Origin of the sequence: Nitrosomonas sp., from assembly GCF_019752415.1 — a bacterium.
Taxonomy (GTDB): domain Bacteria; phylum Pseudomonadota; class Gammaproteobacteria; order Burkholderiales; family Nitrosomonadaceae; genus Nitrosomonas.
Window position 1 is genome coordinate 1 of record NZ_JAIEME010000010.1, and the last position, 57,671, is coordinate 57,671.

Here is a 57,671-nt window from a genome sequence, read left to right on the forward strand (position 1 = left end):
AGGCGCCGCCGCGATTCTGACATCTGCCGCCACTACGAATCGTGCAATGGGTGAGGAACTCATACAACAAAATGAAAATTTGGCGCATGATCGTGCTGCTTTGGCCAGTATCGAAGGAGCCCGAGAACGCACTGCAGTAGCCTTGCGTGATAGCCGGACCCGGCTTGAGGTGGGGGGGGCAAGCGAACGCGTTGGTCGTTGGTTGTGGAGTGAGCGGCGCCGGCTAGAATCTCTGGTTCGACTTGAAAACCGGCTGAAATTGATTCGTAATGACCTGGCTGATTTGCGATTGGAACGGGTCGTGCTAAGCGAACAGCAACGAAGCTTGGTCGATATCGGCACTGTTGCCCAGACATTGACAGAGGCGCGTCCGGAGGCGAGCGACGATGGTCACGCCGAAGAAAATGCAAATAACCAGCTATTCCCTTTGCTGCAAAAACGTGCCGAGTTATTAGTCTTGCTGGAGCCTCTACTGCAACGGCGAATCTCGGCACTGGAAAAGAGCGAGCAAACTCTGCAGGAGCAAATCCAAGCTACCGAAGAATTGCAGCAGATGCTAGATCGTCACCTGCTATGGATTCCAAGCCATAGTGTGATCGATACAGACTGGTTGCAACGGCTCCCGGAAGGATTGCTCGACTTGATCAAGCCATCGCGTTTCATTACCACGATGGAGCTGAGTCTGCGCAACTTCCGCCAGCAGTCCCTAATCTGGCTCGGCAGCCTGCTGTTAATGCTGGTCTTGCTGGAACTGCGGCGCCGCGCCCCAGCGCATATTGAGGCTTTAGCAATTGATACCTATCAGATACGCAAAGATAGCTACCAGACGACCATCACTGCATTGGGATGGACCTTGCTGGCTACTTTACCAGGGCCTGTCATGTTGATCTTGTCAGGGCAATTGCTACAAGGTATAGGTGATCCCGGACGATTCAGTCATTCCGTAGGCCAGGCTTGCATGTTGCTGGTAATGCCGGTACTGATAGTGCAATTGCTGCGCTGGACCAGTATGGAACGCGGCCTTGGTCACGCGCATTTTCGCTGGACTCGGCAGCGTCGTGTCGCATTGCGCTATGGTTTGCCGAGAATCGCTGTTGTCGTTTTACCGCTATATTTCATCTGTTCGCTGGCATTTATCCGTAAGCTTGACTTGGCTATTGATGTGCAGGCGCGCGTTGCTATTGTGCTGTGTTGCGTGGGACTTGCTTGGTCCCTTTGGCGTCTGCTGGATGTTGGCCGTCTCTGGGTTGTTCGAGGCGTAATCGGTGAACCGTCGAGGCTGCGCAAGCTGCTGCGTCTGCTTCTGCCGCTATTATTGCTGGCTATTGCAACATTGGCGCTAGCCGGTTATATCTATTCTGCGGGTATGATGCTGCAGTCGTTACTGGCCAGCTTTGGTGTAATCGTTACGATTACCATCGCGCTGGGAATGCTCTCACGCTGGTTTTTGCTCGGAGAACGGCGGCTTATGCTGCAGCGGCTAGAGGAACGCCGCGCAAAGGCAGCTCAAGATAGCGTGGCAACCGGCGAGGTAACGGCAGAGCCGGAAGAAAATATCACGCTCGAACAGGTTAACGCGCAGACCAAACGGCTGCTTCGGGCGCTGCGTTTAAGTCTGCTCGCGTTGGGTCTGATTTGGGTCTGGTCTGCGGTGCTGCCGGCCATCGCGCGTTTGGACGAGATCGCGTTATGGCACTTCAGCGATAGCGGCCCAGATGGAACCACGATCCAGCAACCAGTCACTTTGATAGCTGTATTGCTGGGCATTTTTACACTGATTCTGACTACAGTTGGCGCCAGAAACCTGCCGGGATTGATTGAGATTAGTTTATTGTCACATATCCGCATTGATGCAGCTTCACGGTATGCCATCACCAGCGTGTTACGCTACACTATCGTCATTGGGGGCACCCTGGTGGGATTGAGTTTTTTGGGCATGCGCTGGTCGCAGTTGCAGTGGATGGCGGCAGCTTTAACGGTCGGACTCGGATTTGGCCTGCAGGAAATCTTTGCTAACTTTGTGTCCGGTATCATTTTGTTGTTTGAGCGGCCATTTCGGGTTGGTGATGTGATCACGGTCGGCGATCTTTCCGGGCGGGTTACCCGTATCCGTACTCGCGCGACCACCGTTCTTGATTTCGATAACAAAGAAATTGTGATTCCCAATAAAACCTTCATTACTGGTCAGCTCATTAACTGGACATTGACTGATACGATCACTCGAGTTGTTATCCGGGTAGGGGTTGTCTACAGCGCTGATCCGAATAAAGTACGTACGCTGCTATTGCAGGCTGCCAGGGAAGATGAACGAGTGCTGGCGGAACCAGAACCTTCATGCTGGTTATTGACTTTCGGTGCAAGCTCTCTCGATTTTGAGCTTCGTGTATTTGTTAACACCGTAATTCATCGGCTGGAAGTCCAGAATGCGCTGAATACAAGAATCATGGCATTATTTGCCGAGCATGGCGTTGAAATTGCCTTTCCACAACTCGATTTGCATGTGCGTGACTTGCCATCTGAATTGACACGTAGCCAGACTCCTAATGCAATAAAGCAGGAAGAAGCGAAGACAGATCAATCGGGCTAACAAGGCTGTTGAAAAACTATCGGAGTTGTTGTTGTGATGCTAAAAATGCTTATTTATCACGCATAAACGGCAGTTTTCACCTGTTTTTGCCTTGCATCGGCTGTCTCGAATCCATTTTTAACGGCTTGCTAACCGCAAGGCATGTGTAAAATTATGAAGTGGAATAGTGGCCGTGCTCGTTTGGAATTATCCTGCCTTTATTTCGAGGAATTGCCGATTACTTGGTCAGCATCGCGTTAATTTGTGTCAGCGTATCCTCGTCCAGTTCACCCGCTTCCGCGCTCAGACGTAATCTGGACATTAAATAGCTGTGATAAGCTTTGGCTAAGTCGCGTTTGGCAGAGTAAAGTTGTTGCTGAACATTTAGCACATCCACTTCGGTTCTAACGCCGACTTGTTGTCCAAGAATAGTTGAATCTAACTGACTTTGACTGGATTTCAAAGCTTGCTTGAGTGCTTTTACCTGCGCAATACCATTCGTGACATTCAGATATTGCTGGCGTATTTGTAGCGTGATGTTACGCCGGGCGTTCTCCAAATCGTGTAATGCTCTATTCTGCAGCGCCAATGCTTCGCGCACTTGGGACTGCACAGAAAACCCCTGGAATATGGGAAAATTAAGTTGCAGCCCGATTGATTTTGATGTGAGATCAATTCCACGGCCAGTAATCGCACCACCAACACCGGTCTGATCACTGTATTGAGCGACCAAATCCACTGTCGGGTAATGTTGCGCCCAGACTTTTTTTACATCCTGTTGCGCTATTTCATACGCAGCTTGCTGGATTTTCAGAGCAAAGTTCTTTTCTTCAGCAACACGCACCCATTCGTCCATGCTGCTATAACGCAAATTAGTCAAATCTGCGGCAATTTCTTTAGCGCCCACGAGATTTTCAGGGAAGCGGTCAATAATGCCTTGTAACGTGCGTTTCTTGATTTCAAGTGCATTACGCGCAGCGATTTCTTGCGAAATAACCAGATCATGACGTGCTTGTGCTTCATTGGTATCCACAATGGTGGATACGCCTACCTCGAAATTGCGCTTGGCTTGTTCCAGCTGTATCAGAATGGCTTTTTTCTGCGCTTCGGCGACTTCGACATCGATCTGAGCATCCAAAACATCAAAATAAGCTTGCGCAACCCGCAATATCAAATCCTGTGCGGCAACGACAAATTGTGCATCGGCTTTGCTGACTTCTATTTTCGACTGCTGATAGATGACAATATTCTGCATCCGGAAGAGCGGTTGCGTCGCGGAAAGGACAAGACCTCTGTTTTGAATAATATTTGTGCCGGCGAAACTGGTTTCTACTTCTTGCACCTGGCGCGTTGCCGAGAACGTGATATTCGGTAAAAACCCGGCTCTACCTTGCGGTAATTTTTCTTCTGCAGCTTGATAAGCAGCACGTGCCGATCGATACTGTGGATCTTGGGTTAACGCCTCCTGATAGATACCCATCAAATCGGCTGCTTGCAGAGAGCAATGCCATAGAATGCCGATAAAGACCGCAAAAACAAATTGCAAGAATTTCATGGATTTTTCCGATAGGAATTCGGAGCTGATGAAGCTTCAGTTATAAGTCGAACACAGGGTCGGATAACACATGTAATTTCTTTAATACTCAAAAGGTAAACCTTGTCGGTTGCAGCGCATTGATGAGCGGTGGTGTGCTGGTTTCAAACAGCTTGGTTGTGGTGAATTCGCCGGGTACTATACAAGTGATCAGTAAAGCTTCCATGACCGGATCTTCTCCGACAATCGCAAATAATCGTCCTCCCGGATTTAAGCTTTTCTGGAATGCATCGGGTAAACCGGGCGTCGATGCCGTTAAAACAATCACATCATAAGGTTCATTTTTGGACCAACCACGTGCAGCATCACCCAGTTCGATGGTTACATTTGTGATTTCGTGCGCTTTAAGATTATTTTCTGCGAACGTTTTGAGTTCAGGAATGATTTCCACACTGTAAACATGCGCACCTTGATCGGCCAGCAGCGCCGTCAAGTATCCGCTGCCACTGCCAACTTCAAGAATTTTGTCTGTGTTTTTGACGTGAAGTTCCTGCACTACGCGTGCTTCCATTTTGGGGGTAAGCATTACTTGGCCATAACCCAGCGGAATTTCCATATCGACAAAAGCCATTGCGCGATTCTCGGCTGGAACAAATTCTTCACGTTTTATTTTATATAGTAAATCCAGTACGTTATCATCCAATACATTCCATGTGCGGATTTGCTGCGCAACCATATTAAATCGAGTTTGTTCAAGATTCATTTCTAATCCGTATTCTCAAATTGATGTAAGACTTGCAATTATTTCACATTTCCATTAGCTTCACAGCATCAGCTAGGGGTCCGTTTTCAGAATTGTCTGATATTTGGTGAGATAGTCCCTTAATACCTGACGCGGATAATGCCGCCGTAGGGAAGCTGGGATTTATTCTCCCGCTCTTTATGGCACTTCTAAGGAGCAATACTATTATGAGCATTACAGTTTTAAACCCAAAAAGTTTTTCCAACACAACCGCTGAAGTCGATGCAGCAGCCGTAAAACCGCTACCGAATTCACGCAAAATCTATGTACAAGGCTCGCGAACCGATATTCAGGTGCCAATGCGGGAAATCCGCCAGAGCGATACTACCACCAGTGCCGGCGCGGAAAAAAATCCGCCGATCTGGGTCTACGATACCTCCGGTCCCTATACTGATCCAGCGATAAAGATAGATATCCGTTCCGGATTGTCGGCATTGCGCGAAAAGTGGATTGATGGGCGTAATGATACCGAAATATTATCAGGTCTCAATTCTGCTTACAGCCTGGAACGTTTAAAAGACCCTAAGCTTGCAGACATGCGCTTTAACTTGCAACGACAACCGCGCCGCAGCAAGGCCGGATTAAATGTCACACAGATGCATTATGCACGCCGCGGCATCATTACACCAGAAATGGAGTTTATCGCGATTCGCGAGAATCAGCACGTTGAGGCATTCAATGCGCAAAATCATGAATTATTAACCCGTCAGCATCCGGGCCAGGATTTTGGCGCATCATTACCCAAACTAATAACTCCGGAATTTGTGCGCGATGAGGTAGCGCGAGGGCGCGCCATCATCCCGGCTAATATCAACCATCCTGAATCCGAACCAATGATTATCGGACGTAATTTCTTGGTGAAAATCAACGCGAATATCGGCAATTCCGCATTAGGTTCCAGTATTCAGGAAGAAGTGGAAAAAATGACCTGGGCGATCCGTTGGGGCGGTGACACGGTGATGGATCTTTCTACCGGCAAGAACATTCACGAAACACGCGAATGGATTATCCGCAACAGCCCGGTGCCGATTGGCACAGTGCCTATTTATCAGGCTTTGGAAAAAGTCGATGGCAAAGCCGAGGAATTAACCTGGGAAATTTTCCGTGATACGTTGATCGAACAAGCCGAGCAAGGTGTTGATTACTTTACCATCCATGCCGGTGTGCGCCTTGCGTATGTGCCGATGACCGCGAAACGCATGACGGGTATCGTTTCTCGCGGCGGTTCGATTATGGCTAAATGGTGTTTGTCACATCACAAGGAAAGTTTCCTGTATACGCACTTTGAAGAAATTTGCGAGATCATGAAGGCTTATGATGTTAGCTTCTCTCTGGGTGATGGGCTCCGTCCTGGCTCTATTTATGATGCGAATGATGAAGCACAATTTGCCGAACTGAAAACGCTGGGTGAATTAACCAAGATAGCTTGGAAACATGATGTGCAAACCATGATCGAAGGACCCGGCCATGTGCCGATGCACTTGATCAAGGAAAATATGGAATTGCAATTAAAGTATTGCGATGAGGCACCTTTTTATACGCTGGGTCCGCTGACGACCGACATCGCCCCAGGTTACGATCACATTACATCTGCTATTGGCGCTGCGATGATCGGTTGGTATGGTACCGCGATGTTGTGTTATGTAACGCCTAAAGAGCATCTGGGTTTGCCGGACAAGGATGATGTCAAGGACGGTATTATTACCTACAAGATCGCCGCGCATGCAGCGGATCTGGCAAAAGGACATCCCGGTGCGCAAATTCGGGATAATGCGCTGTCCAAAGCACGTTTTGAATTCCGTTGGGAAGACCAGTTTAATCTCAGTCTGGATCCGGACAAGGCGCAACAGTTCCATGATGAGACCTTGCCACAGGATGGCGCAAAGGTGGCGCATTTCTGTTCCATGTGTGGCCCGCATTTCTGTTCAATGAAAATTACTCAGGATGTGCGGGAATATGCCGCCAATCAGGGGGTCGCTGAAGAAGATGCCTTGAAGCTGGGAATGGCGCAAAAATCAGCGGAGTTTAAGGAGAAGGGCGCGGAAATTTACAATAAATTGTAAAGTTGATTGCACGTTCTTATTGTCAAATTCAATCTTATAAAAGCATAGAACACCACGATATGGATTTAAATTTACTGTTAAAAGCGTTGACCCTGGGCATTGTTGAAGGATTGACTGAATTTCTGCCGGTTTCTTCCACCGGTCATTTGATCCTGGTCGGTGATTTGCTTGATTTCAATGATGAGCGCGCCATGGTATTTACCATCGCGATTCAGTTGGGTGCGATTTTGGCAGTTTGCTGGGAATATCGCAGTAAGATCATCGAAGTGATCCAAGGAATCGGCTCCAATCCGGCAGCCAATCGTTTTGTGATCAACCTGCTGATTGCATTTTTACCAGCCGCGATCATGGGCTTACTGTTTATTAAAACCATCAAATTCTATTTGTTTCATCCCGTACCGGTTGCACTGGCGTTGATCATCGGCGGTTTCCTAATTTTGTGGGCAGAGCGCAGAACACATGTGATTGAAGTGGAACAAGTCGATGATATGGACTGGAAACACGCATTGAAAGTCGGGTTGGCACAATGCCTTGCGCTAATTCCTGGCACTTCACGCTCGGGTGCTACGATTATCGGGGGGTTGTTTTTTGGCTTATCGCGCAAAGCCGCCACAGAATTTTCATTTTTCCTGGCAATTCCCATCATGTTTGCAGCCACTTTTTATGATGTCTACAAGCATCGTGAGTTTTTAGAATGGGATGATTTGGGCATGTTTGCGGTGGGTTTTGTGGCTGCTTTCATCAGTGCGCTGTTGGCGGTGCGCGGGCTGATCCGCTTTATCAGTAATCATGATTTTACGGTATTTGCCTGGTATCGCATCGTATTTGGTATGGTCATATTGGTGACAGCATACACGGGTGCCATTGGCTGGTCGGAAATGTGAATAGGATAAAAGGCGAATTTAGTCTATATTTGAAGGAGTCTAAGCAAACAGCAATATAGATCAAAAAACAGAAGCTGTTTGGTTTGATAGATGCTCGGAACTAAATTAAAGCTCCGCTCTCACAAGGTGATATAACAAATCTAAAAGGAGTTTACGAATGAAAATAAAATGGCCTGGATTTATTTTTAAGCGATTCTTAGCGTTATCCGTAATAGTAGCGGCAATGACGCTTATGCAGGCAAGCCAAGTATTGGCACACGCCTCCTTAGTTAAAGCTGAGCCCGCTCGTCGTGCTGTGCTTTCCACACCACCCGCACGGATTCATCTCTGGTTCAATGAAGAAATTGAACCCGCCTATGCGGCGCTTTCGGTACTCAATGAGGATAAAAAATCTATTACGGATAACAAAGTAGAAGTGGATTCAAAAGACCCGAAGTCTGTTGTTCTGGAATTACCGGATATGCAACCAGGGCGCTACACCGTGAAATTCCGAGTGCTTTCTGTCGATGGTCACGTGGTTGATTCAGAATACAATTTCACAGTTGCAAGCGAAAAAAAGTAAAAAAAGATGATAGAGATCGTTGCTACATTTGCCCGTTGGTCACAGCTGATTGCTAATCTGATATTGTTCGGTAGCTGTATTTTTCTTGCTATCGCTGGGCAACAAAAAGCTGTATTTGAAAGCGCTTGGGTAGTCCGGCTGGAAAAAATATTTCCATGGTTGGGTGGCGTCATTTTACTGGGATTGCTCGTTATTCTGGCGACAACAACAGGCGAAGCAACCGGTATTGCTGCTAATACGTGGCGGCCTGAAGCTTGGCTGGAAGTCGTGCAACAGACTCGCGTAGGAAAAATTTGGGCGGCTCGTGCGGTATTTGCGGTAGTTTTGTTAGGAGTCGCGCTATATATTCAGCATGTTTACAGGGTGAGGTGGCATTACATCCTATGCGCGGTTGTTGCGTCTTTACCTTTGATGATCGGATCACTCGTAAGCCATTCTGCCGCAGATGAAATGTCTGTCGTTTCAATACTGCCGTATGCGCTGCATGTTCTTTTCGCGGGTATCTGGTTTGGCGCTTTGCCTGCTGTCTTATTAATAATATTTAGTAAGAACTATTCAGACCAATCGTTGGATTTGCTGAGTATTAATAGCTTGAAAAAGTTTTCTTCTTTGGCTTTGCCAGCTATGGTCATGATTATGGCCACAGGCATTATCGTTGCTGACCGCATGATCGAGGAAGACTACCATGCAATGGTTGCTAGTTCGTATGGTTGGTTATTAAACATAAAACTCACATTATTGGCGATGATTTTAATCATCGCCTTTCAAGCTCGTTCCAGATGGTTGCCTTTGTTGATTCGAGCTAATACTGGCGAAGAAACTCAAAGCGGTGGCCAACAAATGAAGCGGTGGGTAAGCGTTGAATTTGTTCTTGCTATGATCTTGGTATTATTGGCGACTATCGTATCTAATACCAAACCAGCAAAGCATGCTATGGTTGAGAATTGGCCCTATCCTTTTAGATTTTCAATCGATGCTACCTGGGAAGAACCCTATGTTCAGATTTTTTTCTGGATTGGTGTGACACTTTTCATATTGGCAGCTGGCTCAATCGGGTTAGGTATTAAAAGCAAATGGGATATAAAAAAACGCCTTGGTGTCCCATTTGTCTTAACAATGGCCGCCTTTGCAATAGCATTACCTAAACTGGCAGTGGTTGCTTATCCTGAAACTTACCAGAGTACGCCCGTTCCTTTTGACGCGATCTCTATCTCTAATGGATCGAAATTATTTTCACAGAATTGTACGACTTGCCATGGTCCGCAAGGTAAAGGCAATGGAATTATTGCAAAAACTTTTAATCCACCGCCCACTGATTTATTGACTGAAGCACACACGGCAAAACATACTGCTGGAGATTTCTTCCATTGGCTAACACATGGAATAGCTGCGACGGGTATGCCAAGTTTTTCCAGTAATTTGTCAGAAGAGGATCGCTGGGATGTTGTCAATTACATTCATGCCATGTCGCGCGGTTATAAAGCGCGCCTTCAGAGTCCTGAGATTGTTCCTGAGAGACCCTCTATTGGCCCGCCTATTTTTTCGTATTTTGCAAATGATGGATCCAGTGGGGTTCTAAAGGATTTTCGGCTTAAGAAAAATGTAATGATCGTATTATTCACTTGGCCGCAATCACAGGAACGACTGCAAGAATTGAAAGCATCGTATGATAAGCTCCAGGAGCTTAATACAATCATTTTAGCGATCCCGATGAGTAATCTGGACAAACAAGAAATCATAGATATGGCAGCGGATATTCCTTATCCGGTTGTAACAGAAGGTTCATTAGAGATAAAAAATAGCTATACTTTATTTCGAAGAACGCTTACTAATCCGGATATATTAAATGAGGGCGTGATCCCGGAGCACCTTGAGTTTTTGATAGATCGCTTTGGCTATTTGCGTGCGAGGTGGATACCTGCTATCGACGAAAGTGGCTGGGCAGATATCAGTGTTCTGACACAACAGCTTGCTCAGCTGAATAGTGAAAAGGAAATTCTTCCGCCACCCAGTGACCATGTTCATTAATGCGGCGAAATTCTTTTCGCTTTGACCATTTTATTTTAATTAATACTCTGCGAGTAAATTGATGATAAGACAATTCATTCCATTAGCTTTGTTAAGCGCGATAGTGATGTTGTCACAGTTTGCTTGGTCCCATACTGATGAGTATTTGGCTACAGTTGAAGCGCCTCATGGCGGCCAACTTCGTGCAGCAGGTCCCTTTCATTTAGAGTTAGTTGCCAAGGATGGTGAGTTGACAGTGTATGTAACCGATCATGGGGATATACCAATTCCAGTGCAGGGTGGGCACGGTAAAGCAAATATTCAAGTAGGCAAGGCTAGTGAGCGAAAAGCCGTAATCCTTGTGCCAGAAAATGGAAATATAATGAGAGCAAGCGGTCAGTTTAAAATTACTCCAGACACTTCAATTGCGGTTTTTATAGCAATTCCCGAATATGAAACGCAAGGAGCACGTTTTACCCCACTCGCGCCTAAAGGAGATGGTGGTCGTAGACATAACCACGACCACGATCATTAATTAGAGTTCTGTCAGAAAATTAGCAAAACATAGTGGCGATAGCCCATTTTTCCTTGAGACTTTGAAATAGTTTTAAACAGCAACCAATCAGCAATTGGCAATATTTATGGCGCATCTACAAAGGCAATTAAAAACTTCAAAAACACACTAAAATTCATAATCAGAATTTGATAAAAAAGTTTGTTTATATTTTATATATACCAGGAGTTTATATGCACGGTCCCGGCACTCCCAACATTAGTCTTGATCCCCAAACAATTCTGCGCCAAGAGGCGGAAGCCTTGATTAAAAAGGGTTCTGCTAAACCCACACTGGGGTGGGTGCCCGGTATCAATGCACTGTCAATGTTGTATGACCTGGCCAGGGCTCCTGAAACCGCTGGCGATGCGCTCAAATTTCTTCACGAGCTCCAAGTCCACCAAGTGGAACTGGATCTTCAGCATGAACAGATGGAACAGGACCGGAGCGAGCTTGCGGAAGAGCTGACGCATTTTGTCGCTCTGTATGATTTCGCACCGGTCGCATACTTCACTGTTGATTCCAGCGACAGAATCATCCAAGGCAATCGCGCCGGTGCCAGCCTATTGGGTGTCGCTTGCGGCGAATTGAGCGGGAAACGATTCGACAGCTTCTTCACACCTGCCAGCGGATTGGCGCTGCTTGCATTGTTGAAGCGGCTACGCTCCGGCAGCATCAGAGAAACCTGCGCGGTGAAAATTGACAGTGGTGAAGGTGTTTCACGCGACTTGCAGGTCGTGGCCAGCGTCTCGCCAAGCAACGGATATTTGCTGCTGGTACTTATGGATACAAGCGATCACCAGGAGCTTGACTCGCGTATTTGAGTCTTGCTCATACGATTGGCCCCAACCAATAAGGTATGAATGACTACTCAACAATTATCAATTCACTCGACCTGCCAAGAAGACCTGCAGCTGAACCGGCTGCTTGCGGTCCTGCCTGACGATGCTTTGAAGCGTTTGTCGCCACACCTGGTAAAGATAGAAATTCCCGCTGGCAAGGTGCTCTAAGAGTCGGGCAGCGAATTGAAGAACCTCTATTTTCCGCTCGACTCGATCGTTGTGCTGCTGTGCCAGATGGAAAATGGCGCTTCTACCGAGACAGCGATTATTGGCAACGATGGCCTCGTCGGCGTATCGTTGTTCATGGGCGGCACCACCTTGTCACAAGCGGTGGTGCAAAGTGCAGGCTGCGCGTTCAGAATTAAGGCCGCTCCAATGAAAACGGAGTTTGACCGGAATGGTGCCATGATGCACCTGCTGCTTCGCTACACGCAGGCGCTCATTACACAGGTGGCCCAGACGGCGGTGTGCAACCGTCACCATTTGCTGGAACAGAAGCTATGCCGCTGGCTGTTGCTGAGTCTGGATCGCCTGCCGGGTAACGAATTGATGATCACACAGGAAGTCATCGCGGGTATGCTGGGCGTGCGCAGGGAAGGCATTACCGAGGCTGCCCGCACCCTGCAAAAGCTGGAACTGATCGCCTATCAACGCGGACACATCACGGTGCTCGATCGTGCCGGCTTGGAAGCCAGAGTTTGCGAGTGCTATGCCGTAGTGAAGCGCGAATCACAACGGCTGTTGCCGGAACGGCTGGCGACCTGAAAACTGCCCATGGACTCTCTGCCTGGCATCAACCAACCCGCTAATCCGTCGACTATAACGCGCATCGTCGGCATCGGCGCTTCGGCCGGGGGCCTTGCGGCACTGGAACTATTTATGGAGCAGGTGCCGCCGGAGAGCGGCCTGGCCTATGTCGTGGTGCAGCATCTTGATCCTACGCAAAAAGCTTTGTTGGCTGAGTTACTTCAGCGTGTCACCGAGCTGCCGGTACGAGAGGCTGAAAATAGGATGCGCGTCGAGCCGAATTGCGTGTATATAATCCCACCGAACACGGAACTCAGCGTGGTTGACGGTGTGCTGAATCTGGCAAAACCCACCGAGCCGCGTGGTTTGCGGTTGCCAATCAACGTTTTGTTTTCTTCCCTGGCGCGCGACCAGGGTGAACGCGCGATTGCGGTGATTTTGTCCGGTATGGGGTCGGACGGCACGCTAGGTTTGCAGGCGATCCGGGCATTGGGCGGTCTAACTGTTGTGCAGCAGCCCGATTCGGCGCAGTTCGACTCCATGCCTCGGAGCGCCATTGCCGCTGATTGCGCCGACATTATCGCATCACCAGCCGAGTTACCAGCGCGCATTCTGGCCTATACTGCCCAGGCACCCAAGCTGCAGGAGCCGGGCATCGCTGCCGAGGAAGTGGTTCAAGCATCTTCGGAACTCCCGGCTTTGCCGGTGAATCCACTGCAAAGCATTTTCAGCTTATTACGCCAGCAAACCCGGCACGATTTTTCCGTGTACAAACCCAGCACCCTGCATCGCCGCATCGAGCGGCGTATGGCAATCCACGGGATCACCACACTGGCGCTGTACGCAGAATTCATGCAACAGAATACGCAAGAGATTGATCTACTGTTCAAGGAGTTGCTGATCGGCGTGACCAGCTTCTTTCGTGACCCCGCAGTCTGGCAACAATTGGCGGATTTCATTCTGCCGGAACTGCTGGCGCGGCAGACCACCGAGAAAAAACTGCGCGCTTGGGTTGTCGGCTGCTCAACCGGAGAGGAAGCCTATTCATTGGCCATCCTATTCAATGAGGTAGTGCAGCGACTGTCACTACACCACGATTACACGCTGCAAATTTTCGCCACGGATCTCAACCCGGATGGCATTGCTATGGCACGCCGCGGGCTATATCCTGCCTCGATCAGCGCTGACGTGTCAGCGGAAAGATTGGCGCGTTTTTTCAGCGCACACGATAAATACTACCGGATCAGCAAGAACATCCGCGATATGGTGTTGTTTGCGCAGCACGATGTGGTGCTCGATTCACCTTTCACCAAGCTCAACTTGCTTTCTTGCCGCAACCTGATGATCTACTTCGACGCCACGCTTCAGCGCAGATTATTGCCCTTGTTTCACTACAGCCTGCGTCCAGGCGGCGTGCTGCTATTGGGAAGTTCGGAGACAATCGGGCGATTCGAGCAGCTGTTCACCCCGATCGAGTCGAGATTGCGGTTATATTTGCGTCAAGACAATGCTTCCAACACCGACCAGGATCTGTTGGTGAAGTCGTTTCCTCCCCTGTCCAAGAATAAAAAGGAACTTCCAGTGCCCCATCCCACCCTTACTTCCCAACCCGCTGAGAATTTACAAACGGCCGCCGATCAGGTGTTATTGCAGATGTATGCACGTGCTGACGTGGTCGTCAATAACGCTGGCGACATCGTCTACATCAGCGGGCGCACCGGCAACTACCTGGAACCGGCCGCAGGTAAAGCCAATTGGAACTTCTACGCCATGGTGCGTGAGGGTTTACGCGCACCACTTGCCGATGCATTGAAACAGGCCGCCACGGAAAGCGAGCCGGTACAGTTGCGCGGTTTGCAAGTACAAGGCGCGGAAGGCGTGCAGCGTGTCGATGTTACCGTGCAGGCATTCCGCGAACCCGCTGTTTTGCAAGGCATGTTGCTGATCGTATTCCGTGATGTGGCGATGCCGTCGCCACGACGTGGAGGGCGTAAGGGGAAGAGTCTAGTGGAGGCTTCTCATGAGTTTGACTTGCAACAATATCAGGACGAAATCCTGAAACTGCGCGAAGAGGCGCATGCATCAAACGAAGAACTGCAATCGACCAACGAGGAGTTGCAATCGACCAACGAAGAATTGCAATCGGCCAATGAGGAACTAACCACTTCGAAAGAAGAAATGCAATCTATGAACGAGGAGCTGCACGCGATCAATGCTGAGTTGCAGACTAAACTCGACGATCTCGCTCTCGCCGAGAGCGACATGAAGAATCTGCTTAACAGTACTGACATTGCGATATTGTTCCTGGATCAGAAATTGAACGTTAGGCGCTATACCGAGCAGGCGTCGAAGATCATCAGTGTCCGGGAAAGTGACATTGGCCGGCCGCTTAGCGACCTTACCACCATCTTGCAATACCCGACGTTGCAAGACGATGCGAAAGAAACGCTGCGTACTTTAATTTTTTCCGAAAAACAGATTTCCACCGCAGATGACCGTTGGTATTCTGTGCGAATTATGCCGTATCGAAGACTGGACAATGTAATCGACGGCGCCGTAATCACCTTTGTCGACATCTCCGCTACGAAGCGATTGGAATCGAAACTCCGCCAAGATCTGGATTAATGACTGTCCGATCAGATATCGGACAGTGCATATAAACAACGTATCGCAAGCTATTTGATAGCATTGACAACCTTGTCGAATTACCAACAGGGTTGTCAAACGGCTTTCAACTTAATCAGATTCTAATCCGCTTGCCTTCTCAAGAAAGCCGGAATATCCATGGGATCAACACCGGATTGACGCATCGCTGCTACGGTGGCATTGCTTCTTCTACCTGTACGCATGACGGCTGGCTCTTCTGCTGAATAAATTGAATCTCTGTCATCGGTTCCAGTACGGTTGTGGATAACAGTCAATGGTGTATTCTGGCTCTGGCTGACTAAACTGCCAAGCCCGGTCGCGACCATGGTTACGCGCAAATTATCAGCCATATTTTCATCAATCACTGTGCCCACAATAATTGTTGCATCTTCAGCGGTGAGATCTTTAATCGTATTCATCACTTCATGGACTTCGCGCATTTTCAGTGATTGACTGGCGGTGATATTTACCAAAATACCCCGCGCACCGGCCAGGGAAATATCTTCTAGCAGTGGACTTGAAACGGCACGTTCTGCTGCAACACGCGCGCGATCAACACCCATCGCTATTGCGGATCCCATCATTGCCATACCCATTTCTGACATCACGGTTTTGACGTCAGCAAAGTCGACGTTAACCAAACCCGGACAATTAATGACTTCCGCGATACCGGCTACTGCACCATACAGCACATCGTTGGCGGCTTTAAATGCATCCAGCATGGAGATATCATTACCTAACACCATCATTAGTTTATCGTTAGGGATCACGATCAATGAATCAACGTGCTGTGACAGTGCCTCCATTCCTGCCTTAGCGGCTACCAGGCGTTTTCCTTCAAATGCAAATGGCTTGCTGACAACAGCTACGGTTAGAATACCCATTTCTTTGGCAACTTGTGCGACAACGGGCGCTGCACCTGTCCCTGTTCCACCCCCCATACCTGCGGTGATAAACAGCATATCCGCGCCCTGAATCAACTCGGCAATCCGGTCACGATCTTCCAGTGCGGCTTCACGTCCAATTTCAGGATTTGCTCCTGCACCCAATCCTTTGGTAATACCTGTACCCAGTTGCAGTATTGTTGGCGCTTTATTTCCTTTCAATGCTTGCGCATCAGTATTCATACTGATGAACTCAACGCCTTGCATGCCATTCTGGATCATATGGTCCACTGCATTGCTTCCGCAACCACCAACACCAACAACTTTGATGACTGCCTCTTGAGTATCGTTATTCATGATTTCGAACATAATGTTTCTCCTTTAGTACATTGAAATTAAAGCCGCTTGACTGCAAATACAACCCTTGAAATTTCTACTTAAAAATTTCTTTGAAACCACCCCTTCATTCTGGAAAAAATCTGCTTGGCAGAACCTCCCTGCATTCTTGAACCCTGTTGATGCTGCATCTGCTCGATACCGGCCAGGATTAAACCAATACCTGTCGAGTACCGAGGCGTATGAATCACTTCCTTTAAATTGCCATGATAATTAGGTAGGCCTAATCGCACGGGCATGTGAAAAATCTCTTCGCCCAGTTCCACCATGCCGCGTAATGAAGCAGATCCGCCCGTTATTACGATTCCTGAGGACAGTAATTCTTCAAACCCGCTACGGCGTAACTCGGCTTGCACCAGACAGTAAAGTTCCTCCGCGCGGGGCTCAATCACTTCAGCTAGGGTTTGTTTGGATAACTGGCGCGAACCGCGATTACCCACATCGGGCACTTCCACCATCTCTTGCGTATCGGCAAGACTTCTTAATGCACACCCGTAGCGGCACTTGATATCTTCAGCACTCTTCGTCGGGGTACGTAATGCCATCGCAATATCATTGGTTATTTGATCGCCTGCAATTGGAATGACCGCGGTATGCCGGATTGCCCCATGTGTAAATACCGCGATATCTGTCGTTCCGCCGCCGATATCCACTAAGCAGACACCCAGATCTTTTTCATCGTCGGATAAAACGGCCATTGCGGACGCCAGCGGTTGTAATATTAAATCCCGAACTTCCAGGCCGCATCGATGTACACATTTCACGATATTCTGAGCGGCAGATACTGCACCGGTCACAATATGCACTTTCACTTCCAGTCGTATGCCGCTCATACCCACCGGTTCACGTACATCTTCCTGGCCGTCAATAATGAATTCCTGATTCAGGATGTGCAGGATTTGCTGATCAGCCGGTATGTTCACAGCTTTTGCCGCTTCCATCACCCGTTCCACATCTTTTTCGGTGACTTCTTTGTCCTTAATGGGCACCATGCCATCGGAATTAAAGCCTTTGATATGGCTGCCGGCTATCCCGGTATAAACTTCATGAATCTTGCAATCGGCCATCAATTCCGCTTCTTCTAATGCACGTTGAATGGCATTCACCGTTGTTTCGATGTTGGCCACCACACCTTTTTTCAATCCGCGTGAGGGATGGCTGCCTAAACCAATCACCTCAAAGCCGCCTTCTGGAATAACTTCCGCGACGATGGCCACAATTTTTGATGTGCCAATGTCTAGGCCGACAACCAAATTTCTATTTTCTCTAGCTTTATTCATCTAGCTCCATCTCCCTGGTCTCACGTTTCTCTCCTCGTGCCGGATTTACGTGGTACATGCTGCATTACTTCAGGCATGCGAATAGCAAAACCATTTGGATAACGCAAATCGACATATGCCAACGGTTCTTGTTGATTTAGTCGAGCAATACTGTGGTTATATACTGAAACATAGCGGGTAAGTCTTTCCTCTATCTCATTTCGCCCTAACTCCAGTATTGTTCCGGTGTTTAGTTGAATACGCCAAGCATAGCGTGGGGTCAGGTTTATCTCCGCAATATGCTGTTGTAATGGCACCAGTATTTTATTGAAACGCGCATATTGCAGCGCGACTTCGTACGCACTGGCTTCATTGGGCCCGGTAAAAACAGGCAGATCCATTTCTACGCTAACCCGGAATACTTCGCCGTAAGTATTGACCAGTGCATGACTTCCCCAGTAGGCCAATGCCTGATGTTCTTCCAGTATTACATTCAGACCATTGGGCCATTTTCTGTTTACCCTGGCTTCACGAACCCAGGGTAATTTTATAAATGCTTCTCGCACGGCAGTTAGATTGACCGAAATAAAGTTTCCTTCCATTTCGTTTCTTACAAGTTGCTCGATCTGCTCATGAGTAATATTGTGTAACTCCGTATCATTTCTCTCTGTACCCTGAACAGCCTGCACATTAATTTCTTTAATGGGGAATAAGGGCGGCTTGATAAGCTGCAAACTGATTGCATACAACACTGCCATCGCCACTAAAGCAAATAGTATCTTTGCTAACAAATCCAAAGCGTGATGGTTATTCCACATGAGATAAATCCAATATTCTCAAAACCAGATCCTCAAACGAAATTCCAGCCGTCCTGGCTGCCATCGGTACCAGACTATGGCTAGTCATTCCAGGCGAAGTGTTCGCCTCGAGAAAATAAAATTGATTGGTTTGACTCAAGATCAAATCAACTCTTCCCCAACCCTGGCAACCCAACACCTGATAAGCCCGCAATGCTTGACTCTGGATTATCGATTCCAATTCATCCGGTAAACCGCTTGGGCAGAAGTATTTCGTCTCATTCGAGAAATACTTGGCTTGATAATCATAAAGCTCACCGGCAATTTCAATTTTCACGACTGGCAGTGGTGTTTCTCCCAGAATAGCAACCGTCAATTCCGTTCCTGCAATGAATTCTTCAGCGAGTACCAAAGCATCATGTTGTGCGGCCAATTGATACGCTGCTGCCAAATCCTGCTGGTGATGCACTTTACTCAAACCAATCGTGGATCCTTCCCGCGCTGGTTTAACAATCAGCGGTAATCCCAAGGTTTCAGCGACTTGTTCAAAATTACTGTCAGCTTGCAACAATTCATAGCGCGGCGATTGGATACCCGTTGCCTGCCAGATCAATTTGGTGCGCCATTTATCCATAGCGAGCGCGCTGGCCATTACACCACTGCCGGTATAAGGCAATCCCAGCCATTCCAGCACGCCCTGGATTGTGCCATCTTCACCAAAACGTCCGTGCAGCGCGATAAATGTTCTATTGAATCCTTGATGTAAAAGTTCTTCCAGTGCTTGCTCTGCCGGATCAAATGGATAAGCATCGACACCACCTCTACGCAGTGCATCTAGAACAGCTTGCCCGCTTTGCAGTGATATTTCACGCTCTGCAGAACGGCCGCCGAGTAGAACAGCTACTTTGCCGAAGTTATGCGTTATCACTACGTAAGTCTCCTGGCATCGCCGATGATCCGGACTTCCTGGTGCAACTCGATAGCCGTTGCTTTTTTAACCCTGCTTTGCACCATCAGGATCAAGGCTTCAATATCCGTAGCTGTGGCGGTGCCGGTATTGACAATGAAATTGGCATGTTTGGGTGAAACCATGGCACCGCCGATACTACATCCCTTCAAACCACAGGCTTCAATTAAACGCGCTGCATAATCCCCCGGGGGGTTGCGGAATACTGAACCTGCGTTCGGTTGATTGAGTGGTTGACTGTCGACGCGTTGCGCCAGCAGTTGCTTAATGCGTTGCCGCGATTCTGTCTGTTCCCCATGCGGCAATCTGAGATACCCGCCGACAAACCATTCTGGCTCAATCGTGCTGGTCAATTCGTGTTGTAGTGCTACGCTGCGATAGCCAATCGTGTACTCACTCTGTTGGCGAATAAATACGTGTCCGCTGCGATTAATAATCTGTGGTTGAGCAACAATTTCCCAAATCTCCGATCCATAGCATCCTGCATTCATTGCCAGCGCCCCGCCTATTGTGCCCGGTATGCCGGCGAGAAATTCTGCACCAGCCAGATTATGCCTGGCGGCAAATCGTGCAATCTTTGCACAGGCCACACCGGCACTTGCATAAATGAGACCGCCGGACTCATTCTCCTCAATCAATCGTAAATCATTCAATTGTGCATGAAGTGCTATCACCGTACTGCGTAAACCACCGTCCCTAACCAGCAGATTGCTGCCCAATCCGATGACGACAATGGATTCATGAGGTGATTCCTGCAGGAAATTTGCAAAATCGTCCAGATCAGCCGGCACGTAATAATGGTCTGCATGTCCCCCAGCACGCCAGGAAGTATGTTTGCTCATGGGTTCAGCAGTACGCATTAGACCACGCAGAGCAGGCATGCTCGCATCACCGGTCAATAGATCGTTTACTGACATAGCAAATCTTGTATTTGTTGACAAACCGCGCATTCCCCATTGATTCTCAGTATTCATAACCATTAACAACAATCAACTTGTTCTTCAGTTGGGCGATATGCGGCGCTATTTTTGCCACAGAACCGGCCCCCATCACCAGCACAACGTCACCATCTTGCACAACATCAAGAATGGCTTTAGATAAGTCATCCACTTCCTCAATATAAATGGGTTCCACTTTTCCTTGCACGCGGATGGCGCGTGCCAATGATTTACTATCCGCTGCAACGATAGGATCTTCACCTGCCGGATAAACTTCTGTGAGTAACAACACATCAACTGGTGATAAAACCCGGGCAAAACCCTCGAATGCATCCCGGGTACGTGTGTAGCGATGCGGTTGAAATGCCACTACCAATCGCCGGCCAGGAAAGGCACCGCGAGCCGCTTTGATGGTTGCTTCCATTTCAGCCGGATGATGACCATAGTCATCAACAAGCGCAAAGCTCTTCTGCGCGGAGAAATTAATTTCTCCGTATTGCTGAAATCGCCTTTCCACCCCGCTGAATTCTAATAGTGCCTTGATAATCGCCACATCCGGAACACCAATCTCGTTGGCAACCGCAATCGCCGCCAGTGCATTCTGTATATTGTGTAAGCCGGGTAAATTCAGGATGATCTCCAGTTGACGGGCTGAGCCATTAACACCGACCACGGCAGTGAACTTCATCTGATGATTTGCATACTGAATATCGATGGCGCGAACTTGCGCATCTTCGGACAATCCATACGTGGTAATAGGTTTCGTAATAGCCGGCAGCACGTCACGCACATTGGCATCATCCACACACACCACGGCCATTCCGTAAAAGGGCAGATGCTGTACAAACTCTACAAATGTTTGCTTTAAGCGGTTGAAATCATGGCCATAAGTTTCCATATGATCTTCATCGATATTTGTCACTACGGTCAGAATTGGTTGCAAATACAAAAATGAAGCATCCGATTCATCTGCTTCGACAACAATGAATTCACCACTTCCCAGTTTCGCATGACAGCCCGCCGCTTCCAGTTTTCCACCGATAACAAAAGTGGGGTCCATATCTGCTGCTGCCAGTATGCTGGCAATCAAACTGGTGGTGGTAGTCTTGCCGTGCGTGCCGGCAATTGCTATGCCGCTGCGTAATCTGAGCAATTCTGCCAGCATTAATGCACGCGGCACAACCGGAATATTCTTGTTTTTGGCTGCGATCACTTCAGGATTGTCCGGCTTGACCGCGGTCGAAATAACTACCACGTCGGCGCCGACTATCTGTTGGCTAGTATGACCGGCATAGACCTTTATACCCAGCTTGGCCAAGCGCTGAGTTACCTGGTTGTTCATCAGATCTGAGCCGCTTACCTGATAACCCAGATTAACGAACACTTCAGCAATGCCGCTCATCCCCGCGCCACCGATACCGACAAAATGAATGTGTTTAACTTTATGTTTCATGCAGCGCTCCACTCAGTTCAATACAGGCCTCGGCCACGATTCGGGTTGCTTCCGGTTTTGCCTGACTACGCGCAGCTATTGCCATACCGAGCAATTTTTCCCGTGTCAAATTTGCCAGCAATTCAGCCAGTTTCTGCGCAGTCAATTCACTTTGTGGTAATAACACGGCAGCGCCATTGCTAGAAAGAAATCTGGCATTACTGGTCTGATGGTCATCCACCGCATGCGGATACGGCACCAGTATGCTGGCGACGCCTGCTGCGCTTAATTCCGCAATAGTCAGTGCGCCGGCACGGCACAATACCAAATCACAGGCGGCGTAGCGTATTGCCATGTCATCGATAAATGCGATCACTTCTCCGTCCAGCTGTAGTTCTTCATAAGCCTTTTTAACGGTTTCCAGATTTGCGGTACCCGCTTGCTGCACCACCGCCGGACGCTGATTCTCCGATATTAATTTAAGCGCTTGCGGCACAAGGGTATTCAAGATTTGCGCACCCAGACTGCCGCCTACGACAAGCAAATTCAATTTTCCTTGCCGACCGAGGAAGCGTTTTTCAGGCGTTTCTATTTGTGCTATCTCTGAACGTACTGGATTCCCAGAACATACTGTTTTTTCTTGATCAGCCTGAATGGCATCCGGAAATCCGAGAAAAATTTTATCCGCTAGCTTCGCCAGAACTTTATTGGTTAACCCCGCTACCGAGTTCTGTTCATGAATCACCAATGGCTTATTTAACAGTGATGCCATCATGCCACCAGGGAATGCAGGATAACCGCCCATGCCCAGAACCACATCAGGCTTCACGCGGTGAATAATCCGGACACTCTGCCAGAACGCTTTAAGCAAATGTAGCGGTAGCATCAACCAGGCGATCAATCGCTTACCCCGTAACCCGGAAAAACTAATCACTTCGGTTTCATAGCCATGCTGTGGCACCAACTTTAGCTCCATTCCTGCTTCAGTTCCTAGCCAAACGACGCGCCATCCGGTTTGCTGGAGATAATCAGCCACTGCCAATCCCGGAAACACATGTCCGCCGGTGCCGCCTGCCATAATCAGAATGGTAGGCGCGCTCATACGTTTAGCCCCCGCAACCGCTGCCGGTTTTCCCAGTCAATCCGTAGTATTACTGCTAATGCAATACAATTTGCCGTGATACTGCTGCCACCAAAACTTAGCAACGGTAGTGTTAACCCTTTGGTGGGTAAAACGCCCATATTAACGCCCATATTGATTAATGCCTGTACACCGATCCAGATACCAACCCCTTGCGCTACTAATGCCGAGAAAGGATTACCCAATTTTGCCGCCAACCTGCCGATGACAAAAGCGCGCATAATTAGCCAGACAAACAATAGGATAACTGCAGCTACTCCAACAAACCCAAGTTCCTCAGCCAACACAGAAAGTAAGAAATCAGTGTGCGCTTCAGGCAAATAGAAGAGTTTCTCGACACTGCCTCCCAAACCGACACCAAACCATTCGCCGCGTCCAAATGCGATGAGCGCGTGGCTCAACTGATAGCCTTTTCCATACGGATCCGCCCAGGGATCCATAAATGCGACCACTCGAGCCATCCGGTATTCCGAGCTCAAAATTAGTTCGTACAAACCAATGGCCAGAATACCAATTAGCGCAATGAATATTTTTAAACTGACGCCCCCCAGAAACAGGATAGACATAACCAGTGCGGTTACTACAAAAAATGCGCCGAAATCAGGCTCCAGTAACAATAAAAATCCCACGATGGATAGAACTACTGTGATTGGAAGAAACCCTTTCAGGAAAGAATTTAAATCGCCCGCTTTGCGACTAACATAGTCAGCGGTATATAAGACCATAAAAAGTTTCACAAACTCAGAGGGTTGAATATTCACTACATAAAGTGAAATCCAGCGCTGACTCCCATTCACTTCATGACCGATACCGGGAATCAAAACCAGTGCCAGCATCAGGACACTGATCATGAACACATAGGTGACATATTTCTGCCATATCCGCATAGGCACCTGAAAGGTAACCAATCCCAACAGCAATCCGATAGCCAGATAAGCGCTGTGCCGTAATAAATAATAACCGGCACGGTCGGCACCAAACTGCGCTTCTGCAATCGCAATGGAAGCTGAATAAATCATGATCAATCCAATACTCAACAACAGCACAACCGACCACACCAGTGCCTGATCGAAATCGGCCAGAACCCTTTGCTTCTGATTGTTTGCTTGATAGATCATCAGTTAATGTTTTTTCTGTCCAAAACTAAAGAATTTGTTTTCAATATCTCTGACGGCTGCAACAAATACTTCTGCGCGGTGTATATGATTTCTAAACATATCGAAGCTGGCGCAAGCGGGGGATAGCAATACCACATCTCCCGCTTGCGCAAGCAAAAAGCTTTTTTGCATAGCTTCTTCCATCGTTACTACAAAATGCAAAGGCACACCGCAATCTTTCAATTCGTCAGCAATGATTCCCGCATCACGACCAATTAGCACCACTGCCCGGGCATTATTGGCAACCGCCTGTTTCATAAGTGAGAAATCTTGTCCCTTTCCATCACCGCCGGCAATCAATATGACATTCTGCTTCATGCCGTTAAGTGCTGCCACCGTTGCACCGACATTCGTACTTTTCGAATCATCATAGAAAGTAACGCCGTTAAACGCAGCAACCTTTTCCATCCGGTGCGGTAAACCACGAAATTCCCGTAGCGCTGACAACAGCGGCTCCATGGATGTGCCTAATGCGCGACACATGGCCAATGCTGCTAGTGCATTGATAGCATTATGCAACCCATTGACAACCAGCTCGGAGGTTTTCATTAATTGTAAATCCCCTTCCATCAGCCACAAATCATCCCCATCGTGCATGATGCCAAAATCTTTTTGCGTAGGGGACTCATCCAAACCAAAAGTGATTTGCTTCCTGCTCGCCAATGCCATGGCACAGACACCCGGATCATTCCGGTTTAGTATCTGTATACCTTCATTACTCTTTTCATGTAAAAAAACTCTTGCTTTTGCCGCTACATAATCTTGCATACTGGTATAGCGATCTAAATGATCTTCACTCAAATTGAGTACTGTAGCTACATCTGCGTTCAGATTATGGGTCGTTTCCAATTGAAAGCTGGATGTTTCCAGAACCCAGGCTTGTGGCCAATTACCCGCATCTATTTGCTGCATGAGTGCATTTAAAACGGCGGGGCCAATATTGCCCGCCACTTCAACGTTCCAGCCTGATTTCTTCAACATAGCGCCAACCATTGCGGTTACTGTTGTCTTGCCATTCGATCCCGTAATAGCGATAACCTTAGGCTTTGGCATACCGCTTTGCTCAAGCGCCCAGGTAAAAAGAACCATGTCACCGATCACTGGTATTCCACGCTGTATGGCTTGTTGCACAAAAGGATCCGCCAACGGGACACCTGGACTCATTGCAATCATTTCGATGTCATCAAAAACTTTGTCTTCAAATTTTCCTTTGTACACCTTTATAGCTGGATGTGTTTCCATGATTTCTTTCCAGTGCGGCGGTTCCAGCCGGCTATCTGCTGCACGTACGGTTGCACCCTGGCGCACTAGCCATTTCACCATGGACAGGCCCGTTTCGCCCATTCCTAACACTAGTACTGTTTTATCTTGCAAAATCATCTTAATTTTAATGTTGATAATCCAATTAACACCAGGATGATGGTAATAATCCAGAATCTGACCACCACCTGATTTTCTTTCCAGCCTTTTAATTCAAAATGATGATGCAGTGGCGCCATGCGAAAAACACGTTTGCCCAGTAATTTGAATGATGCTACCTGCAACATCACAGACAGCGCTTCCACCACAAAAACACCACCCATAATTACCAGCACAATCTCCTGGCGGACTATCACGGTGACGATTCCCAATGCAGCACCCAAAGCCAGTGCACCCACATCACCCATAAATACTTCAGCGGGATAGGCGTTAAACCACAGAAAGGCAAGCCCAGCGCCTGCCATGGCACCACAAAATACGGATAATTCTCCTGCATTGGGGATATAGGGAATTCCCAGATACTTTGCAAATACGACATGCCCTGCCACATAGGCAAAAACAGCCAGTGCGCTGCTGATCATGACAGTCGGCATAATCGCTAAACCATCCAACCCATCGGTAAGATTTACTGCATTGCTGGTGCCGACAATAACAAAATAGGTCAATATCACAAAGCCAGTGACTCCCAATGGAATCGCTACTTCCTTGAAGAATGGTACGATCATGTCCGTTTGTGCCGGCACTTCTGCAATCGAAACCAGATATAGTGCAACAATAATGGCAATCAGCGATTGCCAAAAGAATTTGACACCTGCAGAGAGCCCCTTTGGGTTGCGGTAGACTACTTTCCGATAATCGTCTACCCAACCAATTGCACCAAATCCCAGAGTAGTCAGCAACACTACCCAGATGTATTGATTGCTTAAGTCAGCCCACAATAAGGTGGTGAGTACAATTGACATCACTATCAAGGCACCGCCCATCGTCGGTGTACCCACTTTCACAAGATGCGTTTGCGGACCATCATCACGTACGGATTGGCCAATTTTGTAGGCGGTCAGCTTGCGTATCATCACCGGGCCGATGATGAAAGAAATAATCAATGCAGTCAGAGCAGCCAGCATAGTGCGTAAGGTAATATAACTAAATACATTAAAAGCACGGATATCCTGAGCCAACCATTGGGAAAGCGTTAGCAGCATGGAATCCTCATGGGTTGTTCCAGTTGTCGGACCACTCGTTCCATATGCATAAAGCGCGATCCTTTCACCAACAGGGTGACATCATCGGCAAGCAAACTTTCGGTTGCATTGAGCAATTCGTCGATGGTGTTAAAATGTTGCGCACCTTTTCCAAATTCTTCTGTTGCGTAAGCGCTGAGTTCACCCAAAGTCAGCAATTGATCAAGCCCTGCATTGCGCGCATCTCTTCCAATCGTACGATGTAAATCAATGGCTGATTTGCCCAATTCGCCCATATCGCCGAGCACCAGTATTTTTTTCCCTACAGCTGCAGCCAGAACAGCCAGAGCAGCACGCACCGACTCTGGATTTGCGTTGTATGTATCGTCGATTAATAGTGCATGATGTAACCCCAGCTTTTTTTGCATCCGCCCTTGCACACTCCGAAATTGCTCCAATCCTGCTGCAATCATTTCTTTACTGATGCCCAATGCGGTCGCTGCGGCGGCTGCCGCAAGTGCGTTATAGACGTTATGCACACCTGGCGCCTGTAACTTTAATTCGACGACGCCATCCGGCAATTTCAGCCGGATTTTGTTGACCAGTAAATCAATTTGATACTCGGCGCTTACCTGCGCTTTTTTCCGCAAACCAAAATCGACTATTTTACGTGTACCGGCACATTCACGCCACAATGTCGCATACTTGTCATCCGCATTAATAACAATTGCTCCTTGCTGATCGAGCCCGGTAAATATTTCAGCTTTGGCACGTGCTACTGCTTCAACCGAACCTAATCCTTCAATATGCGCAGCGCCTGCATTGGTAATCAGTGCTATGCTAGGTTTTACCAGCTGTGTCAAATAGGCAATTTCCCCAACATGATTCATGCCCATTTCAATCACTGCATAACGATGCTGCTGCCGCAGCCGCAATAGCATTTGTGGCACACCAATGTCATTATTGAGATTACCTTCGGTTGCCAATACATAATCCGTCTGCGCATTGACTTCCGCTTTGCCAGTAGCTGTCGCCTGACGTAATATCGCTGCAAGCATTTCTTTGACTGTAGTCTTGCCGTTACTGCCTGTGATTCCAATTACCGGTAGCGCAAAACGGCTTCTCCAGTGCGCCGCCAATTGCCCCAACCCCAATCGCGCATCTTTGACACGAATCAGGGGTAATCCGGCGGGCAGGTCATTGTCGTCAATCGCTTGTTGGATCATCGCGGCAATGGCGCCTTTCTCCTTAGCGCTGCTAACAAATTTGCTGCCATCAAATCTTTCTCCGGTTAAAGCGACGAACAAGTCACTCTCCCTAAGCGTGCGGCTATCTGTGCTCACTCCGGTGAATAGCACATCCTTTCCGCGCCAGTCGGCGTGCAATACGTCAGCAGCTTCCTTAACCGTCATCATGATCACACTCGCACTTTCATCGCCAAATCCTTCAACACTTGTTGCACAACCTTCATATCATTAAAAGGAATTTTCTGTCCTTGTATTTCCTGAAATTTTTCATGGCCTTTACCTGCAATCAGAACAATATCGCCGGGTTGGGCATTATCGATGGCCTGATAAATTGCTAACGCCCGGTCGGCTTCTATTTGATAGCTCTTTTTGCTTGCTCCAGCAACAATATCTTGAATAATGCTCAAGGGATTTTCCGTACGCGGATTGTCACTGGTGAAAATGACCTCATCCGCCAGGCGCGTAGCCACTTCACCGACCATTACGCGCTTGCCTTTGTCGCGATCACCGCCGCAGCCTACGACACAAAACAAACGCGCATTTTGCCCGGCTGTTCCTTTCTTTTGACTGGCGGTGCGTGAAAGCTCACGCAGTGTGCACAGCACTTTCTCCAATGCATCCGGGGTATGCGCGTAATCCACGATAATAATAGGTTGACCAACCCCTTCATATTTCTCCATCCGGCCCGGAATAGGTTGTACGCTTTGAAGTGAACGGACTGCATCCGGTAAACGAATTCCACTTGCCAACAAAGTTGCAACGACAGCCAGCAAGTTTGATGCATTGAATTTACCTAGCAAACCAATTCTCAAATGTTCGTGATTATCCTCAAACTCAATATCAAACTCCATACCCGCGATATCCACTTTGAGATTTGAGCCATAGATCATTTTGAATTGATTAGAATAACGTTCTTCTGGAAAATGAAATCCATAACCTATTGTTATTACAGACTTATTAGCGAGCTGTCGCGATAACTCAACACCCAGTACATCATCCATATTGATGACCGCATACTTTAATTCCGGCCAAAAAAACAAACGCGCCTTAGCAGCTGCGTAAGTATCCATATCCTGATGATAATCCAGGTGATCACGCGATAAATTGGTAAGCACGGCAATAGAGAACGTTGTTCCGTTGAGTCTCCCTTGCACCAAGCCATGCGAAGATACTTCCATTGCTACACTCTGTGCACCCCGTTCGAGAAATTTTGCCAGCGAGCGTTGCAACAGCGTGGCTTCAGACGTTGTATTTTCACTCGCCTCTAATTCGCTACCAAAACCATTTCCCAATGTTCCCAGTACGGCCGTTTTCTTGCCTAAACTTGTCATGGCTTGTGCGTACCAGTGACTGCAGGATGTTTTTCCGTTGGTTCCAGTAATCCCGACCACCCATAATTTTTGTGAGGGATTACCATAAACACTACTGGCTATCAGTCCTGCTTTTGCTCGCAATTCATTGATCGCCAACGCGGGAATATGCCATTCCGGATTCCATGAAAAATTTTGTGGATCCCAGAGAACGGCATTGGCCCCGGCTGCGATTGCTTGCGGGATAAATTTACGCCCGTCAGTGACTTCACCCGCGTAGGCTAGAAACGTATCTCCGCGTTTTACCAGGCGGCTATCCGTGACGAGATTCTCAATAGGAACCCCGATCTCATCCAGAAGATGATTATCAAATAATTTTGATGCTTTCTTTTTGACGGTCATCAAACTCATCCTTCTTCATCCATCTCGGGTGTTGCCGTAAAGGTAATCACATTATTGGCGGGCGCATCGGGTGGAATATTCATAATGCGTAATGCGCCGGACATTATCTTGTTGAAGACAGGCGCAGCCACAGCACCTCCAAAATATTTTCCTGCGGAGGGCTCATCAATCATCACCGCGATGATTAAGCGTGGATTTGATGCAGGCGCATAGCCCACAAAAGTTGAAATATAGCGTTTATTGGCATACTGACCATCGATCAGTTTATGTGCCGTTCCCGTTTTACCGGCGACGCGGTAGCCACTAATTTGCGCCAATGGTGCTGTGCCGCCGGGCTTGGTTGCCATCTCCAACATATTGCTCATTGCCAATGCAGTATGACGTGAGATCACGCGTTGCCCCATGACGGGCATCGTTTGCTTCAACAATGAGATTGGTTTTAATTCGCCGCCGCTGGTAAAGATTGTATAGGCGCGCGCTAATTGCATCAGACTGGTTGAAATGCCGTGTCCATATGACATAGTGGCTTGTTCAATCGTGCGCCATTTATTATAGGGTCGCAGTATTCCGCTGGCTTCTCCGGGAAAACCTGAGTTCGTCAGCATGCCAAACCCGGAGCGATTAAACATCTCCCACATCGTTTGCGACTCAAGTGACAAAGCTATTTTTGCTGTCCCGACATTACTCGACTGTTGGATTACCTCGGCAACTGTCAATTCTCCCTTATTATTGACATCGCGGATGGTTTTTCTGCCTACTTGCAGCGTTCCTGGTGATGTCTGCATGACCGTATCCGCATTCACTTTTCCTACTTCCATCGCGATTGCTACAGTAAATGGTTTTAGCGTGGACCCAGGCTCGAAAGTATCAATCAGTGCACGATTGCGAAGTCTTTCATTATTGATCGTTGATCTTCGGTTTGGGTTATAAGCCGGTAAATTGGTCAACGCCAGAATTTCTCCCGTCTGCGCATCCAGTACAACAACGCTGCCAGCCTTGGCTTTATTGGCATTTACCGCGTCTTTTAGTTCGACATGCGCGCGATACTGAATTCTTCTATCGATTGACAAAACCAGATCTTGACCCGGTTTGGGCGGGCGGATATTTTCAATATCTTCGATGATTCGCCCTTTGTTATCCTTGATAACACGACGGCTACCCAAAGCACCGGCAAGTGATTCCTGCCAACCGCGTTCGACACCTTCTTGACCTTCATCGTTAATATCAGTAAAACCCAGGACATGCGCGGCAAACTCACTTTCAGGATAGTATCGCTTGGATTCACTGGTTAAAAAAATACCCGGAATCTTTAACTTCATGATCTTCTCGGCGGCATCCGGAACCACTTGCCGTTTTAGATAAACAAATCGGCTGTTTTCTCTTTTAATCCGGTGATCTATCTCGGCCACACTAATTTCAAGTAAACCGGCTAATTGTTTTAGCTGCTCGGGGGTGATCTTTACTACTTTCGGATCGGCATATACCGATGCGATCGGTGAGCTGATCGCAAGGATTTGTCCATTCCGGTCTGTGATCATTCCCCGGTCTGCATTCATTTCTATAACCCGGCTATAGCGCAATTCTCCTTTTTGTTGCAAAAAATCATGGTGCATTCCCTGCAAGTAGGCTGCGCGCCCTGCCAAACTGACTAAACCCAGCACCAATAAAGTGAGCAATAGGAATGAGCGCCATGCCGATAATTTGATTTGCGGTATCTCGGGTTTTATTTTTATCATGGTTCAATGCCTTTCGGAGTTAATCGTTCCTCTGCATTGCTGATCGAAACAATTTGTATACTGGAGGTTGCGGGCACTGTCATATTCAGATTCTCTTTCGCAATCTGCTCGATGCGTCCGTGCATGATTAATGTGCTTTGCTCCAGTTGCAATCTTCCCCATTCCACGTCCAGTTTTCGCTCTATTCCTTTTTCGTTCTCCAGTGCCATAAAAAGCTTGCGGGCTGTATGTTGCGAGGTCACTATGCCCAGTGCGCAAGCAATCACTACAAAAATAAAGAAAATGTTCAGTTTGAACATCCGATTATCCGTTTAATGTCATTCTTTCGGCCACTCGCATCACCGCACTCCTTGCTCGCGCATTCTCTGCTACTTCCAGTTCGCCCGGATGAATTGCTTTGCCAATTAAGCGCAACGTCTGTTTGCTGAACCGTTGCAGCTCCTTCTCTCGTAACGGCACGCCGCGAGGAAGCTCGTCAGTACTGGCACCTGTCCGCATAAACTGTTTGACCATGCGATCTTCCAAAGAATGAAAACTGATCACCACTAACCTTCCCCCTGGATTCAACAATTCAACACATTGCGGCAAAACTAGCGACAGCTCCTCAAGCTCCTGATTGAGATAAATCCGTATCGCCTGAAAAGCACGCGTCGCCGGATGCCGGAAATTTTCCCGTTGACGCTGGCGCGTGCGAACGACCGCTGCGATGATCTCGGCAAGTTGTAATGTGGTAACAATAGGCTGCCGCGTTCTTGCCATAATAACCGCTCTTGCAATCTGCCTAGCAAACCGTTCTTCGCCATATTCTTTTATCACCCATTCCAGTTGATCTTCCGTAACCGCCGCCAGCCACTCTGCCGCAGTCTGCCCGCTACTTGTATCCATACGCATATCCAGCGGACCTGCAGAACGAAAGCTGAATCCCCGCGAAATTTCTTCCAACTGCGGTGAGGACACCCCCAAATCCAACAGCACGCCATCAATTTTTGTGATACTCATTTCCTGCAAAATCTGCCGTATTCCGGAAAAACTGCTATGCCGGATACAAAATCGCTTGTCGGCAATCGCCTCACCTGATTTAACTGCAGCAGGATCTCTATCCAAGGCGATTAACCGGCCATGCTCACCCAGCCGCGACAGTATCAAGCGGCTATGTCCGCCACGTCCAAACGTTGCATCCACATAGACACCATCCGGTTTTATCGCCAATGCATCAACCGCTTCCTGCAACAACACCGCAATATGCATCTGCCCGTTTTACCGTTTTATCACAGCGAAAAGCCATCCAGCTCAGGCGGCATATCGCCATCCTTGAAAGCCAGTGCATTTTCTATCTGTAAATTCCATTGCGTTTCATCCCACAATTCAAATTTTGTGCCTTGACCAACCAAAACCACATCTTTGGACAAACCAGCAAACTGACGCAGCGGTGGCGACACCAGAATACGACCGGCAGCATCCATCTCGACATCACAGGCATTACCTACCAGCAACCTCTGCAAGTTGCGGGTTTTGGATTCAAAACTGGAAAGATTATTGAGTTTTTGTTCTATCGGTTCCCAGGCTGGCTGAGGATAAATCAACAAACACTTTGAAGGATCAACAGTGACTATCAAGTGTCCTGTGCAGGAAGACATCAGTTCGCCACGGTATCTTGCGGGTATCGCAAGCCTACCTTTCGCATCCAGACTGAGCTGCGTGATGCCACGGAACATGCTGTCTCCTTTTATTAAGGGAAAATTAATCGAGGCCCACCAAATTTTCCCACATTCTCCCACCAGATCCCACTTTAATCAAAAAACAGACGATAGTCAAGCAAGAATTGGGAAGTTTATAGTTATATGACAAAGACTTAATGACAAAGCCGATTGCAATCCAATAAGCAATAAAATGTTCAAATAAATAAGAGAGATAGAAGAAATACTCAATGTGAATTGTTAGTTCTATTTTGAGAATGACTCCGAACAAGCTTGTTTTACCGCTGGAAAAATCGCACACTCTCCGCGTTCAACAATCCCACTTCAGCAGAGTTATGACACCGTTATACTGGACACAAGCGATACAGGAACTGGCTGCATGCGATACAGTCATGCAGCAGTTAATCCGGCAATTTGAAGACGCCACGCTCACTTCACGGGGCTGTGCTTTCACCACCCTGGCGCGTTCCATCGTCGGGCAGCAGATTTCCGTCAAAGCTGCCGAAAGCGTTTGGCAAAAAGTAATCCGCACCATTCCGGACATGACACCGCACACGATTGCTACAGCAGAACAGGATTTATTGCGAACCTGCGGATTATCCGCACGAAAAATAACCTACCTGCAGGATTTGTCGCGGCATTTCACCGAAGGGAGTTTGAATGAAACTACATGGACTGATAGGGATGACGAAACCATCATCAAACAACTGACCGAAGTGAAAGGAATAGGGCGCTGGACCGCGGAAATGTTCCTGATTTTTCACCTGCAGCGCCCGGATGTCCTGCCGCTGGACGATATCGGATTACAACGCGCGATCAGTCAACACTATTTTGACAAGCAATCGGTAGACAAAAAAACTATGCTCGAACTCGCTAAACCTTGGCAGCCCTGGCGCTCGGTCGCGACGTGGTATTTATGGCGTAGTTTGGATCCGCTGCCGGTGGCCTACTAAGCTGCTAACTTATTTAGATCAAGCTCGGATTGGAATACCCGAGACAACAACACGATTCTCTGCATCATCAATTCCAATTTTTTTGAGAGCATGAACAAATGCATTGAACTGAACTAAAGGATACTCAGAGGGACCGATAATAAGACGATCGAAAATATTACAGAAATCTATATCCTCGATACCAACCACATTTTTATTTAAAGGCAGTTTGTGAACGATTTGTGGAACACTACCAATTACTACAATTTCTTGTTCTACAAGAGTTGATGGCCATAGTTTTGGGGAATAAAAAATCCTCCATTCGCGCTCCTCTTGAAACCCTTGATGTTTAAGACACATTACATTAACCAAGAGCATAGTGAATATATGATCGCTTAGTTCATCGGGATCAATCGATCTCAAGAACATTTGATTCTCTTCGATTCTTTCAATAATGGTATTAATTTCGCTATGTAAATCATCTTTCTCAAGATAGGACACCGGATTAAAACCAATTACTAAGTCATCAGGCAAATCCATATTCTTTGGGACTCTAAAAACAATGGCTACGCGCGTTGAGTTTCCTCCAAATGCCCTCCACATCGATAATCTACCATGCTCATCTTCTTTTTCATCATGTTCAGATACCGATGCAATATACGTTTCCAGCCGAATATTAGGACGCCATTGACTAAATTCTTTAAAAACCTTCTCGGCAATACCTGGTGAGCAAGAATCTAGCGCCTCTGAGAATTTATCTTGATTAAATTTTTCTCGAAAAAATGAATTCAGCAGCTCAAATCCATGATTTACCTCTCGATAGTCTGACATGCACATTGTGTTACGCATCCATAAACGCTTGGTATTAATAATTTTTAGCGCAGATTCTGACGATGTGTAATGTACAAATCTTGCATGATTGTTTTCGCTGTAGAAACTTTTTTTACACTTACTAGCGGTGGGTAATAAGATGCTCTCAATCTTGTGCGCGTATTCAAGTTCTTGTGTAGTCATGGTTAAAGATTCTTATCAAAAGTTATGCAGGATTGTTTAGTAACACAGTAACCAATCTTATATTCGCTATTCTATTTCTACTATCTTGTTAACATCGTGCTCCAGGATTGTAAACTCAGGAGTGGCAAGAATTTTAGATAAGTGACTTTTGTTGTTAATTTATGCAATTGTAACTAGCTCTGTGGAAGAACAAGCATAGTTTTTCCCAGTTTTAAGAAGCTGAGCTAAAATTATGGCGCGAAAAATTAAGTCAATACATACTGTTTATACGATTAGATTAGTAATCTTAAAATTAGAGATTCTAAGTTTAGGTTTTTACAAGACTTCTCCAAGATCCTAAACATTTACCCACATGAAAATTCTCATTAAGTATTATCATTCGATCTTCTTTCGTTTGATTTCTCAAAATTAATGAAACCAACCTATTTCGACCACAACGCCACCACCTGCGTCGATGATGCCGTGCTGGATGCCATGCTGCCGTACTTCCAGCAGGAATTCGGCAATGCGTCCAGCCGCCATGGTTATGGCATTACCGCCCGGCGTGCGATTGATAAAGCGCGTAAGCAGGTAGCGGATGCGGTGGGAGTGCAGCCGGTGCAGGTGATTTTTACTAGCGGCGGTTCGGAAGCCAATAACTTGTTTATTCGCGGTGCGGCGGATAGTTTGAAACCGGGGAATCTTTTCATTAGCGCGATTGAACATCCTTGTGTGTTGAAACCGGCGCAAGCGCTGGCGCGTCGTAGTTGTGATGCGTGGAGTGTGCATCAATTAGCAGTGAATCCATCGGGGCAGGTTGACTGGGATGCTGCTGGCAGCGCCATGCGTGAACACAAACCGGGATTGGTTTCTGTGATGCTGGCGAATAATGAAACCGGTGTCATTCAAGATGTCGCGGGTATTGCTGAGCTGGCGCGAGTGCAGGGCGCTACCGTGCATACCGACGCGATTCAGGGATTGGGAAAAATCCCGGTGGATTTTGCTGCGCTGAAAGTGCATGCGATGACGTTGTCCGCGCACAAGATTTATGGCCCCAAAGGCGCGGCGGCTTTGATTGTCGACAAACGGTTGTTATTAAAACCGCTGATTTATGGCGGCGGGCATGAAAACGGGTTGCGTTCCGGCACTGAGAATGTGCCCGCGATTGTGGGTTTTGGTGTTGCCTGCGAATTAGCCCGTTCCCGCTTGGCAGAAACCGCACAGCCTATTTCTCAACTGCGGGATGATCTGGAAAAAGGGCTGGTTGCCATGGGCGCGGTGATTTTTGGCGCCGGGGCTGCGCGCATCCCGAACACGTGTTATTTTGCGTTGCCGGATATCGAAGGCGACACGTTGGTGGTTAAGCTGGATAAAGCCGGTTTTGCTGTTGCCGCCGGGGCTGCCTGTTCCAGCGTCAATCCAGGGCAAAGTCATGTATTGAGCGCGATGCAGGTTGATCCGATGCTCGCGCGCTGTGCGGTGCGCATCAGCTTGGGAAGCCGCAACACACGTGAGCAAGTCGAGGATTTTCTGCGCGCAATCCAACGCATTGTTGAAGAATTGCGGCAGATCAGCAGTCTTTCCAGCTAAAGTGCCCTATAATCAATCCATCTATGACGAATAATCCAATCACACGACCGGACAGACACACCAAGGCCATCATCCTCAGCGCAGGGCAGGGGCGGCGGTTGCTGCCGCTGACCGAAAGCACGCCCAAGTGCCTGTTGCTTGTTGCCGATAAGCCTGTGCTGGCGTGGCAGATTGATGCGTTGCTGGCGGTGGGCATTGAAGAAATCACGATTGTCGCGGGTTTTCAGGTGGGTATGATCGAAACGCTGTTACAACAGCGTTATGCGAATCACCCCAAGATTAAAATATTGTTCAATCCGTTTTTTGAAGTGGCGGATAATCTCGCCAGTTGCTGGATTGCGCGTGGTGTGATGACGGGCGATTTTCTGATACTCAATGGGGATACCGTGATCGAAGCCGCGCTCATCGCGCAGGTCTTGAATTCAAAACTGGCGCCCATTACACTCAGCGTGGATTATAAAAACGCTTACGATGCCGACGATATGAAAGTGCAATTGGATTCGGATGGGTGGGTGAAACAGGTCAGCAAAATAATTCCCCCGCATCAGGTGAATGCAGAATCCATTGGTCTGATTTACTTTCGCGAACAGGGTCCAGAGCGCTTCAGTCAAGCCGTCGAATCGGCATTGCGCCATCCGGCAGAATTGAAATCATGGTATTTGTCGATTATTGATGCATTGGCCAAGCAGCATCTGGTGAATTCCTGTTCCGTCAAGGGCTATCGCTGGTGTGAAATCGATTTCATAGAGGATTTGGCGAAAGCCGGTATCCTTTTTGATGAAAACCCATCAGGAATAAACCCGTGACATCAGAATCCGCAAGCCTGAATGCCACCATGCGCAAATTTGGCGCGCCGCAAACGATTATCCGGCAATATCAATACTGGTCGGTGATGCTACGCCCGGCGCAGGCGACGCTCGGTGCGCTGGTTTTAGCCGCGCATGAACCTGCTGAAGCCTTTTCACAACTCAGTCCAGCGAGTTTTACGGAACTCCATACCATCACCGGGCATATTGAATCCGCGCTGACTAAAGCGTTTCAATATGACAAAATCAACTATCTGATGCTGATGATGGTCGATCCGGATGTGCATTTTCACGTTATTCCGCGTTATGCCCAGCCCAGGCAGTTTGCGGATAGGGAATTTATCGATGCAGGTTGGCCGGCCATGCCGAACTTGGGGCAAATCAACAAAACCGATGCGGCGATCAATCAGCGCATTATGAATTACATTCAATCCTGCTGGTCTTAAGTGAAACGATACGAGCCGCCAAGTGACTGAAGAAAAACCGCCTTACATCAAAGAATTTCCGCTCCGCGAAGCCCATCATTTGGTACGCGACCTGATGACGCCGATTCCGTGGATTTATTGGACTGATTTTCTGTTTCATATTACCTTGGGCTGGGCCGCTTTTTTCACCGCATTGTTGTCACCCGCGTTTTCTCTCTGGCAACTGGGCGGATTTGTGGTGGCGGTGCTGGCGTTGTACCGCTCGGCTGTTTTTGTGCACGAACTGGCGCATTTAAAGAAAGGCTCATTCAGGAACTTCCGCCTGGCCTGGAATATCCTCTGTGGCATTCCATTCTTGATCCCATCTTTTACCTACGACGGTGTGCATAATGATCACCATAAGCCGGATGTCTATGGCACCAGCGCGGATGGCGAATACCTTCCTTTCGCAACACGCAGACCCACGGAAATGGTTGCTTATGTCTTATTGTCCTTTTTATTGCCGGTCTTTCTGGTAGCACGATTCGTAGTGCTGACGCCCTTGTGTTACTTGATTCCACCATTACGCAAGATCGTCTGGGAACGCGCTTCGTCACTCACGATTGACCCTAATTACCGGCGCGCTGCTGACGCGATTCGCAATGATCTGAACTGGCACCAGCAGGAAATTGCGGCCTGTCTGCTTGGTGCGGCTATCATTACGCTGGTGGTGCTGGATGTACTACCTTATTCGCTGTTGGTACTCTGGTATCTGATTTCTGTAACCGTTTACTTCCTCAATTCACTGCGTACGCTGGCTGCCCATGCCTATCGTAATCCCGGCGACCGCAAAATGACACTGGCTGAACAGTATCTGGATTCAATCAATATACCCGGCAATTTTCTGATTACGCCGCTCTGGGCACCGGTCGGATTGCGTTACCATGCCACGCATCATCTATTCATGAGTATGCCCTATCATAATCTGGGCAAAGCGCAACGCCGCTTGGTCAATGGTTTGACCGATAATTCGCAATACATTAAAACCATACGCAGCGGTTTATGGGATGCACTCAGGCGCATCTGGCATGAATCATCCGTATCGGATACCACCCAACGCCAATAACCGTAATGCTTCGAGCTATTGCTTCAACAGCAAACACACAGAAAAAGATCACGCAACTTGTCCTGCTGCGCCATGGGCAAAGTGTCTGGAATCGCGATAAGATTTTTACCGGCTGGAGTGATGTTGCCTTGAGTCCCAAGGGCGAAAGAGAAGCTGGACAGGCCGCCTATTTACTGAAGCAGGCAGGTTTTACTTTTGATCTGTGTTTTTCTTCCACATTACAGCGCGCCAAATCCACATCACAAATCGTTTTGGCTTCGATGCAGTTGAACGAAATACCGGTTCACGAAAGCTGGCGATTGAACGAGCGTCATTATGGGGCACTGGAAGGGATGGAACGTTGGCAAGCCATCAAGAAATTTGGTATCTGGCCCATCCTAGGCTGCCAAATTAAATTTGATGCGGCGCCTCCGTATCTGGATTCCCAGGATCCGCGTTTTCCCGGGAATCAACCCGGTTATACCGGTATTAATACAGATGAGCTGCCTTTGGGGGAGAGCATGCAACAAACCCTTGCGCGCTTTCAGCCTTACTGGCAGGAAACCATCCAACCGGAAATACAACAAGGGCGGCGAATACTCATTGTTTCCCACAAAAATACCCTGCGCACGTTAATGATGCTATTGGATCACCTCACCCCCGGACAGGTCATGAAATTATCATTGGCCACCGGCCGGCCATTGGTTTACGAACTGGATCAGCAATACAAGGCTATTCGGCATTACTACGTGGATCATCTCAAATAATCTACCTGCAGCATGTCGAACTGCTATAGTTTTCAACCCATCGTCGACAACCATGCGAAAATCCTGATCCTTGGCAGCATGCCGGGACAGGCTTCATTAGCGGCAAACCAATATTATGCGCATCCCCGCAACGCCTTCTGGCCGATCATGGCGCAATTGCTGCAATTCAATCCGGAAGTATCGTACGCAGAGAAAATTACGGCACTAAAATCATCGCAGATAGCTTTATGGGATGTGCTCAGATCCTGTCATCGTATAGGGAGCTTGGACTCTAGTATTGAAGCCGATACGCAAACAATCAATGACTTCCAATCTTTTTTCCCGGAACATAGAGAAATTACCCATGTGTTTTTTAACGGCGGGAAAGCGGAAGCATGTTTTAAACGCTATGTCTTATCAGAAAATAACTTGGGTTTGCTGAGATTCACTCGTCTGCCCTCCACAAGCCCTGCCAATGCTCGATTATCTTTTGAAATTAAATGCAAAATATGGCATGAAATGATTCACTCGGCGTTTGGATCAGAAAAGCCATTCCAAAAATAAGGCTTCGGAAAAATACTTGACGGCAATGCATGGGATGCGTTTTACTTATATTGTGTCAGTCCGCTGTGACTATTCGATATTTAACTGAAAGGGGTCAATTCGATGAAAAAGCTTGTTATTATTGCGCTGGTTATTTTTGCAGCTGGATACATCACCTTAATGGTTCAATATTTCTAGGAAGTTCCAGGGCCAGAAATAACAAAAAATAACCTAAACTCCTGGCATAAAACTCCATGAGAGCAAATTGAAGAAGGTTTGATCTTTGCAGCGTGCCGGTTAGATGAAAAACAGCGCTTATATTTCCTAGCTCTAAAAACTTCTTAGCAGCGCTGAATCTGCTTTTTTCCGGTATCTATCTATGCCTTTGATAAAAACAAATTGTTTTCTTTTCTTTCTTCTGGCCGCTGCAACTCTAATTTCACATACATGGGTTAACCAGTACGAACAGACTGGACCTGAGCTATTAATGACCCACTGGAAATTCAAAAAAGCAGAAAGCAACCGGGTCGATATCACAGAAAATGGATTAAACCTATCAGCCAATGATGCAAAAACCGGTGTCAGTACTCGGAAAGACCTTCCGCCGGTTAATTCGGGCACTACCTTACTCATATCCGCCGATGTGAAATGTACGAATGTAGTGGCAGGCAAGAAACCCTGGAACTTGGCTAGAATTATTCTGGCACAGAATGACGGGGAAAAAGACCGGTGGGATCTGCCGAATACGGTTGTCGCTCTGACTGGAACCACTGATTGGAAACATTATCGCACAGCTTTTACCATTTCCCCGGAAACCAAAAACATCCGATTGCTTGCACAATTAAATCAATCGACAGGATCATTTCAGATAAGAAATTTACAGGTCTATCCTGTCCGTGTGAATCAGGCGTATATCGGGGCAAGAGATACTATTCTTTTTGCATGGGGTACTTTTTTCCTGCTGCTGGCTGGCTCATGTCTATTCATCCGCGGGAAGACGGTCTTCTTCCGTGTATTGTTGCTAACTACCTTCATTGTCATTGTCGCCGGGATATCGCTGCCGGGTGATTTGAAAAACCAGGTTTCTGACGAAATCAAAATTCAGATTGATGCAGAAAGCGAATCATTTAAAACGGCCATTCCATGGGATTTATCCAAGGTCTGGCATTTCTGCTTTTTTTTCTTGTTTGGCCTGGTCCTGTGTTTAATGATGACAAAGGATTCCGCCATCCAGGTGGCGGCTATTATTCTGATGCTGGCTGGCGGCACTGAGATGGCACAACTCTATATTGAAGGACGATCCCCGCTTATCACCGATTTTTTCATTGATGCGGCAGGCGGGTTGTTAGGCATTATCCTAATCAAAGTAATCGGTGCGAATAAAAATACTGTTCAATCTGCATACAATCAATGATCAGGTTTCCTGGTTTTTTCTGATAGAAAGTTACTCGCCGGTAACGGCTTGGTTGCGTCCCAGTTCTTTTGCCTTGTATAAGCGCGCATCAGCGATAGCCATATAACTGTCAATGGTGTCCATTTCATCGGGCGTCTTAGTCACGGTGCCGATAGAAACTGTCAAATGTTTAGCACCATCGCTGTAACCATTGAGAATTTTTAGCTCTTCTATACCCTTTCTTATGATCTCTGCAAATTCCACTGTCCCTTGATGATCCAAGTTAGCCGCTATTACACCGAATTCTTCCCCGCCAAGGCGAAAAGCATAATCGTCAGGGCGCTGGCAAAGTTTTTTTAATTTTCGGCTTATCTGGATCAACACTTGATCACCTTTGCTGTGGCCATAGTTATCATTAATTCTTTTGAAGAAATCGATATCCAGTATGATTAGAGCAAGATAAATGTTGTGCCGATGAGCCCTTTTAATTTCACGGGCGAATACATTCCTAAAATGGCGGCGATTAAATAAACCAGTGAGCTGATCGGTCATGGCTAGCGCCTCTAACTTTAAATTGACCTTTCGCAGCTGCTTATTGGCTTTATGCAGTTCAGCTTCGATCTTTTGGCGCTCATAGTTTTCACGCATTAGCACCAGCGTTCTTGAAGATAAGCTATCGTACATAATCATAACAGTCTCGATGAGTACTCTAATTGAACCGTTCATTTTCTTGTCTGAAACGATTTTTGCTTCTTCCAAAGACAGTCCTTTATTGACATTTTGAACGACAAAAGCCATTCGTTTGTCATTATCCAAGATGTGGAAGGCTAGCCAGCGAATGAGGAATAAAATAATACTTTCAATAATCTCATTCTGCGGCTTGTTAGTTTCCTGCTCTTTAATTTCTACCACTTTGGGTAAGAACGATGAGTGGGTTAGTTGATGAGATGATAGCCAGGAATCATCGCCGAAGTACTCTATCCAAATAGCTTCCTCAGTTTCAAAATGAAACTCAGCATATTTGGCCAATGCATCAAAAAAATAATTTATTTCTAAATGATTACCGCGTACTAAGGCCCCTGCCAGTTCATTCAAAAGAGAAATAAGTTTCTGATGCTGCACATCAATTATTTCTATCCCCGTTTCAAAATTTTTATTCCACGGAAATACTTCAAGTTGATTTATATGTTCAGTCATAAAATCTTATTGGCTAGAAATCTCATATTAAGTTTGCAAGCACACCTGATCTGATTACCAACCATTTTTCCCATAAAAGATAGTTCTGCGAGAATTAAGCATTGATACCTATTTCACTTAGGAAAAATAAGGGTGTGCATGCATTCAGTACTTCACTTGCACGCGATATTTGAGTGTGATAGAACCTTCAGCAGGTACGGCCACTTTCCACATCGCTGTGTTGCTGGCGGGTTTGCTGTGCGGTTGGCTCTCATCCACCATTTTCCAATCACCCGGGATAGGTTCTTGCACAACAACTGTGGCCAGTTCCTTTTTAGCATTTTTAAGTGTGATTTCATAGGCGCTTTCAAAGCGATTAATGCCACTGGCACCGCCGGTACTTAACTGTTTAAACTCGACTTGTTTTTTATCCGCGGTCACATCAAACGATTGTCCTAGTTTCAAGCGTATGATCTCGTTCTTAGCGGTGTGGTCTATGTGATCTTCACCAACAAACTGCGCATTGCCGGTTTTATCAAGCTTGTAAACACGTATGATGCCTTTCGGCAGCGGCATGCCTAATCGAGCCGACTCTTTATTATCAAACTGCACGAATACATCCACTTTCATTTTTTGTCCCAGATCACCATAGCTGGCTGCATAATAGTAATCGCTGCCGGCCAGAACGAGCTCTTTACTTGCAGGCACAGCGGAAGCATTGAGTAGTGCGACTTGTTTGGTTTGGTTTTCGGCGATGGTTGTTAATCGATCCAGACTATATAAATGATATTCCATCAGCGCTTCTTCACGCATTGGTGCCGCAGCGGCATCAGCCATTATCTTGGCTCTCAGTGCCCTGGGTGCGGCAAATTCTCGCTGCACCCGATTAATATCACCCGCGACTAATTGTAATTTTGCATTGGGATAGCTGGTACCGCTGGTATTGGTCAATGTTACCCAACCGGATAAATCCAGTTGATCATCTTTATCATTCAGTTCTGCGACATAATCCGCTTTCCAGGATAAGCCGCCCGTTAAGTAACTCAGCGCTATATCTTGTGTAGCTGCTCCGCGATTGTCCCCGCCAATTACTAGTGTAGGACGATCGCGTAAATTGCTCGGTACATTATCAAAGATAATGCGACCAGGAATGCCCGTTTCGATGCGATCGGCCATTTTAAGTACCATGCCATTGCTGGCCGCGAGTACGATGGCGTTTTCTTTGCTTTCAACGCCAGTCGCTGGATTGCTTTTAACGACCGACACCGTTTGCCCAATGTATTTGTTCAATAAGCTTTGTGGAGTGAGCAAATCAAAGTTAAAGTTTTGTTCCAATACATCAATGCTGCCGGGATTGGTGATACTGCGCAGCAGCGCGGTTTCTGGCCGCATTTGCGCACTGACATCGCGCCATGCCAAATTAAAATTACCGCTGACTAAAGTAACTTGCCGTAAATCCTTGATCAATGCTAAGTCATCGTTGTATATGGTCACTGCGACGGATTTTTGTTCTTTGAGGGTACTCAATTGTTCGACGCTATCCGCGGCGATTACCTTGGTGTTACTGAAAAGAAATAGGCAGCTTATCGTTAGCAGGGCTAGATTATGGGTGCGGCGTGTAGTGTGCATGGGATTTTCCTATAGTAATTACAGGCTACTACAATAGCGATAGAAGCTGCAAGGTGCAGCTGGCTAAAAGGGAGAGGGTTCAGCCCCGGCTTTACTTACCGGGTTTAGGCCGTTCAAACGATAGAATCTTGCCGACAGGCGCCTTTTCTAAGGTGCTGAGTATCTTTCTGGGCTCTTGGAGCGCATTGAGCAATCCATTTTCTCCAACCACATTGTTCCACATTTTCTGCGAAATCTGTAGACAGGCAGCCATTGGATTACTGGCTTGTTTGCGAACTTGATCGACTTGCCACTGCAAGCCGATCATCCTCTGTTTGAAATGTTCAGGTGATTGCGCTATCAAGTCATCAATCAATTGTTGACGCATGGATTCAAATTTCTCGGGTTCCTCCTGAGCCATTCTAGACCATTCGTCAAAGTCAAAATCGGATGTTTTTTCTTCTTCGTTCATTGGAATATTTTAGCATTCTTCATTAGAGCACATGTAATCGCATTCGACTTTATCTGTTGAACCCGAAAAGAGCTAATTTGTATTGTTGATCGAGTCATATCACGATGGCGCTTATATTCTTTGTATCAGCCAGATCTTGTGAAGACTAAAAATTCATGCAGAGCAACAATAGAAACGGCAACTGCAGGAAAAAGTAAGGGCAAGGTAATTTTTAGTGAGAATCTAATCTTGAATCCAGTCTTCCGGGATTAGGCGCTTTCATTGAGAGTTTCTCGTACCGGAACACGCCAGATATAAAAGGCCAATATACTGCCAATCATAACCAGCATGATCTTTTGCCATAGCTCCGGCACAATTAAAATAGAGCTGCCGAATGACAATGTCATCAATAAATAAGCCCAACGTTTGGCACGACACGGAATGCTGTGATAGAGATACCACTCTCGAATAATTGGACCGGCGATTCGATTTTCCAGTAATTTGCGATGAAAATACTCAGAACCGCGGGCAAAACAAGCAGCGGCCAGAAGCACAAAGGGCGTCGTAGGTAATACCGGTAAAAACGCGCCTAGCGCACCCAGCAACAATGCCAAAAAACCGGCTCCCAGATACAGGGCGCGGACCAACGGTGAGTCGTGCAGGCATAACAAATCAGCCATTTGCTGGTCTACTGTCTGCTGCTCATTCTGATTTGTTTCACGTTGTTCAGATGTATGCATAGCTTTGATGGATTCGGAATTCGCAGTGTAAAATTAAAAGAATTAGGCTATTTAAGTCCTTATGACCAAATTGATGTAAAAACGATCAATTCGAACACCGCCGCTGATAAAGAACGGATGTTACCAGTTATAATACCTGAGAGTTAATTGTTAGGATTAACCGGATTTAACTTTTTTCTTGAGGAAACCATGCATAAAATGAAAACACTGTTTAATTTAAGTATCATCCTGCTGGCGTTGGCACTACTGCCGCAGACAGCCTTCTCTTATAAAGAACATGCCGCTGCTGATGAATCAGCGTTTAAGAAAATCGATGTCAAAGTCGGTGCCGGAGAGGAAGCGGAAATTGGAAAAACTGTCAATGTTCATTATACCGGCTGGCTTTATGATGAAAGCGCTCCGGACAAAAAAGGTCCAAAGTTTGACAGCTCCTATGACCGTAAAGAGCATTTTTCATTCATGCTCGGCGCAGGACGTGTGATTAAAGGCTGGGATAAAGGCGTCGTCGGGATGAAGGTGGGCGGCCAACGCACGTTGATTATTCCGCCATCCATGGCTTATGGCGCACGCGGTGCGGGCAATATTATTCCTCCGGATGCAACCTTGATTTTTGATGTTGAATTAATCGGCCTGAAAGAGAGTTCACACTATTAAATCTATCATTTACCAGGTTTTTTAGGTGAATTTTATCCATTGAGCTATTCGGTTGATTACGCTGCTGCTTCTGAATAGCTCAATTTGTTTTTTGGTTCTTAATTTTCTGCAATAAACAACGTACCATCATTTAAAATGTATTGAGCACTTCGCTAACCCGCTGTAGAAATTGACAGGGACCGCTATGACTCCGACCATACAGCCACGTTTTATTCGATACAAGCGTCTGATTATCAGTCTCGGCGTGATTGCGGCCCTAATCGTCATAGTGGGGGCGCTGATTACATTTTGGTTGCCGGGTTATGCCAAATCTCAACTCGAAACTCGTCTGTCTGAGGCTCTGCAACGCTCTGTCACCGTTACATCCATTGAAATAAAACCGCGTACCCTCGAGTTGATCGTACGGGGTTTTCGTATCGACGAGAAAGCTGGCGCCAATGAAACACGGACAGCGCTTTTTTCTTTTAACAAGCTGACTGTCGATTTGAGTATTGAGTCACTCAAGCAGCGTGCGCCCGTCCTAACAGCAATCACTTTGATAGATCCGCAATTGCGCCTGGTCCGGGAAAGCAAGGAGCAACTGAATATTTCCGATCTGCTGGAAAAATTCGGCCAACCTGAGGATGAAGAAAGCGCTGCGAGTGATCAGCGTAACCAATTCTCTATCAGCAATATTCGCATTGAGGGTGGCCGCTTTGAATTTATTGATCGATACAAAAATGCTGAGCATACAATCTCAGAAATAAATCTTGGCATTCCGGTTGTCGCCAATATCAATAGCGCCACGGCTGACTGGATTGAGCCGCACTTCAGCGCAAAGATTAACGGTGCGCCTTTTTCACTCGACGGCAAGTTGCGTCCTTTTGCGGCAAATCAGGAAGCAACATTGGCTGTTAAACTCAGTAATATTGATTTAACTCAGTTTGATCAATATGCGGACCTGCCAAAGGGAATCCATCTGCTTTCAGGTTATTTCGACAGCGATCTGCTGCTTACATTTGCTCAAGAATCCACTAAAGCACCTGACATTACCTTAACCGGCGCCACCACATTCCGCCAAATGGCGATCAAAAATAGCGCAGTCGCCGCACCGTATCAGGCCGAGCTTAAGAAACTGAAAGTCGATTTGGCGCAAACCGATCTGACCGGTAAAAAACCATCGCAGGTCAAGCTGGCAATGGATCAAGTCGCCATCACCCGTGACGGCGAGAACGAACCGGCATTAGCGCTGGCAAAGTTGGCTATCGATTCCATCACGGTCAATACAGCGGCACAGCGAATCGCATTAGGCAATATCACGCTGGATCGTTTGAGCACCACGTTGCGCCGCGATGCCAGCGGCACGATTGATTTAACCCGATTGTTTAATTCCCTGGAAGCTCAGAATCCGGCGGAGTCTCAGATTCAAAGCCAAGCACGCATTCCTATTCCTGCCAGAAAACCGGGGCATGCCAATGCCGGGATTAAACTGGCTGAAAAAGAGCCGGGATTGCCCGCGCCGGCACGCGCAGACAATAAACCTTGGGTGCCGCAGATCAAGAGCATTCAACTCAAAGCTGCGACGCTACGCTATGAAGATCTCACACTGACAAAAATTACACCGATGATTGTCGATTCACTGGATCTAACCCTGGAAAGCATCGACCTGAATGGCGTCAATCCGTTGAATCTGGTGCTGCAGGCGCAGGTAAACCAACATGGCAACTTTAAAGCCAATGGCTCGCTGGCTTGGGCGCCGCTTTCGGCTGATTTAATGCTAAACCTTGATGCGGTTGACCTGGTGTCTTTACAAGGCTGGCTGGGTGATAGGCTGACGGCGCTTCTGACCAGCGGCGACATTTCCTTCACCGGAAATCTCAAAGCCAGTGGCAGTCCGCTGAAAATTCAGGCAAACGGGCAAGGGAAGCTCGCCAACTTCAATATCTTTGATAGTAAAAATGCTCATGATCTGCTGCGCTGGAAGAAGCTGGATATCAGTCATCTAAACTTTGTCAATGAGCCGTTGCTGCTGGATATCAGCACAATACACTTGAGTGATTTTTTTGCGCGCATGACGATTCTTCCGGATGGCAGCCTCAATCTCAAGCAAATTATTCAATCCGGCAAAACAGCGGAACCTGGTATTGCCGTTGCCGCTGTTGCACCCAGCGGTAACAGTTCAACCGCTTCAAAAGGCGAGACGCCCGTTCATATCGATAAGATTTTTCTGCAAAATGGCAGTATCAATTTCAATGACCGGTTTATTAAACCGAATTACCGCGCAAATCTGACCGCGCTCTCGGGCCAGGTTGGTCCATTGTATCCCGGAAAATCCGGAAAAATAGACATACACGGCATGGTCAGCAAAACAGCGCCGCTGCAAATTAGTGGAACGATAGATCCGTTCAGTGCCGAACTGCTGCTGGATATCGTTGCAAAAGTTAAAGATATCGATCTGCCGCCGTTTAGCCCTTATTCTGGAAAATACATTGGTTACGCGATTGAGAAAGGAAAATTGTCAGCCGATGTGAATTACCAAATCGAGAATGGTGCGTTGACAGCAGACAACAAAATCTTTCTGGATCAATTTACCCTGGGCGATAAAGTCGACAGTGAAGATGCCGTGTCTCTTCCGCTCAGCCTGGCGATTACGTTGCTTAAAAACAGCCGCGGTGAAATTAATCTCCATCTACCGCTCAAAGGATCTATTAATGATCCCCAATTTAACCTCGGGGATGTCATTTTCACCGCATTCACTAATCTGATCACCAAAGCGATCACCTCACCTTTTACATTACTGAGTTCCGTATTTGAAGGCGGCGAAGAATTATCCAAGATTTCCTTTACTCCCGGTTTTGCCGATATCGATGCGGAATCATTACAACGCCTGCAAACCTTATCCGAGGTTCTAAAAGATCGCCCATCACTGCAATTGGAAATTTCCGGTCACGTTGATCCGGCTGAAGACTATGAAGGACTGAAGCTTGCCATCCTGCAAAACAAAGTAAAAGCGCAGAAATTAGCCGATGACGCCAAAAAAGGCATCGCCAGCGGCGCCATAACGGATATGACATTAACCCCGGAAGAATATAGTAAATACCTTGAAATCGCCTACAAAAAAGAAGCTTTTGACAAACCCAAGAATGCGATCGGCCTAGCTAAGAGCCTTCCCGCCGCTGAAATGGAACAACTCATACTTGCGCATACCGTGATTACTGACAATGACTTACAAGTACTGGCAGAAAACCGCGCCAGCGCCGCGCGCAATTGGCTGATTGAAAAAGGGGAAATTTCCAGCGAGCGAATTTTTGTCGTGGGTATCGATGAAACGGAAGACAGCGATCAGAAGAGGGGCAGTTGGGCGGAGTTTTCATTGAAATAAGCAGGATTCTTCATGCTTGCACGAAAAGCGTCATGGACAATAACCCGGCAAACAAGGTTTTAGCGGCTTATCGATTTTCTACTAAATCGGAGCGGACGGCTGAATATTCATATTTCATCAATAGAGATCTCATTTATAAGTACAGAATAAAGCACAGTATGATTAATCATGCATAATCAATGCATCACTTAAATCCATACACCTTCACGCTTAAGGCCGATTCCAAGATTCCCTCTCTTCTGCGATGTCTGCCGTTTCGATTTCACGATCCATGCCAACAATTTCATCTTCAATCCAAGACATCACATGCACATCGAAACCTTTACTCAACCATCCACGGAACTGATCACGCCTTGCTCTTAGATGCTGACTCCTTGGTCCACTCCAGCAACCGGAGTGAAAATTACAACTGATCCCACTTATAACTCCATCAAGATTTCGGTAATTCGTAAGTAATGCTCTTGTTAAAGCACCACCAAACTGGTCATCCAGCGAGCTCGGTGCACAGTGCGCAATCATAGAAGCTCGTTCCTCCTGATCTTGTTCGATCCAATTTAGAATTAACTGGAGTGGAAATTCGGCAATTGGTGGTATTACTTTCTTTTCATCAAAACTGCCGAATCCACCTTTCAGCCAATTTAATATATCTACCCGCCATTCTGGAGCAATACTTAGCAGATGAGAAACAACAATCCCCCACGCTTCTGTCGGACTCATACGGCATAGTGATTTGGCCAATGGTTCCACATAACCGTCATAGCTCAATCGGTAGTTGCTGCCCATTTGTTGCAAAAGCACATCAAGCAATGGCAGAGCTTTCGTTGAATCATAAGCTATCAGCTTATTACATACACTATGCCAATGGTAAGTATGCATGGTATCCAATTGCTCTTCAAAGTGAGTCTGTGCTGTTGACACTTTAAAAACAAAATCAGGATTCACAGGCCAAGCATTTTTCTCCAGAACCTGATCCAAAAGATCGACTAGAACATTAGCTGAAGTTTGATCTTCACGTTTAGAAAGCAAGGTAAAAAGACGAACCAATTCATTTTGGGATACCGCCCGCCAGCTCATGCCATAACAAAGGCTGCTAAAAATATTTGATCCTATCCATCCCATTTCAAATGCATTCATGCATGCGATTAACACCTGATTGTCAAAACCGGAATACCAGACAAGATTGGCAACACGATTGGCGGTTTCTTCGTTAACCAGCAATCCAAGCAAAACCTCGCTCCATTTACTTGGATCTCGTTCCTTAAGACCAGCAAGATAGCCTCCAGCACACTGAGAATTTATGGAATCGCTTTTGAATGAAAGTAAAGATATAAGGCGCTTGTTCTCCTTGTCCGCATTACACAAGGCTTGACCAAAAGTAAACAACGCCCCAGTCCTCGCGCTGCTGCTTACAAGTTTCGGTAACAGGCATTCAAATGCATTATCGTATCCAGCTACACGTTCCGCCAACGCTCGCACAAGCTTTTTAGGTCGAGTGTGCTTGCGAAGCTCATCTTCAACGCGATAGTCTTCCCATTCATCCCACGTTGTATCCAGGACATAGCGCTGGAAACGTGATGCCAAGTTACGCCTCGTAAGACGCCCTTCAAGACGTCGCAAGCGAAAATGCATTGATGAATCTTCTTCATCGCGATACCGACGTAACCTATCAATAAAAAAGTAATTTAACTTTTGAATATCAGTAATCAAGTCATTTGCAATTTGCTCAAGTATGGAAAAAACCGCCTCACGATGAGAGGGAATTTTCAATTGCTCACCCGCTGATTTGATGATTGCCGAATTTGCTTCTCTGCGCAAAGCTTCATTCCAATCTCGTGTCTCATTGACCAAACAATCCCAGTAGCACTGAAATTCTTTACACCATTCATCATTAGTCTGGGGGCACCAAAGAACAGCTCTTTCCTTGATTCCTTGGTGCTCAGGGCCAATCATCCGAAAATGCATTCCAGATGTATGCAGCGCTGATTCCGCTACTTTTAGTCCAATACGCTTTAATTCATCATCGTCTGAAGTAAGCATTTCTTTCAAGGCAGGCAGCCGCTCGGTTGGGCTTGCTTCGGTAGCTGCCCATTCTGGACCGATCCGGAATAATGCCAATAAAGTACCTGTTGAATTGTTACTGTTCGTCGCATTCTCTGCAACCGCCAACCGAGCGAGTATTCTGGCCGCACGAACAAATGTTGGTTTCCAAACGGCAATTTTCTCCAGCGTCCAAACGAAGCTTTGACGATTTTGCTCAAAGGAATAAAGTTCTTCCCGCGACCATGTGCCAAAAGTGTGCTCGATCAGCGCAAGAGTCGCTTCTGATTCGGCTTCTGCAAGAGTGGAAAGGAAAGATGTGCCTTTGTCCGAACAGAGAAAGTTACGATTTGCATAAATACCGTTCCGACGAAGAATTTCTCGAACAACTGGTGCAGCACAGGTGTCATGGGCGTAACGGAACATATCCATAAACCAGCCATGCAATGATTCCGGCATGTTCTCAAACGCATTGACGAAATCAAAGCCACGTCCATACCAGTGCCAATATTCGCGCCACAAGTGGATGTGCAGTGCCCAGGGGACTATGAATAAAGTTCGTGATCCTTGAAGAATTCGGCGTTCGCGTAATGACTGAACAATTTCCTGAAATCTGGACCAACTAACTGCCGAATCAGAGTGTGCGACAAGTTCTGAAATATACTTTGCCTCGGCACCCACCGGATCTTCAAAACCAAAACGGGAAAACAAAGCGATGTGCCTCATCACCAATGCAACTTGGCGAGCTTCATCGCTCTGTTGTTTCGCATAACCAAAAAGAAAGCGATCCCAGATAGGTACAGTTGCAGGAGGTTTGAGAATATCATCTGGATTCGCTGCCAGATTCTCGCCAACTGCCTGAGCAACTCGAGGTGAACCTTCGCATATAGCCACCCAACGATCAAGATCCTTGTTTTTTCCAACGCAGTTTTCAAGGATTAATTTAATTGCTGGATCGGGAAGACGGGGGACTGAAACATATTCAATTTCCGAATCGCTACTTCTATTGCGCTCGTGATCAAGACTGATTAACTTCAATGACCCGCAGCGATTCTTTAGATGTCCCCATATTTCTGACATTTCCTGTTCAGAAAGCTCGTCCAGAATCAAAATAAGCGGATATTTTGGGTTTTCACGCAACAATTCGCGAAACAATTTTGTTTGTGAAAACTTGGAACCATGTTGAACGTAAAGAACACTGGGCGCGATTTCTTCCGAGCGCACTGCTTCTAATACTAGGCGAGTTTTCCCAATTCCCGGCTCACCCAATATCCGTATATGCTTTGTTTCTCCCTGCAATTTCTCTCGAAGCGAATTGATAAGCTGGGATTGATCTTCCGAAAGCGCAATTTGATTGCTCATATGTGCATGTTGCGACCACTCGGATACTGACAAGAAATCATCATCGCTGCCTCCCACTAAGGAAAGACGTAACGATGGGTAGCGTTCAAAATACGATGCAATTTGGGATTGCCCGAAAATTTCAATTTGCGCGCTTTTATCGGAAAACCCAGATTTCGCAAAAAGTTCCGAAATTAAGGATTGGCTATCATTTCTTTGCTTAGGTGTCAGGTCAAGGCCAAAACAAACCAATAAATAGTGGCCGTCAAGCTCAAGAGTTCGCCTAACCTCGGATACCAATTCTCCTGATTTGGATAACAATTCTTTTTCCAATGAGCTTCGCTGCCATGGCTTAAATGTTGTACCGGTTTTAAGCTGAAATCCATTTCTACCTACTTTCAAGAAAGTATCTTGAGGCAAGCTATGAGCTGATTCTACTTGGGCATCAATTCCACCATCAGAGACATTAAGGTTTGCTGAAATAGTTACAGCATCAGGCCGTAAGCCAGCATACCTTGCTTCGCAATGAAGTAATTCTCGAAACTTTGCAATAGCGGCTTCAGCACTGAGATTTCCTGTTAAATTTGGATTAAACGGCCCAGCTATACTCATATAGTTTTTAATCCGTATATAAACTAAGCCAAAGCACACCAAATTTTATTTTTTCCAATCTCCTCATGCATCCACACAGGATCAAGATCCGCGCCATTCGGCCAAGTGAGTGCGCCCAATTCTATTCGGACCTGAGTGAATAATTGTTTATCTTTCAGTGCGGCGAATATACCCGCCTGTTCACCGGAGATTAACTGCGTCATATCAACGGTACCGGTGGTGCCATCGTTGCAAGTCACGGAAAGGCAATAATTGGGCAGTACAGTCATTGAACGAATACGCCATGGTGCAACTGCTATTCCTTCGATGAAATCTTGTTTAAAAATTGTGTCAAGTGATTGCCTGGTCATCGTGTATCAAGATTCTCTTGGAATATTTTCATCTTTCAGGTTTCTTCTCTGGTGCACTACAGCGAGTACAAAAATTACTTCGTCTTTTATCTCATAGATGATGCGATAGGAATACAGGAACAGCTCTCTCACATCTTCTTCATTGAGCTCCGGAACGACTCTTCCCATTTTTGGTAACCCGTTTAATTCATCGACTGCCTGCTGCGCCCAGATTACCACGCATCAATTTCCCGTTTAAGTTGTTCGCTTGTCAGCGTTTCAGCTTGTGCGACGGCTTCTTGACCTTTTTTAATCTTATCCAGTACATAAAGCCGGTACATGATTTCATCCATGTCAGCATCCTCAGGCAACTGATTAATGACTTTCAGTACCTCCTGTTTTATTGCCAGCATATCGTTCACCTCCCTTGATAAAAGAACTCAGCAATTTGATACCCGTTACCTACTAATCGGCTTATACCGTATCCGCTTCGGTTTCGCGCCTTCTTCGCCCAGGCGTTTTTTCTTGTCGGCTTCGTATTCTTGATAGTTACCGTTGAAGAAGGTCCATTGCGATTCGCCTTCCGCGGCGAGGATGTGCGTGGCGATGCGGTCGAGGAACCAGCGATCGTGCGAGATGACCAGTACGCAACCGGCAAATTCCAGCAACGCATCTTCCAGTGCGCGGAGCGTTTCCACGTCGAGGTCGTTGGAAGGTTCGTCCAGCAGCAGCACGTTGCCGCCGGAAATCAGTGTTTGCGCCAGGTGCAAGCGGCCGCGTTCGCCGCCGGACAGTTGACCGATGATTTTTTGCTGATCGCCGCCTTTGAAGTTAAATCGTCCCAAGTAAGCACGTGCTGGCGTCGTGTATTTGCCTACGACCAGGAGGTCATTGCCGCCGGAAATGGCATCGAACACGGTCTTGTCGTTTTGCAGCGAGTCGCGCGCTTGATCGACGTGCGCTATCTGGACCGTGTGACCGATTTTCACTTCGCCGGAATCCGGTTGTTCCTTGCCGGTAATCAGTTTGAACAGGGTGGATTTACCCGCGCCGTTCGGGCCGATGATACCGACGATGGCACCCGGCGGCACGATGAAGCTGAGATTGTCGATTAGCAAGCGGTCGCCAAATGATTTCGAGACACCGTTAAACTCAATCACTTCATTACCCAGGCGCTCGCCGACGGGGATGAAAATTTCCTGGGTTTCATTGCGTTTCTGATATTCCTGCGAGTTGAGTTCTTCAAAGCGGGCGAGTCGTGCTTTGGATTTCGCTTGGCGTCCTTTCGGATTTTGCCGCACCCACTCCAGCTCTTTCTTCATCGATTTCATATGTTCATCGATCTGTTTGTTTTCCTGTTCCAGCCGGGCTTCTTTCTGCTCCAGCCAGTTGGAATAATTTCCTTTCCACGGGATGCCGTGACCGCGGTCGAGTTCCAGTATCCATTCAGCCGCGTTGTCGAGGAAGTAGCGGTCGTGGGTCACCGCCACCACGGTACCGGGGAAGCGCACCAGGAATTGCTCCAGCCATTCCACCGATTCGGCATCCAGATGGTTGGTCGGCTCGTCCAGTAACAACATATCCGGTTTTTCCAGTAACAGCTTGCACAGCGCAACGCGGCGTTTTTCACCGCCGGAAAGATTTTTGATCACCGCATCCCACGGCGGTAAACGCAATGCATCGGCGGCTATTTCCATTTGGTTTGAGGTATCGCTGCCGGCAGTTGCCAGAATGGCCTCCAGCCGCGCTTGTTCGGTCGCCAATGCGTCAAAGTCGGCACCTTCTTCGGCGTAAGCGGCGTACACTTCGTCCAGTTTTTTCTGTGCCTGCATCACCTCGCCCAAGGATTCTTCCACCTCCTGGCGCACGGTTGACTCGGGATTCAGTTGCGGTTCTTGCGGGAGATAACCGATGCGGATGTTGGGCAGACGCTGCACCTCACCGTCAAATTCCTTATCCACACCAGCCATGATGCGCAGCACGGTGGACTTACCGGAGCCATTCAATCCGAGCAAACCGATTTTTGCACCGGGGAAAAAGCTGAGCGAAATATCTTTGATAATTTGACGCTTGGGAGGAACCATTTTGCTCACGCGGAGCATAGACATTACATATTGGGCCATGGGTTTAATCTTTGTTTGATAGGTAAAAATTGATAGATAGAGAGTTTAACGCACGTCTTCCGGCAATGAAAGCCAATCCGCGTAGATTAGGGTTTATCATTGATGCGGGTGATGGATACAAATTTATGGTTTTCATCAAAAACCAATTCAAACTTGCCATACACGCCATGACTTTGCACCACTGAACGCAAGATATTTGCGGGAAAGCGGAGGATGCGCCCATCGGTTGTTTTCGCTACGACGACGTCGACTTCGCCTTCGTAATAATACAACAGTTGGTGCGAAGGGATTTTAAGGACAACGTGCAAACGCTGATACATGGGAGAACATACGATTTATGGCCGTTGAAGATAGATGCAGCCCATGGGATAAAGATCTTCAAAAATGGATCGCAATTCCAATCGGATTTTTTGCTCACTGGCACCGCATTTCATTTTTACTTTGCGAATAATACTGCTAATGGGCGTTTTTCCATCCATATAGCGGAAGCAAGCTTTATTGATTTTATTGCCCATTAACTGAAAAACTGTTTTTTCATTGTTAATCGTAAAAGTAATGCTAAGCGTTTCCTCTGGTTTTATCGCGTCATGGATGGCCATATTTTGATTCGCAAGCTCGTGCTCAAGAATAATCGCATTGTCTTCATCGTCTATGGAAGCCGTACAAGACGCTTGTCGAGAAAGGTAAAACTGATGCTTGATATGATTGGAAAACAGTTTTTCTGCAAGGGATTGCTGTTCTTGGATATTTTTTTCACGCCATAACGATCGAATACTTTGATCGGCGACCAGATGAGCCGGATCGTAAAATCGTTTATTTGGCCCAAGAAAGGTCACCAGCTTTAATTCTGCCGCTGCGGCAAGTGCATAGACTTCATTGACGTTATAACACCGGTCAACGCTATGCAGCAGCAAATCATACAAGCCTGAATCTCCGTATCCGCTGGCAGTAATCTCATTCGCCCATTTTTCCAAATCTTTGATAAAGGCATGATCGATAGGCAAAGCGCCGATAATGCGGCGCGCTAGGATCACTTTTTCCGGAATGCTCACGTGTTGCGGAATCATTTCGCGAAATAAAGTCTGCAGTAAATAAATGGAGTGCCTGCCGTACTCGGCATACAACATCAGATAAATAGCACCATCGTCCTTCAGCGCACTTACGAGCGAGCGCGCGCCTTCCAGAGGATCATCTAAATGATGCAAAACTCCCGAGCAGTTAATGTAATCAAACTGTCCAATGTCCAGTTCCGGGATGGATAATAAGGATTCGGTTAGCCAGGTAATATTGTTCAATCCGCGAGCTGCGGCACGCTGTTCGGCAATGCTGCGCGATGCCGCAGACATATCCAGATAAACGATTTCCGCCGAAGTCTCGCGCAGTTGTTCAGCCAGGTTAATGACACTGTCTCCTGTTCCGCCGCCGGCGACCAGGCAACGGAAATCCTGGTTAAAATTTCGTTGCCCCCTGAAACAGCAATGATTCAACTCACTCAGTGTATCGCCCACGGTGCGCAACAATCGGACTTTCTCATCTTCCGGGTTTCTGGGAGGGTACGGCAATGCCTCATACTGCTGCTTTACCGAGGAAATCATTTTTGATTCGTCCATCGCCTATCCTCGCAAGAAAAAAATTAATGAGATTCTTAGCCCGGATATTGCATGAATTGCACACGCCCTCACTTGTCTCTTGATTCCACAAGGGATTTGTCTCAGTC

At 47.1% G+C, this 57,671-nt stretch carries 49 protein-coding genes and 1 riboswitch; of the genes, 19 read left to right on the top strand and 30 right to left on the bottom strand.

All coding sequences use genetic code 11. The annotated features are described in order from the left end of the window. Positions 1-2,587, top strand: a 2,587-nt coding sequence (locus tag K2P83_RS02035; RefSeq protein ID WP_292926208.1) for a mechanosensitive ion channel domain-containing protein, incomplete at its 5' end; no start/stop codon positions are given. Positions 2,588-2,804: 217 nt separating this feature from the next. Here the strand turns inward: K2P83_RS02035 and K2P83_RS02040 are convergent. Further along, positions 2,805-4,121, bottom strand: coding sequence for a TolC family outer membrane protein (locus K2P83_RS02040; protein WP_292926209.1), 1,317 nt, complete (start codon positions 4,119-4,121; stop codon positions 2,805-2,807). Between the two features lie 88 nt (positions 4,122-4,209). Continuing rightward, positions 4,210-4,863, bottom strand: coding sequence for a protein-L-isoaspartate O-methyltransferase (locus tag K2P83_RS02045; RefSeq protein WP_292926210.1), 654 nt, complete (start codon positions 4,861-4,863; stop codon positions 4,210-4,212). Between the two features lie 64 nt (positions 4,864-4,927). Continuing rightward, a riboswitch (TPP riboswitch) is annotated at positions 4,928-5,033 on the top strand. 36 nt (positions 5,034-5,069) lie between these two features. On the opposite strand from K2P83_RS02045, the gene thiC reads away from it, so the two are divergent. From thiC to K2P83_RS02085, 8 genes are all read left to right on the top strand, one after another. After that, positions 5,070-6,965, top strand: coding sequence for a phosphomethylpyrimidine synthase ThiC (thiC, locus tag K2P83_RS02050; RefSeq protein ID WP_292926211.1), 1,896 nt, complete (start codon positions 5,070-5,072; stop codon positions 6,963-6,965). Between the two features lie 59 nt (positions 6,966-7,024). After that, positions 7,025-7,849 carry an undecaprenyl-diphosphate phosphatase gene (locus K2P83_RS02055; RefSeq protein WP_292926212.1) on the top strand — a complete coding sequence of 275 codons (825 nt, stop codon included), beginning with the start codon at positions 7,025-7,027 and terminating at the stop codon, positions 7,847-7,849. Positions 7,850-8,006: 157 nt separating this feature from the next. Further along, positions 8,007-8,411 carry a copper resistance CopC family protein gene (locus tag K2P83_RS02060; protein WP_292926213.1) on the top strand — a complete coding sequence of 135 codons (405 nt, stop codon included), beginning with the start codon at positions 8,007-8,009 and terminating at the stop codon, positions 8,409-8,411. Positions 8,412-8,417: 6 nt separating this feature from the next. Continuing rightward, positions 8,418-10,439: a CopD family protein gene (locus tag K2P83_RS02065; protein WP_292926214.1), complete on the top strand. Its 2,022-nt coding sequence runs from the start codon at positions 8,418-8,420 to the stop codon at positions 10,437-10,439. Positions 10,440-10,500: 61 nt separating this feature from the next. Further along, a complete protein-coding gene (locus tag K2P83_RS02070) occupies positions 10,501-10,953 on the top strand; it encodes a hypothetical protein (protein WP_292926215.1) in 453 nt (150 codons plus the stop codon). Positions 10,954-11,165: 212 nt separating this feature from the next. After that, complete coding sequence (locus K2P83_RS02075; RefSeq protein ID WP_292926216.1) at positions 11,166-11,795, top strand: PAS domain S-box protein; 630 nt, start codon at positions 11,166-11,168, stop codon at positions 11,793-11,795. A gap of 201 nt (positions 11,796-11,996) precedes the next feature. Continuing rightward, positions 11,997-12,578, top strand: a complete 582-nt coding sequence (locus K2P83_RS02080) for a Crp/Fnr family transcriptional regulator (protein ID WP_292926217.1) — start codon at positions 11,997-11,999, stop codon at positions 12,576-12,578. A gap of 9 nt (positions 12,579-12,587) precedes the next feature. After that, entirely contained in the window at positions 12,588-15,185 is a 2,598-nt protein-coding gene (locus K2P83_RS02085) for a chemotaxis protein CheB (protein WP_292926218.1), read from the top strand. 122 nt (positions 15,186-15,307) lie between these two features. Here K2P83_RS02085 and ftsZ read toward each other — a convergent pair whose 3' ends face one another. The 16 genes from ftsZ to mraZ all read right to left on the bottom strand — a co-directional run bounded on the left by ftsZ (position 15,308) and on the right by mraZ (position 33,028). Further along, entirely contained in the window at positions 15,308-16,459 is a 1,152-nt protein-coding gene (gene ftsZ, locus K2P83_RS02090) for a cell division protein FtsZ (RefSeq protein ID WP_292926219.1), read from the bottom strand. A 68-nt stretch (positions 16,460-16,527) separates the two neighbouring features. Further along, positions 16,528-17,766, bottom strand: a complete 1,239-nt coding sequence (gene ftsA / locus K2P83_RS02095; RefSeq protein WP_292926220.1) for a cell division protein FtsA — start codon at positions 17,764-17,766, stop codon at positions 16,528-16,530. Between the two features lie 20 nt (positions 17,767-17,786). Beyond that, positions 17,787-18,563 (bottom strand): cell division protein FtsQ/DivIB, encoded by a 777-nt coding sequence (locus K2P83_RS02100; protein WP_292926221.1) that lies wholly within the window; start codon positions 18,561-18,563, stop codon positions 17,787-17,789. Continuing rightward, a complete protein-coding gene (locus K2P83_RS02105; protein ID WP_292926222.1) occupies positions 18,553-19,470 on the bottom strand; it encodes a D-alanine--D-alanine ligase in 918 nt (305 codons plus the stop codon). The genes K2P83_RS02100 and K2P83_RS02105 overlap by 11 nt, the downstream gene beginning before the upstream one ends. Beyond that, complete coding sequence (gene murB / locus K2P83_RS02110) at positions 19,470-20,426, bottom strand: UDP-N-acetylmuramate dehydrogenase (protein WP_292926223.1); 957 nt, start codon at positions 20,424-20,426, stop codon at positions 19,470-19,472. Before murB ends, K2P83_RS02105 begins: the two co-directional genes overlap by 1 nt. Before the next feature lie 46 nt (positions 20,427-20,472). Further along, positions 20,473-21,900 (bottom strand): UDP-N-acetylmuramate--L-alanine ligase, encoded by a 1,428-nt coding sequence (gene murC / locus K2P83_RS02115; protein WP_292926224.1) that lies wholly within the window; start codon positions 21,898-21,900, stop codon positions 20,473-20,475. Then, positions 21,890-22,981 (bottom strand): undecaprenyldiphospho-muramoylpentapeptide beta-N-acetylglucosaminyltransferase, encoded by a 1,092-nt coding sequence (gene murG / locus K2P83_RS02120; RefSeq protein ID WP_292926225.1) that lies wholly within the window; start codon positions 22,979-22,981, stop codon positions 21,890-21,892. The genes murC and murG overlap by 11 nt, the downstream gene beginning before the upstream one ends. Then, the gene (gene ftsW, locus K2P83_RS02125) at positions 22,978-24,138 is read right to left on the bottom strand and encodes a putative lipid II flippase FtsW (RefSeq protein WP_292926226.1); all 1,161 of its coding nucleotides are present in this window, start codon (positions 24,136-24,138) and stop codon (positions 22,978-22,980) included. The genes murG and ftsW overlap by 4 nt, the downstream gene beginning before the upstream one ends. Positions 24,139-24,141: 3 nt before the next feature. Continuing rightward, complete coding sequence (gene murD / locus K2P83_RS02130; RefSeq protein WP_292926227.1) at positions 24,142-25,557, bottom strand: UDP-N-acetylmuramoyl-L-alanine--D-glutamate ligase; 1,416 nt, start codon at positions 25,555-25,557, stop codon at positions 24,142-24,144. Next, a complete protein-coding gene (gene mraY, locus K2P83_RS02135) occupies positions 25,554-26,639 on the bottom strand; it encodes a phospho-N-acetylmuramoyl-pentapeptide-transferase (RefSeq protein WP_292926228.1) in 1,086 nt (361 codons plus the stop codon). The genes murD and mraY overlap by 4 nt, the downstream gene beginning before the upstream one ends. Further along, positions 26,630-28,033 carry a UDP-N-acetylmuramoyl-tripeptide--D-alanyl-D-alanine ligase gene (murF, locus tag K2P83_RS02140; RefSeq protein WP_292926229.1) on the bottom strand — a complete coding sequence of 468 codons (1,404 nt, stop codon included), beginning with the start codon at positions 28,031-28,033 and terminating at the stop codon, positions 26,630-26,632. The genes mraY and murF overlap by 10 nt, the downstream gene beginning before the upstream one ends. 2 nt (positions 28,034-28,035) lie before the next feature. Continuing rightward, a complete protein-coding gene (locus tag K2P83_RS02145) occupies positions 28,036-29,577 on the bottom strand; it encodes a UDP-N-acetylmuramoyl-L-alanyl-D-glutamate--2,6-diaminopimelate ligase (protein WP_292926230.1) in 1,542 nt (513 codons plus the stop codon). Between the two features lie 5 nt (positions 29,578-29,582). After that, positions 29,583-31,313, bottom strand: coding sequence for a penicillin-binding transpeptidase domain-containing protein (locus K2P83_RS02150; protein ID WP_292926231.1), 1,731 nt, complete (start codon positions 31,311-31,313; stop codon positions 29,583-29,585). After that, a complete protein-coding gene (gene ftsL / locus K2P83_RS02155; RefSeq protein WP_292926232.1) occupies positions 31,310-31,612 on the bottom strand; it encodes a cell division protein FtsL in 303 nt (100 codons plus the stop codon). Before ftsL ends, K2P83_RS02150 begins: the two co-directional genes overlap by 4 nt. 4 nt (positions 31,613-31,616) lie before the next feature. Continuing rightward, on the bottom strand, positions 31,617-32,561 hold the full coding sequence (gene rsmH, locus K2P83_RS02160) for a 16S rRNA (cytosine(1402)-N(4))-methyltransferase RsmH (RefSeq protein ID WP_292926233.1): 945 nt from the start codon (positions 32,559-32,561) through the stop codon (positions 31,617-31,619). Positions 32,562-32,581: 20 nt separating this feature from the next. After that, entirely contained in the window at positions 32,582-33,028 is a 447-nt protein-coding gene (mraZ, locus tag K2P83_RS02165; RefSeq protein WP_292926234.1) for a division/cell wall cluster transcriptional repressor MraZ, read from the bottom strand. 317 nt (positions 33,029-33,345) lie between these two features. Here mraZ and K2P83_RS02170 point away from each other — a divergent pair, with 317 nt between their 5' ends. Further along, on the top strand, positions 33,346-33,963 hold the full coding sequence (locus K2P83_RS02170; protein WP_292926235.1) for a DNA-3-methyladenine glycosylase: 618 nt from the start codon (positions 33,346-33,348) through the stop codon (positions 33,961-33,963). Positions 33,964-33,981: 18 nt separating this feature from the next. Here the strand turns inward: K2P83_RS02170 and K2P83_RS02175 are convergent, their stop codons facing one another. Then, positions 33,982-34,956, bottom strand: a complete 975-nt coding sequence (locus K2P83_RS02175) for a DUF2971 domain-containing protein (RefSeq protein ID WP_292926236.1) — start codon at positions 34,954-34,956, stop codon at positions 33,982-33,984. 411 nt (positions 34,957-35,367) lie between these two features. Here K2P83_RS02175 and K2P83_RS02180 point away from each other — a divergent pair, with 411 nt between their 5' ends. The 7 genes from K2P83_RS02180 (at position 35,368) to K2P83_RS02210 (ending at position 41,543) form a co-directional block, all read left to right on the top strand. Next, a complete protein-coding gene (locus K2P83_RS02180; protein ID WP_292926237.1) occupies positions 35,368-36,525 on the top strand; it encodes a cysteine desulfurase family protein in 1,158 nt (385 codons plus the stop codon). A gap of 23 nt (positions 36,526-36,548) precedes the next feature. Further along, positions 36,549-37,331 (top strand): phosphocholine cytidylyltransferase family protein, encoded by a 783-nt coding sequence (locus K2P83_RS02185; protein WP_292926238.1) that lies wholly within the window; start codon positions 36,549-36,551, stop codon positions 37,329-37,331. Further along, a complete protein-coding gene (locus tag K2P83_RS02190) occupies positions 37,328-37,777 on the top strand; it encodes an HIT family protein (protein WP_363279309.1) in 450 nt (149 codons plus the stop codon). The genes K2P83_RS02185 and K2P83_RS02190 overlap by 4 nt, the downstream gene beginning before the upstream one ends. A 22-nt stretch (positions 37,778-37,799) precedes the next feature. Then, entirely contained in the window at positions 37,800-38,861 is a 1,062-nt protein-coding gene (locus tag K2P83_RS02195) for a fatty acid desaturase (protein WP_292926239.1), read from the top strand. Between the two features lie 5 nt (positions 38,862-38,866). Continuing rightward, positions 38,867-39,607, top strand: a complete 741-nt coding sequence (locus K2P83_RS02200; RefSeq protein ID WP_292926240.1) for a 2,3-bisphosphoglycerate-dependent phosphoglycerate mutase — start codon at positions 38,867-38,869, stop codon at positions 39,605-39,607. A gap of 12 nt (positions 39,608-39,619) precedes the next feature. Further along, entirely contained in the window at positions 39,620-40,150 is a 531-nt protein-coding gene (locus K2P83_RS02205) for a DNA-deoxyinosine glycosylase (RefSeq protein ID WP_292926241.1), read from the top strand. A gap of 466 nt (positions 40,151-40,616) precedes the next feature. After that, positions 40,617-41,543, top strand: coding sequence for a VanZ family protein (locus K2P83_RS02210; protein ID WP_292926242.1), 927 nt, complete (start codon positions 40,617-40,619; stop codon positions 41,541-41,543). Positions 41,544-41,573: 30 nt separating this feature from the next. Here K2P83_RS02210 and K2P83_RS02215 read toward each other — a convergent pair whose 3' ends face one another. From K2P83_RS02215 to K2P83_RS02230, 4 genes are all read right to left on the bottom strand, one after another. Beyond that, positions 41,574-42,719, bottom strand: coding sequence for a diguanylate cyclase (locus K2P83_RS02215; protein WP_292926243.1), 1,146 nt, complete (start codon positions 42,717-42,719; stop codon positions 41,574-41,576). Between the two features lie 144 nt (positions 42,720-42,863). Next, positions 42,864-44,327, bottom strand: coding sequence for a DUF4139 domain-containing protein (locus K2P83_RS02220; protein ID WP_292926244.1), 1,464 nt, complete (start codon positions 44,325-44,327; stop codon positions 42,864-42,866). A gap of 91 nt (positions 44,328-44,418) precedes the next feature. After that, complete coding sequence (locus K2P83_RS02225) at positions 44,419-44,778, bottom strand: DUF3135 domain-containing protein (RefSeq protein WP_292926245.1); 360 nt, start codon at positions 44,776-44,778, stop codon at positions 44,419-44,421. A 248-nt stretch (positions 44,779-45,026) separates the two neighbouring features. After that, the gene (locus tag K2P83_RS02230; protein ID WP_292926246.1) at positions 45,027-45,497 is read right to left on the bottom strand and encodes a YbaN family protein; all 471 of its coding nucleotides are present in this window, start codon (positions 45,495-45,497) and stop codon (positions 45,027-45,029) included. Between the two features lie 189 nt (positions 45,498-45,686). Here K2P83_RS02230 and K2P83_RS02235 point away from each other — a divergent pair, with 189 nt between their 5' ends. Together K2P83_RS02235 and K2P83_RS02240 are read left to right on the top strand one after the other, a co-directional pair. After that, the gene (locus K2P83_RS02235; protein WP_292926247.1) at positions 45,687-46,151 is read left to right on the top strand and encodes an FKBP-type peptidyl-prolyl cis-trans isomerase; all 465 of its coding nucleotides are present in this window, start codon (positions 45,687-45,689) and stop codon (positions 46,149-46,151) included. Positions 46,152-46,335: 184 nt separating this feature from the next. Then, positions 46,336-49,512, top strand: a complete 3,177-nt coding sequence (locus K2P83_RS02240; protein ID WP_292926248.1) for a DUF748 domain-containing protein — start codon at positions 46,336-46,338, stop codon at positions 49,510-49,512. A 210-nt stretch (positions 49,513-49,722) separates the two neighbouring features. On the opposite strand, the gene K2P83_RS02245 is transcribed toward K2P83_RS02240, so the two are convergent. The 7 genes from K2P83_RS02245 to K2P83_RS02275 all read right to left on the bottom strand — a co-directional run bounded on the left by K2P83_RS02245 (position 49,723) and on the right by K2P83_RS02275 (position 57,564). Continuing rightward, on the bottom strand, positions 49,723-53,502 hold the full coding sequence (locus K2P83_RS02245; protein ID WP_292926249.1) for a hypothetical protein: 3,780 nt from the start codon (positions 53,500-53,502) through the stop codon (positions 49,723-49,725). 23 nt (positions 53,503-53,525) lie between these two features. Next, positions 53,526-53,852, bottom strand: coding sequence for a DUF2442 domain-containing protein (locus tag K2P83_RS02250; RefSeq protein ID WP_292926250.1), 327 nt, complete (start codon positions 53,850-53,852; stop codon positions 53,526-53,528). Between the two features lie 6 nt (positions 53,853-53,858). Next, positions 53,859-54,071: a type II toxin-antitoxin system RelE/ParE family toxin gene (locus K2P83_RS02255; protein WP_292926251.1), complete on the bottom strand. Its 213-nt coding sequence runs from the start codon at positions 54,069-54,071 to the stop codon at positions 53,859-53,861. Then, positions 54,065-54,244: a hypothetical protein gene (locus K2P83_RS02260; RefSeq protein WP_292926252.1), complete on the bottom strand. Its 180-nt coding sequence runs from the start codon at positions 54,242-54,244 to the stop codon at positions 54,065-54,067. Before K2P83_RS02260 ends, K2P83_RS02255 begins: the two co-directional genes overlap by 7 nt. 45 nt (positions 54,245-54,289) lie before the next feature. After that, positions 54,290-55,954, bottom strand: a complete 1,665-nt coding sequence (ettA, locus tag K2P83_RS02265) for an energy-dependent translational throttle protein EttA (protein WP_292926253.1) — start codon at positions 55,952-55,954, stop codon at positions 54,290-54,292. An 86-nt stretch (positions 55,955-56,040) separates the two neighbouring features. Then, complete coding sequence (locus tag K2P83_RS02270; RefSeq protein ID WP_292926254.1) at positions 56,041-56,262, bottom strand: DUF2835 domain-containing protein; 222 nt, start codon at positions 56,260-56,262, stop codon at positions 56,041-56,043. A gap of 27 nt (positions 56,263-56,289) precedes the next feature. Further along, a complete protein-coding gene (locus tag K2P83_RS02275) occupies positions 56,290-57,564 on the bottom strand; it encodes a class I SAM-dependent methyltransferase (RefSeq protein ID WP_292926255.1) in 1,275 nt (424 codons plus the stop codon). Between the last annotated feature and the right edge of the window lie 107 nt (positions 57,565-57,671).

Bases quoted from the DNA above. Each gene is read 5' to 3' on its own strand.
- ftsA (WP_292926220.1), bottom strand. From the start codon at position 17,766: ATGAATAAAGCTAGAGAAAATAGAAATTTGGTTGTCGGCCTAGACATT.
- K2P83_RS02240 (WP_292926248.1), top strand. From the start codon at position 46,336: ATGACTCCGACCATACAGCCACGTTTTATTCGATACAAGCGTCTGATT.
- mraZ (WP_292926234.1), bottom strand. From the start codon at position 33,028: ATGTTCCGTGGCATCACGCAGCTCAGTCTGGATGCGAAAGGTAGGCTT.
- murF (WP_292926229.1), bottom strand. From the start codon at position 28,033: ATGATGACGGTTAAGGAAGCTGCTGACGTATTGCACGCCGACTGGCGC.
- K2P83_RS02060 (WP_292926213.1), top strand. From the start codon at position 8,007: ATGAAAATAAAATGGCCTGGATTTATTTTTAAGCGATTCTTAGCGTTA.
- K2P83_RS02145 (WP_292926230.1), bottom strand. From the start codon at position 29,577: ATGACCGTCAAAAAGAAAGCATCAAAATTATTTGATAATCATCTTCTG.
- thiC (WP_292926211.1), top strand. From the start codon at position 5,070: ATGAGCATTACAGTTTTAAACCCAAAAAGTTTTTCCAACACAACCGCT.
- K2P83_RS02245 (WP_292926249.1), bottom strand. From the start codon at position 53,502: ATGAGTATAGCTGGGCCGTTTAATCCAAATTTAACAGGAAATCTCAGT.
- K2P83_RS02225 (WP_292926245.1), bottom strand. From the start codon at position 44,778: ATGAACGAAGAAGAAAAAACATCCGATTTTGACTTTGACGAATGGTCT.
- K2P83_RS02075 (WP_292926216.1), top strand. From the start codon at position 11,166: ATGCACGGTCCCGGCACTCCCAACATTAGTCTTGATCCCCAAACAATT.
- K2P83_RS02100 (WP_292926221.1), bottom strand. From the start codon at position 18,563: ATGTGGAATAACCATCACGCTTTGGATTTGTTAGCAAAGATACTATTT.
- K2P83_RS02170 (WP_292926235.1), top strand. From the start codon at position 33,346: ATGACACCGTTATACTGGACACAAGCGATACAGGAACTGGCTGCATGC.
- K2P83_RS02275 (WP_292926255.1), bottom strand. From the start codon at position 57,564: ATGGACGAATCAAAAATGATTTCCTCGGTAAAGCAGCAGTATGAGGCA.
- ftsL (WP_292926232.1), bottom strand. From the start codon at position 31,612: ATGTTCAAACTGAACATTTTCTTTATTTTTGTAGTGATTGCTTGCGCA.
- K2P83_RS02175 (WP_292926236.1), bottom strand. From the start codon at position 34,956: ATGACTACACAAGAACTTGAATACGCGCACAAGATTGAGAGCATCTTA.
- K2P83_RS02055 (WP_292926212.1), top strand. From the start codon at position 7,025: ATGGATTTAAATTTACTGTTAAAAGCGTTGACCCTGGGCATTGTTGAA.
- ettA (WP_292926253.1), bottom strand. From the start codon at position 55,954: ATGGCCCAATATGTAATGTCTATGCTCCGCGTGAGCAAAATGGTTCCT.
- K2P83_RS02065 (WP_292926214.1), top strand. From the start codon at position 8,418: ATGATAGAGATCGTTGCTACATTTGCCCGTTGGTCACAGCTGATTGCT.
- K2P83_RS02215 (WP_292926243.1), bottom strand. From the start codon at position 42,719: ATGACTGAACATATAAATCAACTTGAAGTATTTCCGTGGAATAAAAAT.
- K2P83_RS02230 (WP_292926246.1), bottom strand. From the start codon at position 45,497: ATGCATACATCTGAACAACGTGAAACAAATCAGAATGAGCAGCAGACA.
- murB (WP_292926223.1), bottom strand. From the start codon at position 20,426: ATGTCAGTAAACGATCTATTGACCGGTGATGCGAGCATGCCTGCTCTG.
- K2P83_RS02185 (WP_292926238.1), top strand. From the start codon at position 36,549: ATGACGAATAATCCAATCACACGACCGGACAGACACACCAAGGCCATC.
- ftsW (WP_292926226.1), bottom strand. From the start codon at position 24,138: ATGATCTATCAAGCAAACAATCAGAAGCAAAGGGTTCTGGCCGATTTC.
- K2P83_RS02180 (WP_292926237.1), top strand. From the start codon at position 35,368: ATGAAACCAACCTATTTCGACCACAACGCCACCACCTGCGTCGATGAT.
- K2P83_RS02150 (WP_292926231.1), bottom strand. From the start codon at position 31,313: ATGATAAAAATAAAACCCGAGATACCGCAAATCAAATTATCGGCATGG.
- ftsZ (WP_292926219.1), bottom strand. From the start codon at position 16,459: ATGTTCGAAATCATGAATAACGATACTCAAGAGGCAGTCATCAAAGTT.
- K2P83_RS02220 (WP_292926244.1), bottom strand. From the start codon at position 44,327: ATGCACACTACACGCCGCACCCATAATCTAGCCCTGCTAACGATAAGC.
- K2P83_RS02070 (WP_292926215.1), top strand. From the start codon at position 10,501: ATGATAAGACAATTCATTCCATTAGCTTTGTTAAGCGCGATAGTGATG.
- rsmH (WP_292926233.1), bottom strand. From the start codon at position 32,561: ATGCATATTGCGGTGTTGTTGCAGGAAGCGGTTGATGCATTGGCGATA.
- K2P83_RS02250 (WP_292926250.1), bottom strand. From the start codon at position 53,852: ATGACCAGGCAATCACTTGACACAATTTTTAAACAAGATTTCATCGAA.
- K2P83_RS02040 (WP_292926209.1), bottom strand. From the start codon at position 4,121: ATGAAATTCTTGCAATTTGTTTTTGCGGTCTTTATCGGCATTCTATGG.
- murD (WP_292926227.1), bottom strand. From the start codon at position 25,557: ATGATTTTGCAAGATAAAACAGTACTAGTGTTAGGAATGGGCGAAACG.
- K2P83_RS02205 (WP_292926241.1), top strand. From the start codon at position 39,620: ATGTCGAACTGCTATAGTTTTCAACCCATCGTCGACAACCATGCGAAA.
- K2P83_RS02200 (WP_292926240.1), top strand. From the start codon at position 38,867: ATGCTTCGAGCTATTGCTTCAACAGCAAACACACAGAAAAAGATCACG.
- K2P83_RS02085 (WP_292926218.1), top strand. From the start codon at position 12,588: ATGGACTCTCTGCCTGGCATCAACCAACCCGCTAATCCGTCGACTATA.
- murC (WP_292926224.1), bottom strand. From the start codon at position 21,900: ATGAAACATAAAGTTAAACACATTCATTTTGTCGGTATCGGTGGCGCG.
- K2P83_RS02260 (WP_292926252.1), bottom strand. From the start codon at position 54,244: ATGCTGGCAATAAAACAGGAGGTACTGAAAGTCATTAATCAGTTGCCT.
- mraY (WP_292926228.1), bottom strand. From the start codon at position 26,639: ATGCTGCTAACGCTTTCCCAATGGTTGGCTCAGGATATCCGTGCTTTT.
- K2P83_RS02235 (WP_292926247.1), top strand. From the start codon at position 45,687: ATGCATAAAATGAAAACACTGTTTAATTTAAGTATCATCCTGCTGGCG.
- K2P83_RS02210 (WP_292926242.1), top strand. From the start codon at position 40,617: ATGACCCACTGGAAATTCAAAAAAGCAGAAAGCAACCGGGTCGATATC.
- K2P83_RS02045 (WP_292926210.1), bottom strand. From the start codon at position 4,863: ATGAATCTTGAACAAACTCGATTTAATATGGTTGCGCAGCAAATCCGC.
- murG (WP_292926225.1), bottom strand. From the start codon at position 22,981: ATGAGCGCGCCTACCATTCTGATTATGGCAGGCGGCACCGGCGGACAT.